Source organism: Sphingomonas sp. CFBP8993 (assembly GCF_034044895.1).
Taxonomy (GTDB): Bacteria; Pseudomonadota; Alphaproteobacteria; order Sphingomonadales; family Sphingomonadaceae; genus Sphingomonas.
Genome location: NZ_JAXCWU010000003.1, coordinates 510,056 through 565,572, shown reverse-complemented (window position 1 = coordinate 565,572; position 55,517 = coordinate 510,056). Strand labels below are relative to the sequence as shown.

The following is a 55,517-nucleotide window of genomic DNA, read 5'->3' as shown; positions in this document are numbered from 1 at the left end:
GCGCGCTCGCATAATCCCCGCTCGCCGCCGCCGATCGCCCTTCCGCCGCCGCGACCCGCGCGGCGAGGTAGGACGACAAAGGCGACCGGCCCGGCGCGACCGCCGCCCCGGACGGCGCGGACCAGCAGGCCGCGACCAGCAGGGTGCCGGTCAGCAGACGAAACGAAACACGCTTACATGTTGGGATAATTGGGTCCTCCGCCGCCTTCCGGCACGACCCAGTTGATGTTCTGGGTCGGGTCCTTGATGTCGCACGTCTTGCAGTGGACGCAGTTTTGGGCGTTGATCACGAATTTCGGATCGCCCTCATCCACATCCACCACCTCGTAAACACCGGCGGGACAGTAGCGTTGCGCGGGCTCGTCGAACAAGGGCAGGTTGTGCGCGATCGGCACCGACGCATCCTTCAGCGTCAGGTGGATCGGCTGGTCCTCCTCGTGATTGGTGTTCGACAGGAACACCGAGGACAGCCGGTCGAAGGTCAGCACGCCGTCGGGCTTGGGATAGTCCGGCTTCTTCACCTGATCCTTGCGCCACAGCGTCTCGTGATCGGGCTTGTGCTTCATCGTGAAGGGCATCTTGATGCCCCAATGCTCGGCCCACATGGTGACGCCCGCCAGGCCGGAACCCAGCGTGTCGCCATATTTCTTGACCAGCGGCACGACGTTGCGGACACCCGACAGCTCCTTGTGGAGCCACGATGCACGGAACGCCTCCGGATAGTCGGTCAGCTCGTCGCCCTCGCGTCCGGCCTGGACGGCGGCGAACGCCGCCTCGGCCGCCAGCATCGCCGACTTCATCGCGCCGTGCGTGCCCTTGATGCGCGGCACGTTCAGGAAGCCCGCAGAACAGCCGACCAGCACGCCGCCCGGGAAGGTCAGCTTCGGGATCGCCTGGAGCCCGCCGTCATTGATCGCCCGCGCGCCGTAGGAGACACGCTTGCCGCCCTTCAGCAGCTCGGCGATCTCGGGGTGGGTCTTCCACTTCTGCATCTCCTGAAAGGGGGAGATATAGGGGTTGGTGTAGTTCAGCCACGTCACGAAGCCGAGCGCGACCTGCCCGCCCGCCTGGTGATAGATGAAACCGCCGCCATTGGCGTCATGGCCCAGCGGCCACCCCTGGGTGTGGATCACGCGGCCCGGCACATGCTTTGCTGGGTCGATATCCCACAGCTCCTTGATGCCCAGGCCATAGATTTGCGGATCGCTGTCCCGTGCCAGGTCGAACTGGCGGATGATCTCCTTCGACAGATGGCCGCGCACGCCCTCTGCGAAGAAGGTGTATTTCGCGTGCAGTTCCAGTCCCGGCTGATAGTCGGGCTTGTGCGTGCCGTCGCGCGCGACGCCCATGTCGCCCGTCGCGACACCCTTTACCCGACCATCCTCGTGGAACAGGATCTCGGCGGCGGCGAAGCCGGGGAAGATTTCGACACCCAGCTCCTCGGCCTTGCCCGCCAGCCAGCGGCACAGACTGCCCAGGCTGCCGGTATAGGTGCCCTTGTTGTGCATGAACGGCGGGGTCAGCGCGTGCGGCACGTTGCGGTGCCTGGTCGAGGTCAGGATCCAGTGATGGTTCTCGGTCACCGGCACCTCGGCCAGCGGACAGCCATCGTCGCGCCAGTCGGGCAGCAACTCGTCGAGCGCGATCGGGTCGATCACCGCACCCGACAGGATATGCGCGCCGACTTCCGAGCCCTTTTCGAGCACGCAGACCGACAGCTCGCCGCCGGTTTCGGCCGCCAGTTGCTTCAGGCGGATCGCCGCCGACAGGCCCGCCGGACCTGCGCCGACGATCACCACGTCATAGGGCATCGATTCGCGTGTCGTCATGGCATCCTCGCTTTGTGACCACGCCGCTGCCGTAGCGTCCCGTTCGACGGGCTCGTCCGGGCGCGGACGGTAAACATCTTGTCCTGACAGCCGATCCGACAGATTGACGCGCACGTCAACCATGCAGCATGGACGGATCCCATATGGGGGCTATTCCGACGTTCGACACCACATCATTGGACCGTGCGCCTCTTGAGGGTGCGCTGGCCGCCAGCGCGCTCGACTGGTGGCACGATGCGGGCGTCGACCTGCTGGTCGAGGACGAGCCCCGCGACTGGATGGCGCCCGAACCGTCGCGCCCCGCCGTCTTCGCCCCCACCGCCATCAGCCCCAAGCCTGGCGCAGGCATCGTCGCCCCCGCGCCCGCCACGCAACTGCCCGACACGCTGGAGGCCTTCCTGGCCTGGCGATTGTCCGATGCCGCGCCCGAAGCGGGCTGGGACGGAGTATCGCTGACCGCCGTCGGACCGGCCGATGCCCGCCTGATGGTTCTGGTCGACTGCCCCGACCGCGACGATGCCGAGGCCGGGCAGATCCTGTCCGGCGCGCCGGGGCGGTTGTTCGACCGGATGCTGGCCGCGATCGGGCTGTCGCGCGACGCGGTGCACATCGCCTCGGTCTGCACCCGCCGCCCGCTGGCCGGGCGTGCGCCCGCCGATCTGGACACCCGGCTGGGCGAAATCGCGCTGCACCATGTCGGGCTGGTCGCGCCCCGCAGCCTGCTGTTGCTGGGCAATGCGGCGAGCCGTGCCGTCCTCGGGACCGAACTCATGACCGCACGCGGACATTCACACCCTGTTGACCATAAAAGCGGCAAAACCAACGCTGTCGCCAGTTTTCATCCGCGCTTCCTCATCGAAAAGCCGATGGCCAAGGCGGAAAGCTGGAAGGATTTGCAAAGGGTCATGGGGGATTTGAACGCATGAAGCTGAGCCGGGCGATCGCACGAGGCGCGACCATCGGGGCTTTGCTGGCGGGCGCAAGCGCCGCCGTCGCCGCCGAACCGACCGCCATCCCCGACGCCCGCTCGACCGCGCTTCGGGCACCGCCGAGCATCCCGGCGCTTCTCGATGCCGACCAGAAGGCGGGGTACGCCCGCGTGTTCTCGGCAATCCGGGAAAGCCGCTGGACCGACGCGCAGCTGGAGCTCGACGCGCTGAAGCCCGGCCCGCTCCATGCCATCGCCCGCGCCGAACTCTATACTGCCAAGGGGTCGCCCAAGGTCGAGGTCGAGCGGCTCGTCGCCCTGCTGAACGAAGCCCCCGAACTGCCCCAGGCCGAACAGCTCGCCCGGCTGGCCCGGTCGCGCGGCGCGCGTGACCTGCCGCCCCTGCCCGAGGCGCACAATCTGATCTGGCAGGACGGCGCCCCCCGCCGCGTCCGCGCCAAGAGCATCAAGAGCGACCAGATCGCCGCCGACCTCGCCGCGCGGATGCAACCGCTGGTCAAGGCCGATGACGGCCCCAACGCACAGGCGCTGCTCGAATCGACGCAAGGCCTGTCGCCCGAGGCGCTGACCGAGTGGCAGCAAAAGGTCGCCTGGATCTATTTCCTGATGGGCGATGATGCGAACGCCCGCGCGATGGCCACCAAGGCCGCCGATGGTTACGGCGACTGGGCGGTGCAGGGCCGCTGGACCGTCGCGCTCAGCGCCTGGCGCCAGAATGACTGCCAGGCCGCCGCCACGGCGTTCGAGGGTACGGCCGCGCGCGCGACGGATGTCGACCTGCGCGCCGCCGCGCTCTACTGGGCTGCGCGTGCCGACATGGTCTGCGGCCGCCCCGACAAGATCGAGGGGCGTCTTCGCTCCGCCTCGCAGTTCCGCGAAAGCTTCTACGGCCAGCTCGCCCGCCAGGCGCTGGGGATGCGTGGCGACCGCGAACCGCGTGGACAGCTGGTCGCGACCGACTGGGCCGCGCTCGATCGCCGCCCGAACATCCTGGTCGCCGCCGCGCTTGTCGAGATCGGCGAAACCGACCTGGCCGATCAGGTGATCCGCCAGCAGGCGCGGATCGGCCAGCCGACCGAGTTCCGCAATCTCGTCCGCCTGGCCGAGTCGCTCGACCTGCCCGCCACCACCGTCTGGCTGGCGCATAATTGCCCGGCGGGCGTCACCGCGACGGCCGAGGCACGCTATCCGACGCCGAACTGGGCACCCGACAGCGGCTGGCGCGTCGAGAAGGCGCTGGTCTATGCCCATACGCTTCAGGAAAGCGGGTTCCGCAACAAGGTGGTCAGCCCGGCGGGTGCCTATGGCCTGATGCAGATCATGCCCGCCGCCGCGACCGATTTCGCGCGCGAGCGCGGCGTGTCGATCGACCGGTCGGCGCTGACCAAGCCGTCGACCAACATGGATATCGGCCAGCGCCATCTGGAGCGGCTGCGCGACATGACCGGGGTCACCGGCGGCCTGCTGCCGAAGGTCATCGCGGCCTATAACGCAGGTCCGAAGCCGGTCGGCGAGTGGAACAGCCTGGTCCGCGACGGCGGCGATCCGCTGCTCTATATCGAGAGCATTCCCTATTGGGAGACGCGTGGCTACGTCACCATGGTTCTGCGCAACTACTGGATGTATGAAAGCCAGGTCGGCAAGGCCAAGTCGCCCAGCCGTGCCGCTTTGGCCCAGGGGCTGTGGCCACGCTTCCCCGGCCTGCCCGGTGCCACCGCCGTCCGCCTGCAACGTCCGAATGTCGCGCAGGCGCATGTCGCGCCCCGGACGACGATCGCGCTGAACGCGACGGTCAACCCGCAGTCCAGCACGGCGATGCCGCAGGCGAATTGAGCAGGGTTGGGGGGCCCTTGGCCTTCGACTTGGCTCAGGTTGAACGGCGTTCGTGGTTGCTTGTCGGGTCAAGGTGATCAGGCAAAACTGCCGAACTTTCGTTCAGTCTGAGCGAAGTCGAAGGCCACGCCCCACCGCTCCCAAGCTGCCCCCGAAACCCGCAACCGAACGTTGACCCCGCCATGCCCATCGATACCACCCGTCATTTCACACCGGTCCGCATCGCGGTCCTCACCGTCTCCGACACCCGCTCGCTCGCCGAGGATCGCTCGGGCGACACGCTTGTCGGGCTGTTGACCGATGCAGGGCATGAACTGGCCGAGCGCACCATCCTGCGCGACGATGCGGATATGATCGTCGCACAGCTCGACCGCTGGATCGAGGATGCCAGCATCGACTGTATCCTGACCACCGGCGGCACCGGCGTGACGGGGCGCGACGTGACCCCCGAGGCGGTCGAGCGGGTTGCCACGAAGATGATCCCCGGCTTTGGCGAGCTGTTCCGCTGGCTGAGCTTCCAGACGATCGGCACATCGACCATCCAGTCGCGTGCCTGCGCCTGCGTCGCGCGCGGCACCTATATCTTCGCCCTGCCCGGCTCGACCGGCGCGGTGAAGGATGCCTGGAACGGTATCCTGCGTGATCAGCTCGACAGCCGCCACCGACCATGCAACTTCGTCGAGCTGATGCCGCGCCTGCTCGAGCGATAATCAGCCGGGCTGCATCGCCGCGAGTTCATGGCCATCGACGTCGCGGAAGTGAAAACGCCGCCCGCCGGGAAAGGCGAAGATCGGCACGACGACCTTCCCGCCCGCCGCTTCGACCGCTGCCAGTGTCGCCTCGATATCCTCGACCCGGATCACCGGCAGCGGCGCCCGCACCTTGTCGGGCGCGGCGTCCAGGCCGATGTCGGTATCCCCGCTCATCGTCGCGGCATAGTCCGCGCCAAAATCGGTAAAGCCCCACCCGAACGCCTCAGCATAGAAGCGTTTCGCCTCGGCACGGTCGCCGACCGGCAGTTCGAGATACTGCAGACGCGCCATCATCCGACCCCTTTGTTCTTGCTACGTTCCACTTCATTCCATAGCATTTGCGGATGGACAAGCAGATTCGCTTTCTGAGCCAGCCTCGGCCTGCATCGGTTGCCAGGCCTTTGGACACGGGTCGGCGCCTCCCCTGCCCGCATGCCGTCACCCGCATAGCGTTATCCGTACGGGGCAGCGCCGCCATCGCAATCGCATCGCCATGGTGAAAGCCGCCAGCCGCGGGGCCACGCACAACGCGACCAGCCAGCGCTTCTCCCTCCCCGAACGTGAGGCGGACGGTGACTGGCTGGACGTACAATCGCTAGTCGACGGCGCGCCGCCGCCGCTGCGGACGAGCGTGACCGTCCTGACGCCGCGAACCATCCTGACCCGCAACACCTCGCCCGACGTGCCGTTCAGCCAGTCGATCAACGCCTATGCGGGGTGCGAGCATGGCTGCATCTATTGCTTCGCGCGCCCGACCCATGCGTATCACGACCTGTCACCGGGCCTCGACTTCGAAAGCCGGTTGTTCGCCAAGCCGAACGCGGCCGAACTGCTCCGCGCAGAGCTGGCCAAGCCCGGATACCGCGTCGCGCCGATCGCGCTGGGGACGAACACCGATCCCTATCAGCCGATCGAGGGGGAATGGCGGATCACCCGCGCCATCCTGGAGGTGCTGGCCGAAACCGACCACCCCGTGGCGATCACCACCAAGTCGGACCGCGTGGTTCGCGATATCGACATTCTGGCGTCGATGGCGGCCAAGGGGCTGGCGACGGTCTGCATGTCGGTGACGTCGCTCGATCCCGGTGTCGCGCGGACGATCGAACCGCGCGCGCCGACGCCCGCGCGGCGGCTGGCCGCGGTGACCAGGCTGGCCGAGGCGGGCATCCCGACCTATGTCTCGATCGCGCCGGTGATCCCGGCCATCACCGACCATGAGATCGAGCATCTGGTCGAACATGCGGCCCGGGCGGGCGCACGCCACGCCTTCTTCATTCCGGTCCGCCTGCCGCACGAGGTCGCGCCGCTGTTCCGCGCCTGGCTGGCGGAGCATTTCCCCGACCGGGCGGGCAAGGTCATGGCGATCATCCGGTCGCTGCGCGGGGGCCGAGACAATGATCCCGGTTTCTTCACCCGGATGAAGGGCCAGGGACCATGGGCGGACCTGTTGCGGGTCCGCTTCCATCGTGCCTGCCGCCTGCATGGCCTGAACCAGGACAGGCCCATGCTCGACACCAGCCGCTTCCGCCCGCCCAGCGGCCCGCAGGGTGAGCTGTTTTGAGGATCGTCCCGCTTCATCCATGCGTTACGGACGGACAAGGAGAGATGCGATGATCCACGACCCCGAACAGACGTCCCCCGATCCGGTGCCGAACGAAGACGATACCGACAGTTCGGGCGCGGGCTATGGCAATCACGGAGAAGCGGGGGACGAGGAAACGCAGTCGCACTGATCGGGCAACCGACCGCCGGACCCCATGCCCTTCATCCCCACGAGAGCGGGATGAAGGGCTGAGGCGACTACTTCAACTCACCAGTGCCAGACGCGCCTCGGACGACTTCATCTCCACCGCCTTCACCCCCGGCAAATCCTCGATATGGCTTGCCAATTCGGCGTCCAGCAGGAAATTCCGTCCCAGCGTCAACAGCGTATCGCCCTCGGCACCCTTGATCCGCGCCCTCACCTCGCCGCGTCCGTTGCGCAACGGGTCGAGCATGGCATGGAGCGCCTTGAACGCGACCTTGTCGGTCACCGTCACCTCGACCACGAATTTCGCGATACTGGCCAGCCCGTCGAACAACTGGACACGCTTGACGCTGACCCGCGGCGCTTCCTCGCCGGGTCGCCGGTCGAGTTCGACGGTGATCAGCGCGCAGTGGCCTTCCTTGGCCGCCTTTTCCAGATCGCCCGCGACCGAGTCGTCGAAACAGGTCGCCAGAAACTGGCCCGTGGCATCCGATAGCTGCGCCATCATGTAACGCTTGCCCCGCGCCGAGGTCCGCCAGCGCGCATCCTCGACCAAGGCCGCCATCGTCGCACCGATCCGCGCGCCGTCATCGGGGATGATCAGCTCTGTCAGCGAGGTATAGGTGCGGGCGCCGTGCATCTTGGCGATATGGGCGTGCCGGTCGACCGGATGCGCGGAGAAATAGAAACCGAACGCCTCCTTCTCCTGCTCCATGCGCTGCGACAGGGTCCAGCGGGCGCCGGTCGGCAGCTTGATCGCGTCGCCCGCCACCTCGGTTTCGCCGAACAGGCCGCCCTGCCCGCTCGTCCGCCCCTCATGGGTGCGCGCGGCGATGGCCAGGATGGTTTCGGCAACCGCATGGACGCCCGCGCGATTGGCCTCGACCCCGTCGAACGCCCCCGCCGAGGCCAGCGTTTCCAGCTGGCGCTTGTTCATCAGGCGCGGATCGACCCGCTTGGCGAGCGCGTCGAGCGAAGCGAAGGCTCCCCCCGCCCCCCGCTCGACGACCAGCTTCTCCATCGCGCCTTCGCCCACCGACTTCAGCGCGCCCAGTGCATAACGGACGCCCAGGCCATCCTCATGCGCCTCGACATCGAACTCGGCCTGGCTGGCGTTGATGCAGGGCGGCAGCATCGTCACGCCCATGCGGCGCGCATCATCGACGAAGATCGCCAGCTTGTCGGTCAGCGCCATGTCGTAGCACATCGACGCGGCATAGAATTCATGCGGGTGATGCGCCTTCAACCACGCGGTCTGATAGGCGAGCAGCGCGTAGGCGGCGGCGTGGCTCTTGTTGAAGCCGTATCCGGCGAACTTGTCGATCAAGTCGAACAGTTCGTTGGCCTTTTGCGCCGGGATGCCGTTCACCTCCTGGCAGCCCTTCACGAAGATGGCACGCTGCGCGTCCATCTCCGCCTTCACCTTCTTGCCCATCGCGCGGCGGAGAAGATCCGCGCCGCCCAGCGAATAGCCCGCCAGGATCTGGGCGGCCTGCATCACCTGTTCCTGATAGACGAAGATGCCGTAGGTCTCGGACAATATCTGTTCGAGCAGGGCGTGCGGGTAGACGATCTCCTCGGTGCCCTGCTTACGGCGGCCGAAGCTGGGGATATTGTCCATCGGGCCCGGCCGGTACAGCGACACGAGCGCGATGATGTCGCCGAAATTGGATGGCCGCACCGCCGACAGCGTGCGCCGCATACCTTCGGATTCCAGCTGGAACACGCCGACCGTGTCGCCCTTCTGGAGCAGCGCATAGGTCGCCTCGTCGTCCCAGGCGAGCGCGCCGAGATCGACCTCGACCCCGCGCTTGGCCAGCAGCTGTACCGCCTTTTGCAGGACAGACAGGGTCTTCAGGCCCAGGAAGTCGAACTTCACAAGGCCCGCACCCTCGACATATTTCATGTCGAACTGCGTCACCGGCATGTCCGAGCGCGGATCGCGGTAGAGCGGCACCAGCTGCGCCAGCGGCCGATCGCCGATCACCACCCCCGCGGCGTGCGTCGACGAGTGACGCGGCAACCCCTCCAGCTTGGTGGCGAGGTCGAGCAGGCGGCGGACCTGGTTGTCGTTGGCGTACTCCTTCGCCAGTTCGGGCACGCCGTTCAACGCACGCTTCAGGTCCCAAGGGTCGGTCGGGTGGTTGGGCACCAGCTTGGCGAGCCGGTCGACCTGGCCATAGCTCATCTGCAGTACACGGCCGGTGTCCTTGAGCACCGCTCGCGCCTTCAGCTTACCGAAGGTGATGATCTGCGCGACCTGATCGCGGCCATATTTCTCCTGGACGTAGCGGATGACCTCGCCACGCCGGGTTTCGCAAAAGTCGATGTCGAAGTCGGGCATCGACACGCGTTCCGGGTTCAGGAAGCGCTCGAACAGCAGACCCAGCTTCAGCGGATCGAGGTCGGTGATGGTCAGCGCCCAGGCGACGACCGAGCCGGCGCCCGAACCACGGCCCGGCCCCACGGGAATGTCGTGGTCCTTGGCCCATTTGATGAAGTCGGCGACGATCAGGAAGTAGCCGGGGAAACCCATCTGGATGATGATGTCGACCTCGAACGTCAGTCGTTCGTGATAGGCCTCGCGCCAGCCGGGTTCGCCCTCGCCCTCCAGCTCGGCGATACGGTCGAGCCGTGCTTCCAGACCGGCGGTCGCGTCGCGGCGAAGCATCGCCGCCTCGCCCTCGCGGTCGCCCGCCAGGCTGGGCAGGATGGGCTTGCGCCACGGCGCCATCACGGCGCAGCGCCGCGCCACCACCAGCGTGTTCTCGATCGCCTCGGGCAGGTCGGCGAACAGCTGCTTCATCATCTCGGCGGGCTTGAGCCATGCCTCGGGGCAGCTCTTGGGGCGGTCGTCCATCTCGACATAGGTCGAGTTGGCGATGCACAGCATCGCGTCATGCGCGTCGCCGAAACCGCTATCAGTGAAACAGCACGGGTTCGTCGCGACCAGAGGCAGGTCGCGGTCATAGGCCAGGTCGATCAGGTCCTGCTCGGCCGCCATCTCGATCGCGTCGTCACGGCGTGCCAGTTCGACATAGAGCCGGTCGCCGAAGATCGCCTGGAGCCGATCGGCATAGGCCTTCGCCCGGTCGGGCTGTCCTTCGGCGAACAGACGCGCGATGCCGCCCTCGCCGCCCGCGGTCAGCGCGATCAGGCCCTGGCTGAACGTCTGGAGCGTGTCGAAACCGACATGCGCGGCCAACTCGATCGGACGGTCGAGATGCGCCGCCGACACCAGCGCGCACAGATTGTCGTAGCCGGTCATGTCCTGCGCATAAAGCGCGATCCAGTCGACCACGGCCCCGACATTGTCGGGCATATCCGGCCGCGCGATGCCCAGCATCGTGCCGATGATCGGCTGCACGCCCGCTTTCTTCGCGGCGTCGGAAAAGGCCATCGCGGCATAGAGGCCGTTGCGGTCGGTCAGGCCCGCGGCGGGGAAGGCGTTGGCCTTGGCCTGCGCCGCAATCGCCTTGGGGTCGATCGCGCCGTCGAGCATCGTGAAGGAGGAAAAGATGCGGAGCGGCACATATCCGGAATGCATCCCCCTCCCTACGCCACCGCGCGTGATTCGACCAGCACCGAACCCCGCCTGGCGATATGTCGAGGCACGCGCACCCGGAACCGGTTACGCGAAAGTCCGTTACGCCAGCATAAGGACTTGAGCGAAAGCGGATGACCATGACCGATACCGACCGCAGCTTTGCCACCGCCTTGCGCCCCGGCGCGGGATGGGGCTGGATCCTGGCTTATGGCGTGCTGTCCGCGCTGCTCGGGCTTGCCGCCTTCGTGTTTCCGGTGCCCGCCACGCTTGCGGCGACACTGGTCATCGGCGCCTTCTTCATCGCCGCCGGGCTGGTATCGGTCGCGGCAGGCATCTTCGGCAAGGGGCATGAGGGTCGTGGCTATGCGATCGGGTTCGGCCTGCTGTCGCTGGTCATCGGCCTGATCATGGCGTTCGAGCCTGCGACAGGGGCGATCTCGCTGACCATCCTGGTCGCGGTGTGGCTGGGCCTGCGTGGCGGGCTGGAGATCGGCCTGGGCGCGCGGATGCGGCGGCGGCGCGGGTGGATGATCGGGCTGGGCGTGCTCAACATCCTGCTCGCGCTGTTCGTGCTGGCCACGCTGCCGTGGAGTGCGATGACGCTGCCGGGTTATGTGCTGGGCCTGAGCTTCCTGTTCGGCGGGATCACCGCCATCGCCTCGGCGCTGGATCACAAGAAAGGCGCAAGCGCATTTGCGCTTTGAGGGCCAGGGCGTGGCCTTCGGCCATGCTCAGCCTGAACCGCCGCCTGGTTACAGCAGCGCCTCGACGTCCTTCGCCATATCTTCCGGCTTGGTCGTCGGGGCGTAACGCTCGATCACCTTCCCCGCACGATCGACCAGAAACTTGGTGAAGTTCCACTTGATTGCCTTGGTCCCCAGCACGCCCGGCGCCTGCGCCTTCAGCCACTGGAACAGCGGGTCCGCGCCGTCGCCATTGACCTCGACCTTCGCCATCACGGGGAAGCTCACGTCATAGGTCAGCGAGCAGAAACTGGCGATCTCGGCCGCGTCACCCGGTTCCTGCGCGCCGAACTGATTGCAGGGAAAAGCCAGCACCGTCAGGCCCCGCTCCTCGTAGCGACGGTGCAGTGCCTCCAGCCCCTCATATTGTGGCGTGAAACCACACTTTGACGCGGTATTGACGATCAGGAGCGCCCGCCCGGCATAGCGCGACAGTTCTACCGGTTGGCCATCCGCCGCCCGGACGATGAAATCCGCAATAGCGCTCATCGGTGCTTCCCCAGCAGATAGTCGAGATTGGCGCGCACGCCCGGCCATTCGCGGTCGATGATCGAATAGACGACACTGTCGCGAATACGACCGTCCGCCATGACCTGATGCCCGCGCAGCACCCCGTCCTTCTTCGCGCCCAGCCGCTCGATCGCGGCCTGGCTGCGCTTGTTGAGCGCATCGGTCCGGATCTGGATGGCCTGCGCCTGCATCACCTCGAAGGCGTGGGCGAGCAGCATCCGCTTCGCCTCGGTATTGACCCCCGTGCGCTGGACGCGGGTGGCGTAGAAGGTGCCGCCGATCTCCAGCCGCCTATGCTGGGCTGCGATCCGCATATAGCGGGTGGTGCCGACGATATCGCCGTCCGGCGTCTCGACCGTGAAGATCAGCGCACGGCCGACGTCACGCTCCTTCAGCGCCGCCGCCAGCCAGCGTTCGGGCACCTTCATCATCGACACATTGGCGTAGAAGATGTTCCACAGGTCGCCCTCTCGCGCGGCCTCGACCAGCGCGGGAAGGTCCGCCTCGACGAACGGACGCAGCGTGACGTGGCGACCGGTCAGCGTGGGCGTCTCGGTCCAGACGCTCATTGCAGGCGGCCTTCGTGCAGGCGAACCACCCGGTCCATCTTCGCCGCCAGCCGCTCGTTATGCGTCGCGACCAGCGCCGCCGAGCCCTCGCCGCGAACGAGCCGCAGGAACTCGTCCAGCACGACCTGCGACGTGTGCTCGTCCAGATTGCCGGTCGGCTCGTCGGCCAGCACCAGCGGCGGCTGGTTGGCCAGCGCGCGGGCGACCGCCACGCGCTGCTGCTCACCGCCGGACAACTGGCTGGGCCGGTGGGTCAGCCGGTGGCCGAGCCCGAGCGCGGTCAGCAAGGCCCGGGCGCGCGCATCGGCCTCGGCCGGCATCTTGCCCTTCACCAACTGCGGCAGGACGACATTCTCGATCGCGTTGAAGTCGGGCAGCAGATGGTGAAACTGATAGACGAAGCCCAGATAGTCGCGCCGTGCGACCGTGCGGCCATGCGCGTCGAGCTTCGACACCTCCTCGCCCGCGATGCGGATCGAGCCCGAGAATCCGCCCTCCAGCAGGCCGACCGCCTGGAGCAGCGTCGATTTGCCCGAACCGGAGGGGCCGAGCAGCGCGACGATCTCGCCCGGCGCGATCGCCAGGTCGACGCCGCGCAGCACCTCGATCGTCTGGTCGCCTTGCGTGAAGCTGCGTGACAGTTCGCGCGTCTCTAGCACCGGTTCGGCGGCGCGCGGCGGCAACGTCGTGCCCATGCGGATGATCGGATCATTCATAGCGCAGCACCTGAACCGGGTCCGTACTCGCCGCCTTCCAGGCGGGGTAGAGCGTGGCAAGGAAGGAAAAGACCAGCGCCATCGACGCGATCACGACGATCTCGACGGGGTCGGGCTTCGACGGTAGCTCGGTCAGATAGCGGATCGAGGGATCCCAAAGATTCTGCCCCGTCACGAACTGGACGAAATTCACCACCGCCTGGCGATAGAACAGGAACACCGCGCCCAGCCCCAGCCCCGCGACCGTGCCCAGCGCGCCGATGATCGTGCCCACCGTCATGAAGATGCGCATCAGCCCGCCGCGCGTCGCGCCCATCGTGCGCAGGATCGCGATGTCGCGCGTCTTGGCGCGGACCAGCATGATCAGCGAGGACAGGATGTTGAACACCGCGACCAGGATGATGATCGACAGCACGGTGAACATCGCCACCCGCTCGACCGCCAGCGCCTCGAACAGCTGCGCATTCATCGTCCGCCAGTCGGCGATGACCGCCCGCCCGCCCAGCTTGTCGGCAAGCGGCGCCAGGATCTGGCCCACCCGGTCGGCATCGACCGTCTGGATTTCGACCATGCCGACCGTATCGCCCATCAGGAGCAGCGTCTGCGCATCCTCGATCGGCATGATGACGTATGCCTTGTCGTAATCATACACCCCGATCTCGAAGATCGCGCCGACCGTATAACTGACGATGCGGGGCACGGTGCCGAACGGAGTCGTCTGCCCCTGCGGGCTGATCAGCGAGATTTCCGAACCGACCGTCGCGCCCAGCGCCTCGGCCAGGCGGCTGCCGATCGCGATCCGGCCGCTGCCGGGGGTCACGCTGTTCAGGCTGCCCATCACGATCTTGGAACGGATCGCCGAATTGTCGCGCATGTCGGCCATGCGCATGCCGCGCACCAGCACCGCCTCGACCCGGCCGTTATAGCTGGACATCAGCGGCTGTTCGATCATCGGCACGGCACTGGTCACGCCGGGGGTCGCCCGCGCCTCGCGCACGATATCGCGCCAGTCGGGCAGACGGCCGCCGACGCCCTGCACCACCGCATGACCGTTCAGCCCGACGATCTTGTCGAACAGTTCGGCACGAAAGCCGTTCATAACGCTCATGACGATGACGAGCGCGGCGACGCCCAGCATGACCGCGACCAGGCTGATCGAGGCGACGAGGAAGATGAACGCCTCGCCCTTGCCGGGCAGCAGATAGCGCCGGGCGATCATCCGTTCATAGCGAGACAGGATCATGCAGGTCCGATCGATCCGTGGAGAAACACTGTTGAGCCACGCGGCTGTACGGGCGGCACCCGGCGGTGGCAATGCCGCGCGCCGCGCGGGCGCAGAAACCGTCCAGACCGGCAATTGTTGCCCGCGCGCCACACAAGTCAGCCAATCGTAGCATCGATACCGCAAGAGGGATGACAAGCGCCCCCGCCGTACCGTAACACAATCTTACTGAGACACAGGCAGCAACGGCCGTGGTTCGGGGATTGCTCCAACGCTCACCCAAAGAGGTTGATGCGGGAGCGGGAAAAGGGGGCTGACGAGCGATCGTCACGCAGGCGCCCGGATCGGAAACGGTCCGGGCGTTTGGCATTGGGCTCTCGTCGCGCATCGGTCCTTCGAAAAGCCGCCGGAACCGGCTGGGACACGGGGAGCTTCCAGACTCCGTTCCCAGATGCCGGCCCGGCGCCCGTTTACGGGACTGTCGCTATACCAAATCAAGATGAACCGAAAATGGACGAATCCTGAGATTTGTGCAGTCGGCTATCAATCCTCTCCCAGCTCCGATTGGGAGGGGATCCATTCGTGCCGACGAGTGGTAGAGGGGTGGGCAACACCTGTGAAAGGCCCCTGCCCCTCCACCACCGGGCTGACGCCCGGCGGTCCCCCTCCCCAAGCTATCTTGGGGAGGATCAGCTCAGAACGACTTGGAAATGGTCAGGCCATAGGTTCGTGGATCGCCGGGCTGGCCCACGATGAGGCCGGTCGACCCCGACTGGGTCGCCAGCAGCTCATAGTAATTGTGATCGAACAGGTTGCGGACCCAGACAAAGGCGTTCCAGCTCCCCGGTGCCTTAAACCCGGCGCGGACGTTCGACAGGCTATAGCCGTTGATGTCGGTATAGGCCGAGCGTGACGGGTTGGACGAGAATTTCGACCGATAGCTGCCATCATAGCCCAGATAGAATTGCCCCTCGGTCCCCGCCACAGTCGCGGGCAGGTCGTACTCCGCACCGTAGGAAAAGGCCCAGCGCGACACGCCCGGCAGCCACTGGCCTGAGATATCGCAATAGGGCAGCGAATTGCCCGGCGTTCCCGCCGCAGCCGGCGTACCGACAATCTGGCCGTTGACCACCGGCAACGCGGCACCCCCCGACAGCTCCGGCGGGCAAGGCGCGTTGGTGAAGCGGGTATAGCGCGCATCGGTAAAGGCGGCATTGGCATAGACGTTGAACCGGCTGGTGGGGCGGAAGGCCGAGTCGATCTCCACACCCCGCGTCCGCACCCGGCCCGCATTGGCGAGATAGCCGCGCAGGACGTTGACCTGAAGATTGTTCACTGTCGCCTGATAATCACCGATCTCGGTCCAGAAGCCCGCGATGTTCACCGTCGCGCGGCGATCGGCGAACTGGGTCTTCAGCCCCAACTCAAAGTGATTGACCTTTTCGGGCCGTACCGTCTGCGTCGCCAGGATCGGGTTGTTCTGCGCATCGAGCGGCAGGCCGGACAGGTTGATGCCGCCCGACTTATAGCTGCGCGCATAGGTCGCATAGTAATGGACGTTGGGATTGAATTCGTAGGCGACGGTCAGGTCGCCCGACACGTTCCAGTTGGTGAAGGACGGTGTATAATTCTGCGGCGCCAGCACGCTGCGCTGGTCGCTGGTCAGGCTGGTCGAGCCCGCACCGTTGGTCACGACCGAGACATAGGAGCCGTCCTTGCGGTCATAGTTCAACCGCAGCCCCGGCGACACCGACAGGCGGTCGTCGACATGCCAGGTCAGCTTGCCGAACAGCGCCGCCGACGTGTTGGTAAAGCCGATCGTGTTGCGCGAGGTCAGGCCGTTCAGCGTCGCCGGATTACGCCCGCCCGTGCTGGTCGGGTTGAGCAGGAAGGCGCTGGCCGCCGGGCCCTGCACCTGGAGCCCTTGCGTGTCGATGGTCTGCCAGAAATAGAAGGCACCCAGCACATAATCGAGCGTCCGCTTGCCGTTCGAGGCGATGCGCAGTTCCTGCGTCACCTGGCTCTGCTGCGACGGATTGGCCGAGACGGTGGTGATCGGCATGCCGACGAAGTCCCGGTCGTTCGACGGGTCCCAATGCCAGAAGCGCCACGCGGACACGCTGGTCAGCGTCGCGTCCCCCACATCCCAGTTGGCGACCAGCGACAGCCCGCCCAGTTCCTGCTTGGCGCGCAGATCGGTATCGACATCGGTCACCCGGTCAAAGGCATTGGTCGAGGGCACGCTATAGCCCTGCGCCGCGGCCAGCGCGGGGTACTGGCGGTTCGCCGGTCGCTGCGTCGCACCCACGCGCGCATAATATTGGACGCAGCAATTCGGATTCTGTCGCGCATAATCCCCCGACAGGGTCAGGTCGAGCGTGGGGGTCGCGTGCCACAGGAACTGGCTGCGCAGCGACAGATTGTCCTGGGCATTCTGCCATTCCTGCTGCCGCGTGTTCCAGATGGTGCCGCGCCGCGTGGTGATCGAGGTCGACAGGCGCACCGCCACCTTGTCGTCGACCAGCGGGCCGGACACCGACGCCTTGCCCTGGAAGAAGTCGTAATTGCCCGTGCTCAACTCGACCCGCGCTTCGGGGGTGAAGCTGGGCGCACGGGTGATGATGTTGATCGCCCCCGCCGTGGTATTCTTGCCATAGAGCGTACCCTGCGGTCCGCGCAGCACCTCGATCCGTTCGGTATCGGTAAAGTCGAACGTCGCCGAGGCGATGCGGCTGTAATAGACCTGGTCGACATAGATGCCGACACCCTGCTCGATCCCGTCATTGGTGAGCCCGAACGGCGCGCCCAGCCCACGGATGTTGGCGGCCGAGTTGCGCGGGTTGGTCGAATAGAATTGCAGGGTAGGCTGGATCTGGGTCAGCCGGTTGACATTGTACGTCCCCGTCTCGGCCAGCGCGGTGCCGCCGATCACCGACATGGCGATGGGGACCGACTGGATCGTCTCGGCGCGACGGCGGGCGGTGACCACCACGTCCCCCCCGCCCTGCTGCGCGGTGCCCAACCGACCCGCGTCGCGGCGCGCCTCGGGGGTGGGAGCCGTCACGACCGACGTGTTTTGCGGATCGGCGGACGGCGATGCGGTCTGGGCGGCCAGGATCAAGGCCAGGGTCAAGGACATGGAAGCTCCCCTTTAATTTCATCTTCCATTCACACATCGTTTTAGTAGGCATTCAATCCAGCAAGCGCTTGGGGTCAGCGAAGATTTGCTTTTCGATCCTGAAAGGCCCTTGAAGGCTGTTTCGAATGAACCATATCGGTTCGCGTGCGGTGCCAAAACCGGGCCGCACGGATGGGTTGAACCACCCCGCGCCGGGGTAGACCGGCCGATCCCGTTTCAATTCGCTTCTGATGGAGGTTTTGACATGCGTATCGATCTGACTCCGTACCGCCGCTCGACCATCGGCTTCGACCGGCTGTTCGATCTGCTCGAGGCCAACTCCCGCGCCGCCTCGGCGGAAAATTATCCCCCCTTCAACCTCGAGCGTCTGGCGGACGACCGTTACCGCATCACCCTGGCGGTGGCCGGTTTCGCCCGCGACGAGATCGAGATCACCGCGCAGCAGAACATGCTGCTGGTCACCGGCAAGAAGGATGACAAGGCGAGCGCGCCCAACTTCCTGCATGTCGGCATCGCCAATCGCTCGTTCGAGCGGCGCTTCGAACTCGCGGACTTCGTGTTCGTCGAGGATGCGCGCCTGAACGACGGCCTGCTCATCATCGACCTCGTCCGCGAGGTGCCCGAGGCGATGAAGCCCAAGACGATCGCGATCAAGACGGGCCAGCCGCTGGCCGCGGTGGAGCACAACGCCGGCGAGGCCGATGAGGCCAAGGCCGCGTAACCCGCTCGACGTCTTTCGCTCCCTGAAGACGTCGCGAGGCGTCCGGACCGACGGGTCCGGGCGCCTTTTGGTTTGTGTAACGTGCCCTGCTTCCGTTCAGGCCGAGCATAGTCGAAGTTCAAGAGATGAGGTGGGCCCAGCGGGGAGGTTTTCCCATGGCCTTCGACTTCGCTCAGGCGGAACGGCGGTGGGGAATCGGGGTGGGCAAACCGGCCTGTTGCTTAGCCGACCAAATCCCCACCCCCCGTTCGGGCTGAGCGTAGTCGGAGCCTACGCCCCGTCATCCACCAGGGAGACAAGCCCTCCCCAAACCGCACGAAAAACCAGAAAAGAAAAACCCCGCCTCCTTTCGAAGGCGGGGTCTTAAAATCAGACCAGCCGGCTCTGCTTCACCGCCGCTTCGACGAAGCTGGCGAAGAGCGGATGCGGGTCGAAGGGCTTGGACTTCAGTTCGGGGTGGAACTGCACGCCGACGAACCAGGGATGGTCCGGCCGCTCGACGATTTCGGGCAAGGTGCCATCGGGCGACATGCCGCTGAACACCAGGCCGCCCTTTTCCAGCGCCTCCTTATAGGTGGTGTTCACCTCGTAACGGTGGCGGTGGCGCTCGGAAATGTCCTCGCTGCCATAGATGGAGGCGACGACGCTGTTGCCCGCCAGCTTGGCCTGATAGGCGCCCAGCCGCATCGTGCCGCCCATGTCGCCGCTGGCCTCGCGCTTTTCCAGCCCGTCGCGGCCCATCCACTCGGTGATCAGGCCGACGATCGGCTCGGAGGTCGGGCCGAATTCGGTCGAGGACGCCTCGGCGATCCCCGCCAGGTTCCGCGCGCCTTCGACGCAGGCCATCTGCATGCCGAAGCAGATGCCGAAATAGGGCACGCGGCGTTCACGCGCGAAGCGGACCGCCTCGATCTTGCCCTGCGCGCCGCGCTCGCCGAACGCGCCGGGGACGAGGATGGCGTGGCAGGGTTCCAGCTGCTGCGCGATCTCGCTCTCGTCACCCTCGAACAGCTCGGCGTCGATCCAGCGGATATGGACCTTCACCTTGTTGGCGATGCCGCCATGCACCAGCGCTTCGTTGAGCGACTTGTAGGCGTCCTGCAGGCCGACATATTTGCCGACGACACCGATCGTGACCTCGCCCTCGGGGTTGAAGAGGCGATCGACGATCTCGGTCCAGCGCGACAGGTTGGGCGCGCCTTCCGGTTCGATCCCGAACGCGCGCAACACTTCCGAGTCGAGACCCTCGGCATGATATTGCAGCGGCACCGCATAGATGCTCTTGGCATCCAGCGCCGGAATGACGGCCGAGGGCGGCACGTTGCAGAACAGCCCGATCTTCGAACGGTCCGAGGCGGGCAGCGGATGCTCGCAACGGCAGACCAGCACGTCGGGCGCGACGCCCAGCGCCGCGATCTCGCGCACCGAATGCTGGGTCGGCTTGGTCTTCAGCTCGCCCGCCGCCGCGATATACGGCACCAGCGTGACGTGGATGCTGATCGACTTGCCGCGGCCGAGCTCGTTCTTCAGCTGGCGGATCGCCTCGATGAAGGGCAGCGATTCGATGTCGCCGACCGTGCCGCCGATCTCGCAGAGGATGAAGTCGATCTCCTCGCCATTCTCGTCGATCGTGTCGGCCCGCGCGAACGCCTTGATCGCGTCGGTGACGTGCGGGATCACCTGGACGGTCGCGCCCAGATAGTCGCCGCGCCGCTCGCGCTCGATGATCGTCTTGTAGATGCGGCCGGAGGTCACGTTGTCGGACTGGCGCGAGGACACGCCGGTGAAACGTTCATAATGGCCCAGGTCGAGGTCGGTTTCGGCCCCGTCGTCGGTCACATAGACCTCGCCATGCTGATACGGGCTCATCGTGCCCGGATCGACGTTCAGATAGGGGTCGAACTTGCGGATGCGCACGCTGTAGCCGCGCGCCTGCAAGAGAGCCGCAAGAGAGGCCGCCATGAGGCCTTTGCCGAGCGACGAAACCACGCCGCCGGTGATGAAGATATACCGCGCCATGGGAAGAATCGCCTAGCTTGGATGGGGTGGATACGACAACAGCAAAGATGCGCGCCGCCGGAAAATATCGGCGGCGCGTTGGCCCGTGCTGCGATGGAAACGAGGATTAGCGGGCGAGCGGAACCGCCGAATTGTCCGCAGGCGCCTGAGCAGGCGCGGCACCGGTCGGGACCGGAGCGGGTGCCGGCTGGGTGATCGGTGCCTGAGTCGCGGGCGTCCGGGCCAGCGAGGTATCGATCGCGGGCGCACCGCGCGTCGCCGCGATCACGGCCAGCAGGATCGAGAAGCCGACGAACAGCGTCGCCAGCACCGCCGTCGCACGGCTGAGGAAATCGGCCGCGCCGCGCGCCGACATGAGGCCCGCCGGGCTGCCGCCCATGCCCAGACCGCCGCCTTCCGACCGCTGCATGAGGATCACCGTGACGAGAACCGCGGCGATGATGGCGTGGATGACGAGCAGGAATGCGAACATGAGGCGCGTGTGATCCCGATGGAGGGTGTGCGAAAGCGCGCACATAGGCGAGCCGGGGGGCGGGATCAACCTCGGCGGCGGGTAACCCCCCGCCCCGGCCCCCTGGAATACCGCCCGCGCCCCTCGAAAAGATGTGCACCAAAGCGGAACATGAGTGGAAACCACCATGGATAAAGGGCGTTATGACTTCGAAACAACGCCCGGTTAAAGCCCGGCACAGCCATTGGAATCGCCATCGTGTCCCACCCGCACGACCCACAGTCGCTGTTCGCCTGGATGAGCGCCCTGGTCGATTATGTCCGCTCGGGCGAACCCGACCTGACCAATCGCCAGATGGCATTGCTGCTCGTCGTTTATCTGCGTCCCGGCCCCCATACGGTGCGCGGTTTGGCGCGCGCCTTGAACGTCTCGAAACCTGTCGTCACCCGCGCCTTGAATAGACTGGGAACGCTGGGCTATCTGCGCCGCCAACGCGATGATAGCGACAAGCGGAACATCTTTGTCGCCAGGACACCTGAAGGGGCGGACTTTCTTGAAGAATTCGGACATTTCATCGGCGCCGGCGACGCCCCCAGCCTCCAACGGGCCAGCGCGTAAGAGTTTCGCGCTCCAGGGGAGGACCGTCAGCCTCGACCCCCGCACGAACGCGGTCCGGCCCGATCTGGCGGACGTTCGACTGGCGGAATACGTATTCGCACCGCATTACGCCGCTCCCCTGCCCTATAGGACCCATGCGCCGGCGACCTTGCGTGAGGGTCGTCCGTCGGGCAGCACGGTCCTGGCCGAGCTGGCGGCTGGCGAGACGTTCGAGGTGCTGGAGCTGGCCGGTGGCCATGCCTGGGGCATCGCGCCGCATCTCGGGCTGGTCGGCTATTGCGATGCCGGGTTGTTGGAGCGGGTGCAGTGACGAAGACGGTATTCATCGATGGCGGTGCAGGCACCACCGGCCTGGAGATCGCGGACCGGTTGGGCGGACGCCCCGATCTGGCGATCCTGACCCTGCCCGATGACCGTCGCAAGGATGCCGAGGCGAGGCGCGAGGCGATCAACGATGCCGATTTCGTCATCCTCTGCCTGCCTGACGACGCCGCGCGCGAAGCCGTTTCGCTGATCGCCAACGACCGGACGCGGGTGGTCGACGCCTCGACCGCACACCGTACCGCCGATGGCTGGATCTATGGCTTTGCCGAGCTGGACCCCGACCAGCAGGATCGTATCGCGACCGCCCGCTTCGTCTCCAATCCCGGCTGCTACCCCACCGGCTTTCTGGCGCTCGTCCGTCCGCTGGTGCGCGCCGGGATCATTCCGGCCGGCTTTCCGCTGACGGTCAATGCCGCCTCTGGCTATTCGGGTGGCGGCAAGGCGATGATCGCCGACTATGAAACGGCGACCGAACGCGCCTTTCGCCCCTATGGCCTCGGCCTGGTGCACAAACATGCGCCGGAGATGCAGCGCCACTCCGGCCTGGACCACGCCCCCATCTTCGCGCCGTCCGTGGCCGACACCTATCGCGGCATGGTCGTCGAGGTGCCGCTGCCCCTCTATGCGCTGCCCGGCGCGCCCTCGCTGGATCGCGTCGCGGATACGCTGGCGCAGGCCTATGCCGACAGCCGCATCGTACGCTTTTCGCCCGATACCGTCGCGGCGGTGAATATCGAGGAAAATGCCGGAACCGACCGGATGACCTTGCGCGTCTGCGGCAATGCGGCCACGGGACAGGCGCGACTGATCGCCACGCTCGACAATCTGGGCAAGGGTGCCGGGGGTGCGGCGGTCCAGAACCTGAATATCATGGCCGGGCTCGATCCGACCGCTGGCCTCGTGCTCTAAGGAGACGTCATGACGCGCAATCCCGTTGGCAAGCTGCTGCTGTTCGGTGCGACCGGCGACCTGTCGCAGCGGATGCTGCTACCCTCGCTGTTCAACCTCCATTCGGACGGGCTGCTGCCCGAGGGGCTGACGATCACCGGCACCGCGCGGTCCGATTATGACGATGCCAGCTTCCGGGATTTCGCGGCGAAGGCGCTCGACACCTTCCTGCCCGATGACCGCAAGGAAGCCGACAAGATCGCCGGCTTCTTAAATCGATTGCAGTACCAGTCGCTCGACGCCTCCTCGACGGACGGTTTCCCCGCGCTGGCGGAGAAGGTCGGCGACGTGTCGAACGGCCTGGCGATCTATCTCTCCACCGCGCCCAGCCTGTTCGAGTCTACCATCAAGGGCCTGGAGTCGGTCGGCCTGGCCGGTGAGACGGTGCGGATCGGCCTGGAAAAGCCGCTCGGCTACGACCTGGCCTCGTCGAAGGAGATCAACGACGCGGTCGCCTTCGGCTTCCCGGAAGAGCGGACCTTCCGCATCGACCATTATCTGGGCAAGGAAACGGTCCAGAACATCCTGGCGCTGCGCTTCGGCAATTTCTTCTTCGAGCCGATCTGGAACGCGCACGGCATCGACAATGTGCAGATCACCATTGCCGAGACGGTCGGGCTGGAGGATCGCGCGGGCTATTACGAGGGTGCGGGTGCGCTGCGCGACATGGTGCAGAACCATATCCTCCAGCTGCTCGCGCTGATCGCGATGGAGCCGCCCGCGCGTTATGACGGCAATTCGATCCGCGACGAAAAGGCCAAGGTCTTCCGTTCGCTGCGCCTGATGACGCCCGAGGAAGTGCCCAACAACACCGTCACCGGCCAATATGCCGACGGTGCGGTCGGCGGCAAGATCGTCGGCTCCTATGCCAATGAACTGGGCAAGCCGTCCAAGACCGAGACCTTCGTCGCGATCAAGGCGCATGTTGACAATTGGCGTTGGCAGGGCGTGCCCTTCTACCTGCGCACCGGCAAGCGCATGGCCGCGCGCCGTTCGGAAATCGCCATCCAGTTCAAGCCGGTGCCGCATTCCATGTTCGCCGGGCGCGGCGGGCTGCTTCAGCCGAACACCTTGGTCATCCGCCTTCAGCCCGAGGAGTATATCCAGCTGCTCGTGATGGCCAAGGAGCCGGGGCTCGACCGCGACGGCATCCGCCTGCGCGAAGTGCCGCTGAACCTGTCGCTCGACGCCGAGTTTGCGGGCACCCGCCGCCGCATCGCCTATGAACGGCTGCTGCTCGACCTGATCGAGGGTGACCAGACGCTGTTCGTTCGCCGCGACGAGGTGGAGGCGCAGTGGGCCTGGATCGATTCGATCCGCGCCGGTTGGGACGCCAACGACGTCAAGCCGAAGACCTATCCGAGCGGCAGCTGGGGCCCCTCCTCCGCCATCGCGCTGACCGAGCGCGACGGGGTTCACTGGCAGGACGACTGACACCCGGCGCACGGCCGATCGCCGTGTGACATCATCGGCAGGGCGTGGGTCCGCTGGCCGCGAGGTGGCGGACCGGCCTTGCCCGGATCATCTAGGACGTGAGTGACATGACTGACGAAATCGAATGGTGGGATTACGAAGACACCACCGAAATGGCGAACGCGCTGGCGGGCGACATCCAGTTCATCATTGAAAGCGCGATCGAAGCGCGCGGCGCGGCGGTGATCGCGCTGTCGGGCGGCAAGACGCCCGTCCCGGTCTATGAAAAGCTGGCCCAAGCCAAGCTCGACTGGAAGCGCGTGACCATCGTCCCCGCAGACGAGCGGATCGTGCCGCTGGGCGATCCGCTGTCCAACGTCACCATGATCGGCAAGATCTTCCTGCCCAAGGGCGCGCGGGTGATGCCGATCGTGCCGCAGGCGACGTCGGACTATAAGGCCGCCGGTCGCTCGGCCGATGCCCTGATGCAGGAGCTTCACTGGCCGCTAGACCTGGTGCTGCTGGGCATGGGTGCCGACGGGCACACCGCCTCGATCTTCCCCGGCCCCGATTATGACGAAGCCCTCAACGGCCCGAAGGAGCGCCGCGCATTGGGCCTGATGCCCGATCCCCTGCCGCCCGAGGCACCGGTCGCCCGCGTGACGCTCAGCCGTGCGGGCATCGTCTCCGCCCGGTCGATCATGTTCGCCATTTCGGGTCCGGCCAAGAAGAAGGTGCTGGAAGACGCGATCAAGGAAGGCGCATCCTCGCCCTATCCGGTCGGCCGCGTCCTGGCCGAGATCGAATTGCCGATCGACATCCACTGGAGCGAGCAATGAGCCTCAACGCCGTCGTCTCGGCCGTCACCGACCGGGTCATCGAACGATCCCGGCCGGGCCGTCAGGCCTATCTCGACCTGATCGCGCACGAGGCCGAGACGGCGGTGCGCCGCCCCAATCTGGGCTGCGCCAACCTCGCCCATGCTTATGCCGGGACGGAGGAAGACCGCGACGCCATGAAGGCGGATCGCGGCATGAATATCGGCATCGTGTCGGCCTATAACGACATGCTGTCGGCCCACGCCGTCTATTATCGCTACCCCGAACTGATGAAGGTCTGGGCGCGTGAAGTGGGCGCCACCGCGCAGGTCGCGGGCGGCGTCCCCGCCATGTGCGACGGCGTGACGCAAGGCTATGCGGGCATGGAGCTGTCGCTGTTCAGCCGCGACACCATCGCGCTGTCGACGGCGGTCGCCCTGTCCCACGGCACCTTCGAGGGGGCCGCGCTGCTCGGCATCTGCGACAAGATCGTGCCGGGCCTGCTGATGGGTGCACTGCGCTTCGGCCACCTGCCGATGATCCTGGTGCCCGGCGGCCCGATGCCCACCGGCCTGCCCAACAAGCAGAAGGCCGCCGTCCGCGAAGCCTTTGCCGAGGGCAAGGCGGGGCGCGACGAACTGCTGGATGCCGAGATCGCGGCCTATCATTCCAAGGGCACCTGCACCTTCTACGGCACCGCCAACACCAACCAGATGATGATGGAGGTGATGGGCCTGCACATGCCGGGCGCCGCCTTCGTCAATCCGGGCACCAAGCTGCGCCAGGAACTCAGTCGCGCCGCCGTCCACCGCCTCGCCGCCATCGGCCAGCGCGGCGAGGATTACCGGCCGCTGGGACGCTGCGTCGATGAAAAGGCGATCGTCAACGCGGCGGTCGGCCTGCTGGCCACCGGCGGCTCCACCAACCACCTGATCCACCTGCCCGCCATCGCGCGGGCGGCGGGGATCATCATCGACTGGGAGGATATGGACCGCCTGTCGGCTGCGGTGCCGCTGATCGCGCGGGTCTATCCGAACGGCTCGGCCGATGTGAACGGGTTCGAGGCGGCGGGCGGTATGCCCTATGTCATCCGCGAACTGTTGTCGGAAGGGCTGCTTCACCGCGACATCCTGACCGTCGCGGGCAAGGACCTGTCCGATTACGGCCAGACGGCGGTGATCGAGGGCGACAAGCTGGCCTGGACCTCGGTCGGCGACAGCGGCGACGAGACGATCCTGCGCCCCGCCGCCGCGCCCTTTTCGGCCGATGGCGGGATGCGCATCCTGTCGGGCAATCTGGGCCGCGCCTGCATCAAGGTGTCGGCGGTCGAGCGCGAGCGCTGGATCGTCGAGGCGCCAGCGCGTGTCTTTTCCGACCAGTCGGAAGTGCAGGCCGCGTTCAAGGCGGGCGAGCTGGAGCGCGACGTCGTTGTCGTGGTCCGCTTCCAGGGGCCCAAGGCGAACGGCATGCCCGAGTTGCACAAGCTGACCCCGCCGCTGGGCGTGCTCCAGAACCGGGGCTTCAAGGTGGCACTGGTCACTGACGGCCGCATGTCGGGTGCCAGTGGCAAGGTGCCGTGCGCCATCCATCTCAGCCCTGAGGCGATCGGTGGCGGGGCGATCGGCCTGATCCGCGATGGCGACATCGTCCGGCTCGATGCGGTCGAGGGTACGCTGAACGCGCTGGTCGATCCGGCCGAATGGGCGTCGCGCCAGCTGGTGGCGACGCCCGCCCCGGCGCAGGGCATGGGCCGCGAGCTGTTCGCGCTTTTCCGCCAGGCCGCCGACGAGGCCGAGAAGGGCGCCTCGCCCATTCTCGCCGCCGCCGGCCTGTAAAATAATAAGGGGGAGGACATGATGGAAATCGTAGCCGTCGATATCGGGGGCACGCATGCGCGCTTCGCCATCGCCGAGGTCGAGAATGGGCGCGTTGTCAAACTGGGCGAGCCGTGCACGCAAAAGACCGCCGAGCACGCTTCGCTCCAGACCGCCTGGCAGGCGTTCGAGGCGCATCTGGGCCGTCCGCTGCCCAAGGCGGCCTCGCTCGCCATCGCCTCGCCGATCACCGGCGACGTGATCCGCATGACCAACAACCCCTGGGTCATCCGCCCCTCGCTGATCCCAGAGCGGCTGGGCGCGGACGTCTACACCGTCATCAACGACTTCGGCGCGGTCGGCCATGCCGTTGCGCAGGTGCCGCCGGAAGACTTCCTCCACATCTGCGGCCCCGAAGAACCGATGCCCGAACAGGGCGTCGTGACCGTCTGCGGCCCCGGCACCGGCCTGGGCGTGGCGCAGGTCCTGCTGACCCCGGAACGCTATCACGTCATCGAGACCGAGGGCGGGCATATGGACTATGCCCCGCTGGACGGGATCGAGGATGCGATCCTGAAGCGGCTGCGTCGCACCTATACCCGCGTATCGTGCGAGCGGATCTGCTCGGGGCCGGGCATCGTCGCCATCTACGAGACGCTTGCCTCGATGGAGGGCCGTGCGGTGCCGAGCCGCGACGACCGCGAAATCTGGACCGAGGCGCTGGACGGCACCGACTCGATCGCGCTGGCCGCGCTCGACCGCTTCTGCCTGGCGCTGGGTGCGGTCGCGGGCGACTTCGCGCTGGCGCAGGGGGCCAAGACCGTCGTCATCGCGGGCGGCCTGGGCTTTCGGATCAAGGACAAGCTATTGCGCTCGGGCTTCGATCAGCGCTTCGTCGCCAAGGGCCGGTTCCAGTCGCTGATGGCGCGTATCCCCGTCAAGCTCATCACCCACCCCCAGCCCGGCCTGTTCGGCGCGGCTGCCGCTTTCGCTCAGGAGCATTCATGACCGACATCGCCACCATCATGCGCACCAGTGCGGTCATCCCCGTGCTGGTCATCGACGACGCCGCCACCGCCCGCCCGCTGGCCGAAGCGCTGGTCGCAGGCGGCCTGAAGGTGCTGGAGGTGACGCTGCGCACCCCCGCCGCGCTGGAGGCGATGGCCGAGATGAAGAAGGTCCCCGGCGCGATCGTCGGCGCGGGCACCGTCGTCAACGAGCAGCAGCTGCGCGACGTGGCCGATGCGGGTGCCGAGTTCATCGTCTCACCGGGCCTGACCGACCGTCTGGGCGCGGCGGTGATCGACAGCGGCATCCCCTATCTGCCCGGTATCGCCAATGCGGGCGACATCATGCGCGGGCTGGACCTGGGCCTGACCCATTTCAAGTTCTTCCCGGCCGAAACGAGCGGCGGGCTGAAGGCGCTGAAGGCGCTGGCCGCGCCCTTCTACCAGGCCCGCTTCTGCCCGACCGGCGGCATCACCGAGGCAAGCGCGCCCGACTGGCTGGCGTTCGACCGCGTGCTGTGCGTCGGCGGCAGCTGGGTGACCGGCGGGTCGATGGCGGATGTCGAGGCCAAGGCCCGCGCGGCGGCGGCCTTGCGGGGCTGATCCCTATCCATCCGTGCTGATGGTGAGGGCCATGCCCCTCCACCATCGCTCTTACACCCCCTCCCCATCGATGATGGGGAGGATTTGGGACGCCCATTCCTCCCCAGGCTATGCTTGGGGAGGAGGACCGCCGCAAAGCAGTGATGGAGGGGCGGTATCGCTCACCGCCCCTGCCAACCACTGTCGAAACGCCTTCATCGCCAGCCCCTCCTTGCGCGACAGCAAGCGCGTCAGCCAGTATCGGCCCGCATCGACCTCGATGGCAAAGGGCTGGACCAGTCGCTCGGTCGTCAGTTCGTGCTCGAACATCACCTTCGGAGCGAGCGCCACCCCCAGCCCCGTCATCGCCACGCCGACCATCAGTGCCGAGCTGTCGAACATCGGCCCTCGCAGCGGCGGCGGCTGGGTGCCGGTAGCGGCGAACCAGCTTTCCCATTCGCTGACCCGGTAAGACCGCAACAGCCGTTCGCGCAGCAGATCGCCCGGTGCACCCAACCGCGCCGCGACCGGAGGCGCACAAAGCGGCGTCAGCGGTGCCGCCATCAACGGCTCGGCATGGGTGCCGTGCCATGCCCCGTCGCCAAAGCGGATCGCGCCGTCCAATCCCTCCCCCGCCAGGTCGACGCGGTTGTTGTTGATCGACACGCGCAAGTCGATGTGCGGATGGGTCGCAGCGAAGTCATCCAGCCGCGCCAGCAGCCAGCCGGTGGCGAACGTGCCCACCACGCCGATATTGACCACATGCTGGAAACGGCCATCGGCAAAGCGGTCGAGCGTCGCCCCGATCCGGTCGAACGTCTCGGCCAGCACCGGCACCAGCGCCTGCCCGTCATCGGTCAGCGCCAGTCCGCGCGGCAGCCGATGGAACAGCCGCGCGCCCAGCCGCTGTTCCAGCCGCGCGACCTGATGGCTGACCGCCCCCTGGCTGACGCACAGCTCGATCGCCGCGCGCGTGAAGTTCAGATGCCGTGCGGCGGCTTCGAACGCGCGCAAGGCGTTGAGGGGCAGTTGGGCTCGGTCCATGGCTTATCATGAATTCCGCTCATGTCTGTGTCGAGGGAAGATGCTTTGTCCCCGATCCCGTTTCTCCGCATCCTGGGTGCAAGGAGACCAAACCCATGCATCGCCATCTGGCCACCCTTACCGCCTGTGCGCTCGCCCTTACCGCCGCCGCCCCGCAGCGAGACGACCCGCTGACCCGCCCGATCGTGACCGATCACGCGAGCGAATGGCTCGCCCCACGGCCACCCGTGCGGGTGTTCGGCGACAGCTATCTGGTCGGTTTCGGCGGGCTGAACGTCGCGCTGATCGACACCGGGGCAGGCCTGATCCTGATCGATGGTGCCCTTCCGCAGGGCGCACACGCGATCCTCGCCAATGTCGCCAGGCTGGGCTTTCGTCCGACCGACATCAAATATATTCTGAGCACCGAGCCGCATTTCGATCATGCGGGCGGGATTGCCGCGCTGGCCCGCGATACCGGCGCAACGGTCGTCGCCAGTCCGCGCGGGGCCGAAGGGCTTCGCACCGGGCGGCTGGCGGCGGACGATCCGCAACGTGGCTATGACAGCCGGTTCCCGCCGGTCCGCTCAGTCCGCGTCATCCGCGACGGCGAGCGGCTGACGCTGGGGCATAGCGTCGTCACGGCGCGCGCCACACCCGGTCATACCATGGGCAGCATGAGCTGGAGCTGGCGCGCCTGCGAGGGCAAGCGCTGCAAGTCGATCGTCTTCGCGTCCAGCCTCAACCCGGTATCGACCGACGACTACCGCTTCTCCGCCCCCGCGCACGCGCCGGTGGTCGCCGCCTTCGCCCGCGGACAAGCGGCGATGCGTGCGCTTCCTTGCGACATCCTCATCACCGCCCATGCCGACCAGGACGGCGCGACCGACCGGTTCCGCACCACTCCCGGCGCCTGCCGGGCCTATGCCGACGCATCACGGCAGGCGCTGGCAAGGCGGCTGTCTGAGGAAGCCCGCTGACCGGTCCTCGCGCCGCCGATTTACTCGGCGGTCAGAATGCCGGGCCAGTCGACATGCGTTTCATGTCCCCCTGTAAGGGGAGGTGGCTGGCCGGAGGGGTGCCCGTCCTGAGCGGATAGCCAAATTCGACACTCCTCCCCTTGCAGGGGAGGAATTTGGGGAGAGTCCCCCCCGAATGTGGATCGACCCTACATCTCCCCGCGCTGGCGGCGGATCGCATACCATTTCTGCACATTGGCATTATGCTCAGGCAGCGTGTCGGCAAACACATGGCCGCCCGATCCGTCCGCGACGAAATACAGCGCCTTGCTGTCCGCCGGGTTCAGCACCGCATCGATCGACGCGCGGCCGGGGTTGGCGATCGGCCCGACCGGCAGGCCGGGGCTGGCATAGGTGTTGTAGCCGTTCTTGGCATGGAGTTCGGACCGCAGAATGCGACGGCCGAGCGGACGCCCCTTGGTGATCGGATAGATCACGGTCGGATCCGCCTGAAGCGGCATGCCGATACGCAGCCGGTTGCCATAGACCGCCGCGACCGTCCGGCGTTCGGAGGGCTTGCCGGTTTCCTTCTCGACGATCGAGGCCAGGATGATGGCTTCCTGCGGGGTCTTCACCGCGATGCCCGGCTTCCGGTCGGCCCAGGCCTGGGCAAGATAGTCCTTCATCGCCTTCTGCATCCGCGCGACGACGGCGGCACGGGTGTCGCCCTTCTGATAGGCATAGCTGTCTGGCAGTACCGAACCCTCGGCAGGGACGGCCACGTCCCCGGTCAGCCCGTCGGCACGCATCAGCGCGTCATGGACGAGCACAGAGGGATAGCCCTCGGGCACCGGCACCAGACGCTGGCGGACCTTGCCCTCCTGGAGCAGGGTCAGGACGTCGGAGGCGCTGGCCTGTTCGGGAATGGCATATTCGCCAGCCTTGATCGCGCCCCCGTCGCCGAAGATCCGGGCATAAAGGCGGAAACGGCTGGCCGAACGGATCGCGCCGGCCTTTTCCAGTGCATTGGCGGCGCGCGCCAAGCTCGCCCCCTCGGGCACCACCACCGCGAGCGGCTTGTCCGCCGGGCCGCTGCCAGCCCAGTCATGCGCGACCCAGGCGAAGACGGCGATGCCGATCAGCCCCAGCAGCAACCCGATACAGCCGACCTTGCGCATATCTCACCCGGATTTGACTAGGGCACAGGCCCAGACATGAAACGACCCCGGCACCGATCCGGGTCCGCTTGCGTGCCAGCCCGATGGCGCGGGCTTGAGCATATTGCAAGCGGACCCGGTGGTGTCCGGAGTCGGAATTTGCGCACTACATTCCCTTCGCACCGGGCGAAGTCGAAGTGCGCGCCCTGAACTCACGCCGCGTCCCGTGGCCTTCGACTTCACTCAGGCCGAACGGGAGTTGGCGTGTCGGTCAGATCGCCTTCATCACTAGCGAGGCATTGGTGCCGCCGAAGCCGAACGAGTTGTTCAGCACCGCCTTCACCTCACGCTTCTTTGCCGTGTGCGGGACCAGGTCGACGCCCTCGGTGCCCTCGTCCGGATTGTCGAGGTTCAGCGTCGGCGGCACGATCTGGTCGCGCAGCGCCAGGATGCAGAAGATGCTCTCCACCGCACCGGCGCCGCCCAGCAGATGGCCGATCGCCGACTTGGTGCTCGACATGGACGCACCCGACAGGTCGTCGCCGAACACGCGCTTAGCCGCGGCCAGCTCGATCGTATCCGCCATGGTCGAGGTGCCATGCGCGTTGATATAGTCGATGTCCGACGGCTCCATGCCCGCCTTGCGCAGCGCCATGCGCATCGCATTCTCGGCACCCTTGCCCTCCGGGTGCGGCGCGGTAACGTGATAGGCATCGCCTGACAGGCCATAGCCGACGACTTCCGCATAGATCTTCGCGCCGCGCGCCTTGGCGTGCTCATATTCCTCGAGCACGACGACGCCCGCGCCCTCGCCCATCACGAACCCGTCGCGACCCTTGTCATAGGGTCGGCTCGCCTCGGTCGGGCGGTCGTTCATGCTCATGTTGAGCGCGCGCGCCTGGGCAAAGCCCGCGACGCCCAGCGGGTTGATCGTGCTTTCCGCACCGCCCGCCAGCATGATGTCGGCATCGTCGTCGCGGATCATCCGCGCGGCATCACCGATCGAATGCGCGCCGGTGGAGCAGGCGGTGACGACCGAATGGTTCGGTCCCATCAGGCCGTACTTGATGCTGACCTGGCCCGAGATCAGGTTGATCAGGCGGCCATGGACGAAGTGCGGGCTGACCCGGCCGGGGCCACGCTCATGCAGGTTGACCGATTCGAGTTCGATGCCCGGCAGGCCGCCGATGCCCGAGCCGATCGACACGCCCGCACGCAGCTTCGTCGCTTCGTCGAGCTCGGTCAGGCCAGCATCTTCCAGCGCCTGTCCGGCGGCGTCGATGCCATAGACGATGAACGGATCGACCTGGCGCTGGACCTTGTGGTCGACGCGCTTGTCGGGGTCGAAGCCATATTCATGGTCCTTGGGCTTCACCTCGCACGCGATGGTGCATTTCTGCCCCGTGGTATCGAACCGCGTGATCGGACCGGCGCCGGACTTGCCAGCGATCAGATTGGCCCAGGCGGTTTCCACGTCCGCGCCCAGAGGCGTGACAAGACCCAGTCCGGTGACGACGACGCGCCGCATATTCCACTCCATTCCACAACGAAAACGGCTCCCCGCCCGCTATGTCGGGGTCGGGGAGCCGCTTGAAACCTGGCCTTGGCGGCCCGTTCGGCCCGCATCACCTGCGGGCCGAGGCCCCGGTATTAGGCCTTGTTCTCGTCGATGTACGTGATCGCGTCCTTGACGGTCGTGATCTTCTCGGCGGCATCGTCCGGGATTTCGACACCGAACTCTTCCTCGAACGCCATGACGAGCTCGACGATGTCGAGGCTGTCGGCACCGAGATCGTCGATGAAGCTCGCGTCCTCGGTCACCTTGTCGGCTTCGACGCCGAGATGCTCGACGACGATCTTCTTCACGCGGTCGGCGGTCTCGCTCATGGTAATCCCTTCTCGTAATTCATCGGGGGTTGGTAATTCCTGAACGCACGTAGAACGCGCATCCATGTCTTGCAAGCCCGTCCAGCGACGGACTTGGTCTGCCATCGGATCATTCGTGCCCTTTTCGGGCCTTAGAGCATCGCCATGCCGCCATTGACGTGCAGCGTCTGGCCGGTGACGTAACCGGCTTCCTTCGACGCCAGATAGACGACGGCGGCGCCGATATCCTCGCCCTTGCCCAGGTCGCCCGCCGGGATCTTGCCCAGCAGCGCGGCCTTCTGCGCCTCGGGCAGGACATCGGTCATCGCCGAGCGCATGAAGCCCGGCGCGACGCAGTTGACGGTGACGTTGCGGCTGGCCAGTTCCTGCGCGACCGCCTTCGACATGCCGACGATACCCGCCTTCGATGCGGCATAGTTTGCCTGGCCCGGATTGCCGGTCGTACCGACGATCGAGGTGATCGAGATGATGCGTCCGAAACGCGCCTTCATCATCGGCTTGGCGGCGGCGCGGATCAGGCGGAAGGTCGCCTCCAGGTTGATGCTGATGACCTGGCCCCACTCGTCGTCCTTCATCCGCATGGTCAGGTTGTCGCGGGTGACGCCCGCATTGTTGACCAGGATGTCGAGCCTGCCGCCCAGCGCCTGAACGGCCTGTGGGACCAGCGCATCGACCGCGGCGGCGTCGGACAGGTTGCACGGCAGCGAGACGTGGTCGCCGCCCAGCTCAGCGCGAAACGCCTCGAGCTTGTCGATATTGGAGCCGGACAGCGCAAGCTTTGCCCCCTGCGCGGCGAGCGCCTTCGCCACCGCCGAGCCGAGGCCACCCGATGCGCCGGTCACGAGGGCGGTCATTCCTGTCAGGTCGAACATTTGAAACTCCCTAGAAATTTTGTTCGCGCAGAGGCGCAGAGGACGTAGAGGACGCAGAGAGGTTATGGTTGTTGACTAGGCGACGTATACCCTCGCGTAGCGTCTCCCCGCCGAAGTTGATCAGCAGTCCCACGGGTTGCCCGGTGAGACGAAGATACGTCAGAAGTTGTTTGGCGTGAACTGGAGCCAGTCGCTCCACCGATTTGATTTCCACCACGAGCCGCTCATCGACCAGAAGGTCAATCTTAAAGGCCCCGTCGATGCGTACGCCTTCAAATTCAATGTCGATGCTGCGCTGACGCGCGACGGAATAGCCCATGGCCGCCAATCTGGCGGCCAGTACAACCTCATAGACGCTTTCGAGAAGGCCGGGGCCAAGCTCGCGGTAGAGCCGCAAAGCCACATCGACCACATCCCCACTAACGAGATCAATGTCCCGCATGGCCCAAATCCCCCTCTGCGTCCTCCGCGCCTCTGCGCGCAAAAATCAGAGCTTGGCGAGAAGCCCCTCAATATCGTCCATCGTCACGACGCTCACCGCATCACTGTCGGGCGCGATGCGCTTGACCATGGGGCCGAGCACCTTGCCGCCGAACTCGACGAAGTTCGACACGCCCGCGTCCTGCATCGCCAGCACCGATTCGCGCCAGCGGACCATGCCGGTGACCTGCGCCACCAGCAGCGCGCGGATGGCGTCGGGATCGGCGACGGCCGCCGCCTCGACATTGGCGTAGACCGGCACCAGCGGCGCACGGATCGTCGCGTCGGCCAGCGCGGCCTCCATCGCGTCGGCGGCCGGCTGCATCAGCGGGCAGTGAAAGGGTGCCGACACCGGCAACAGGACCGCGCGCTTGGCGCCCAGGTCCTTGGCCAGCGCCACCGCCTTCTCGATCGCCGCACGGTGGCCCGAGATCACGACCTGCGACGGGTCATTATCGTTGGCGACCGTGCAGACCAATGCCTCGCCGCTCTCGGCCCGGATCGCATCGACCGCCGCGCTTGCGATGGCCTTGGCCTTTTCTAGGTCCGCACCGAGCAGCGCGGCCATCGCGCCCTGCCCCACCGGCACCGCCGCCTGCATCGCCCGGCCGCGCAGCTTCAACAGGCGCGCCGTCGTCGGCAGGTCGATCGCGTCGGCCGCACAGAGCGCCGTATATTCGCCCAGCGAGTGGCCCGCGACGAAGTCTGCCTTCTCCGACAGGCGCACGCCGCCTTCCTTCTCCAGCACGCGCAGGGTCGCGATGGCGTTCGCCATGATCGCGGGCTGCGCATTTTCGGTCAGCGTCAGCTCGTCGGCGGGGCCGTCGACCATCAGGCGATAGAGGTGCTGGCCCAGCGCCTCGTCGACCTCTTGGAACACCTCGCGGGCGACCGGGCTCGCCTCGGCTAGAGCCTTGCCCATGCCGACGGCCTGGCTGCCCTGGCCCGGAAAGATGAATGCACGCATGTCGGTTCTGCCATCAAACAGTAATTGGATGGCCAGCGCGGTAGAAAGGTCGCCCGCCGCTGGCAAGGGGAGCACCTTCCTCGCTTGCCTTTTGACGGCAATCCGCTATGAGCCGGCGCACCATTGGGCGGGAAGCACCTGCTTCACCCGCCCTCATGCCATTTTGGCGTGACGGTATTGAAGTATGGAAGACAGCCGGAGGGGCGCACCACATGGGGTGGGCGTCAGCGATCGGCCAACATAAGGTAAGCTGCATGGCTCTTTACGAGCACGTGTTCCTTGCGCGCCAGGATCTGGCACAGGCGCAGGTGGACGCGCTGGCGGAAGCCGCCACGAAGATCGTCGAGGACAATCAGGGCAAGGTCGTGAAGACCGAGACCTGGGGCCTGCGTTCGCTGGCGTACAAGATCGCCAAGAACCGCAAGGCGCATTACGTCATGCTCGAAATCGACGCCCCCGCGGGTGTCGTCGCCGAGCTGGAGCGCCAGACCCAGATCAACGAAGACGTGATCCGCTACATGACCGTCAAGGTTGACGGCCATGAAGAAGGTCCCTCGGTGATGATGCGCAAGCAGGAGCGCGACCGCGAGCGTCGTGCCGATCGTGGCGAACGCCCCGACCGCGCTGACCGCCCCCGTCGTGATCGTGAAGAGGAAGCCGCATAATGGCCCGCCCGTTTTTCCGTCGCCGCAAGAGCTGCCCCTTCTCCGCGAAGGACGCACCCCGGATCGACTATAAGGACGTCCGTCTGCTTCAGGGCTTCGTGTCCGAGCGCGGCAAGATCGTGCCTTCGCGCATCACCAGCGTGTCGGCCAAGAAGCAGCGCGAACTCGCCCAGGCGATCAAGCGCGCGCGTCATCTGGGCCTCCTGCCCTACGTCGTGAAGTAAGGGGTCTTACAGATGAACGTTATTCTGCTTGAGCGCGTCGAGAAGCTCGGTGCCATCGGCGACGTGGTTTCGGTGAAGGACGGCTATGCCCGTAACTTCCTGCTGCCGCGCAAGAAGGCGCTGCGCGCCAACGAAGCCAACAAGAAGGTGTTCGAGGCCAACCGCGCCCGCATCGAAGCCGAGAACGCGAACCGTCGCGCCGAGGCCGAGGTCGAATCGAAGACTTTCGAGAACGCCACCGTCACCCTGATCCGTCAGGCGTCGAACGTCGGCCAGCTGTACGGCTCGGTCGCGGTTCGCGATCTGGTCGATGCGCTGGTCGCCGATGGCCACAAGGTCAACAAGAGCCAGATCGTGCTCGACCGTCCGATCAAGGCGATCGGCCTGTACGACGTGCGCGTCGCGCTTCACCCGGAAGTGGCCGTGACCGTCAAGGTCAACGTCGCCCGCTCGCCGGAAGAAGCCGAAATGCAGGCGAAGGGCGTCGACGTCATGGCCTCGATGTTCGAGCGTGACGAAGCCGGCTTCACCGAGGATTACGATCCCAACGCAGAGCCCGGCGCCACCGCCGAAGCTCAGCCGGAGCAGGAAGAAGCGCAGGGCTAATCCGCAGCGCTTCGGCCTACTACCGAAACAGAAAGGGCCGTCCGGCATGTCCGGGCGGCCCTTTTTTTGCGCCTTGAGAGACGGCAACCGAAAGCACCCGTGGCGGGTGCGCTTAGCTCATGGACAGGCGACGCAGGCGCTGACGACCGCCGCCAGCGGGATCAATGCGAAAATCAGCGGCATGATGTGTTTCATGGTCGAACTGCCCCAGCCTATCCAATGACCGTTAAATACACTGCCGAGTGCAAAAGTTTCGTTACGATGAACGCGGCGACGCAATATTTTTCAGTTCATCGCTCTATGGGCTCGGTTCACCGGCGCTCCAAGGGGTGGTTTATCCTGAATCAGGTCGATTCCGCAGCAGAACGGCAAACCGGAAATGCTCAGCGCACCACATCACAGGCGACGGCATCGAAGATAAAGCCCGCCCGCCTGCGCATCATGTGGGGTGCATGTGTCCGCCACCACCGCGCCGCATCTGGGTTGTGATGCTCCAGCCGTTCGATAGCGCCTCGCGCCCGAACGACGAACCCATCCACCCGAAGGCTGTTGCCTGTGATCACCGCCCATAGCTGCGGCAGGTAGCGCGCAGGCCCCGACAGAACGCCGATGCCTCGCCATCCGCGACGCTCTTGCACGAGCAGAGGCAGCGCCATCCCGATCCAGGCGCTCGGCCCCATTCAGGTGTTTTGCCGCTCGGCCGTCGAACGATGATGCTATGCCTGGGATGATCGTGCCAGCGTGCTCAATCAATGCCAAGTCGCGACGACAACCGCTTCCCGCACGATATCAAGCGCGGCAGAAAACCGCTCGTCTCGTCGCTTGTGGTCCCCCATGAGAATATGCACAAAATTGGGTAGCGAAGGACATAGACAGTCCGCCACCATGGTCACTTCCGCCCGAACAGTTTCTCGATATCGCCATGCTGCAACTTCACCCAGGTCGGGCGGCCATGGTTGCACTGGCCCGAGTGAGGCGTAACCTCCATTTCGCGGAGCAGCGCGTTCATCTCGGCGACCGACAGGATACGGCCTGCGCGGACCGAGCCGTGACACGCCATCGTCGCCGCCACATGATCCAGCCGTTCGCGCAGGGACAGCGCCTGGTCGAACGCCGCCAGTTCGTCGGCCAGGTCGGCGACCAGCCCCCTCGGATCGCTCTGCCCCAACAAAGCGGGGGTGGAGCGGACCAGCATGGCGGTCGGGCCGAAGCGTTCGAGGTCGAGCCCGAACTCCGCCAGTTCCTCCGCCCGCGCCTCCAACCGGTCGCAGGCGGGTTCGTCCAGTTCGACAACTTCGGGAATCAGCATCGCCTGTGACGCGATCCGCCCGCCGGTCAGCGCGGCGCGCATCCGCTCCAGAACCAGCCGCTCATGCGCCGCGTGCTGGTCGACCAGGACCAGGCCGTCCTCGGCCTCGGCGACGATATAGGTCTTGGCGACTTGACCGCGCGCGACCCCCATCGGATATTGCCGGACCTCGGGCGGGGGCGCGAAGGCGGTTTCTGCGCGGGCGAGCGGCGGCGGGGCGGCAAAGCCGGGACGCGGCGCGAACAGCGACTGGCGCTCCATCACCCGCGCCTCGGGCGCAGCGGGGGTCCAGTCGTCGGCGGGTGGAGCCGAGCCCAGGGGTGCCGCGACGCTTTCGCTCTGCCACATCGCCAGCGCGGAGTCCGGCGGACGCTGTACGCTGCGATGGCCCGCCTCGTCGAGCGCGCGGCGCAGGCCGGAGACGATCATGCCGCGGATCAGCGCGGGGTCGCGGAAGCGCACCTCCGTCTTGGCCGGGTGGACGTTCACATCGACTTCCGATGGCGGCATGTCGAGGAACAGCGCCACGACCGCATGACGATCACGCGGCAGCATCTCGGCATAAGCGCCGCGGATCGCCCCCATCAACAGGCGGTCGCGCACCGGCCGCCCGTTGACAAACAGATATTGATGGTCGGCAATGCCCCGGTTGAAGGTCGGCAGCCCCGCCACGCCGCCCAGCGACACCGTGTCGCGCACCCAGTCGATCGCCACCGAATTGTCCGCCAGCGCCCGGTCGGTCAGCCCCGCGACTCGGCCCGGTCGCTCCTCGCCGCCCTGCACCGTCAGCACCCGACGCCCGTCATGCTCCAGGGTGAAAGCGATGTCGGGTCGCGCCATGGCCAGGCGGCGCACCATGTCCAGGCAGGCCGCATATTCCGACCGGGGCGAGCGCAAAAATTTCCGCCGCGCGGGCACCCGCGCGAACAGGTCCTCGACCATGATCCGGGTGCCCGGCGGCACGGCGGCGGGACCGTCGCGCAGCACCTCGCCATTGTCGACCACCCGGCTCCAGCCGTCGCGTCCCGCCGGGCGGCTTTCGATCGTGACCCGCGCGACGCTGGCGATCGAGGGGAGAGCTTCGCCGCGAAAACCGAGGGTTACGACCGATTCGATCGCCTCGTCCGGCAGTTTGGAGGTGCAGTGCCGCTCCAGCGCCAGCGCCATGTCGTCGGCCGTCATGCCGCAGCCGTCATCGGCCACCTCGATCCGGCCGATACCGCCCTGCCCGATCGTCACCGCGATCCGGGTGGCCCCGGCGTCGATCGAATTCTCGACCAGTTCCTTCAACGCACTGGCGGGCCTTTCCACCACTTCACCGGCCGCGATACGATTGACGAGATGGGGAGGCAGACGCCGTATTGACATGCGGCAAACCCTAGCCCAAGCGACGGCATCCCGCGACCCCGCAAATGACGGTGCAGGTGCCTGTGACGGCTCTTGGCGGCGGTTCGGGATATGAGTCCACGCCCACCCGGTCCATAGACGGAACGAAAGCTTCGATGCCCCTCCCCCGCTTCTTGAAATTCATGTCGCAAGACATGGCGATCGACCTCGGCACCGCGAACACCGTGGTCTATGTCCGCGGACGCGGCATCGTGCTGAACGAACCGTCCGTCGTCGCGGTCGAGACGATCAACGGCATCAAGCGGGTGAAGGCGGTCGGTGACGACGCCAAGCTGATGATGGGCAAGACCCCCGGCAATATCGAGGCGATCCGCCCGCTTCGCGACGGCGTGATCGCGGACATCGACGTGGCCGAGCAGATGATCAAGCACTTCATCCTGAAGGTGCACGGCCCCCGCAAGTTCGCACGCTGGCCCGAGATCGTGATCTGCGTGCCGTCGGGTTCGACCAAGGTCGAGCGCCGCGCGATCCGCGACGCCGCCTCGAACGCGGGCGCGAGCCAGGTCTTCCTGATCGAGGAGCCGATGGCCGCCGCGATCGGCGCCGACATGCCCGTGACCGAACCGATCGGCTCGATGGTCGTCGATATCGGCGGCGGCACGACCGAAGTCGCGGTGCTGAGCTTGCGTGGCCTGGCCTACACCACTTCGGTGCGTGTCGGCGGCGACAAGATGGACGAGTCCATCGTCTCCTATGTTCGCCGCAACCATAACCTGCTGATCGGCGAAGCCACCGCCGAGCGGATCAAGCAGGAAGTCGGCATTGCGCGTCCCCCCGCGGACGGCATCGGCGTGACCATCCAGATCAAGGGCCGCGACCTCGTCAACGGGGTGCCCAAGGAAATCTCGATCAACCAGGGCCAGATCGCCGAGGCGCTGTCGGAGCCGGTCGCGACCATCGTCGAGGGCGTTCGTGTCGCCCTGGAAAACACTGCGCCCGAACTGGCCGCCGACATCGTTGACCAGGGCATCGTCCTGACTGGCGGCGGCGCGCTGCTCGAAGGGCTGGACGAGGTGCTGCGCGACGAAACCGGCCTGCCGGTAACGGTCGCGGAGGACCCGCTGACCTGCGTCGCCCTGGGCACCGGCCGCGCGCTGGAAGACCCGATGTATCGCGGCGTCCTGCTGAACGGCTAACCTCCAGCATAAGGGGACCGGCGCATGGCGCCCGCCCGCGACCGTCGCACCGGTTTTTCGCGACGGCGGCAATATGGAGCTTTCCTGACCTATGTGCTCGCGGTGGCGGGTGCGGTGGTGGGTGCGGTGCTGCTCGTGGCATCGACCTTCAACCCGCCCGCCTTCGGCACATTGCGCATGACGCTGGGCAGCGTGACCGCCCCGATCTCCGGCGCCCTGGTGGCGATCGGCGATGCGGTCAGCGGCGTGCCCGATACGATCGGCCATTATTTCTTCGTCCATTCCGAGAATGAACGGCTGCGCGCCGAGCTGGCCCAGTCGCGCAAGGTCCTGCTGACCGCGCGGACCATCGCCTATGACAACCGGCGCCTGCGTCGTCTGCTGGCGGTGCGCGATCGTACGCCCGATACGGTGACGACGGCCCGGCTGGTCAGTTCGACCGGATCGAGCGGGCGTCGCTTCGCGCTGCTGAACGCTGGCCGCTGGCAGGACGTGACCCCCGGCATGGCGGTGCGCGGGCCCGAAGGGCTGATCGGCCGCGTGACCGAGGCGGGCCCTGCGGCGGCGCGCGTCCTGCTGCTGACCGATCCCGAGAGCATCGTGCCCGTCCGCCGCACCCGCGACGGCCTGCCCGCGATCGTCGTCGGGCGCGGCGACGGGACCCTCGACGTCCGGTCGGTCACCACCAATGTGCGACTGGCCAAGGGCGACCTGTTCGTCACCTCGGGCACCGGCGGGCTCTATGCGCCCAACATCCCCGTCGCGCGTATCAAGAGCGACGGCGGCGACGTGGCGATCGCCCTGCCCTTCGTTCACCCCGACACGCTGGATTTCGCCATCGTTCAGCGGGCCTTCATGCCGATGCCGCCATCTGCGCCGGCACCCCGGCCGTGACCCTCGACACCATCAACCCCTTCGACCCCGGACTGCCTCCCGCACGCGCCCGCGCGCTGCCATGGCTGACCGTGATGGCCGGATCGCTCTGCGCCATCGTGCCCGTCGTGGCGATCGTGCCGTTGCAGCCGCCCATGGGTCTGTTGATGCTGCTCGCCTGGCGACTGGTCGCGCGCTTCGCGCTTCGGCTATGGGCCGCCGCGCCACTGGGGTTGTTCGACGATCTGGTGTCGGGACAACCGCTCGGCTCTGCGGTGCTGCTCTGGTCGGTCACATCGCTCGCCATCGACCTGTTCGAGCATCGGCTGGTCTTTCGCGACTTCTGGCAGGACTGGCTGATCGCCAGCGGCTCCATCGCCTTCTGCCTGATCGCGGGGCGGTTCCTGGCCGTGCCCGTCGGTGCACAGGTCGACGTGCCCTTGGTGATCCAGATCGGAATCACCATCCTGCTGTTTCCGGTCGCCACCCGACTGGTGGCCTGGATTGATCGCAAACGCGGCCGGAATGAGGTAGGGGCCTGAGCATGGAACGCCAGGGGCGGATCATGACCGAGGCCGCACAGGCCTATAGCTTTTCCCGGCGTGCCTTCGTGCTGGGCACCGCGCAGGCGGGCGTCGGCCTGTTGCTGGCGGGGCGGATGGCGTGGCTGTCGATCGCGCAGAACGAGAAGTATAATCTTCTCTCCGAGAGCAATCGCGTCAACACGACGATGATCCCGCCGCGTCGCGGCTGGCTGATCGACCGGCACGGTATTCCGATCGCCAACAACCGCACCGACTTCCGCGTCGACATTATCCCCGACCGGCTGGACGAGAATGACCGCGACCGCGTCCTGGCCCTGCTGCGCCAGATCCTGAAGCTGGATGACGAGGCGATGGAGCGCATCCGCCTCGACCTCGACCGTGCCGCCGGGTTCCAGCCGGTGCAGGTGGCAGAGCGGCTGGACTGGGAACGCTTCGCGGCGGTCAGCGTCCGCCTGCCCGAGCTGCCCGGCGTTCAGCCGACGCGCGGCTTTGCCCGTTTCTACCCCGCCGGGCCCGCGGTCGCGCACCTGACCGGCTATGTCGGCACGCCGACCGCCGAACAGTTCAAGGCGACGCACGACCAGTTGCTCGTCACCCCGGGCTTCAAGCTGGGCAAGGACGGGCTGGAAAAGATGCTCGAGCCGTACTTGCGCGGCAAACCCGGCGCGAAGCGGGTCGAGGTGACGGCGCGTGGCAAGGTGGTGGCCGAACTCGCCACCCGCCCCGACGTACCCGGCCGGAATATCCGCCTGACCATCGATGCCGGGCTTCAGGAATATGCCGCGCGGCGGCTGGGCACCAATTCGGGCTCGGCGGTCGTGCTCGACTGTCGTACCGGCGAGACGCTGGCGATGGTGTCGATGCCCGCTTACGATCCGAACAGCTTTTCGGACGGGATCAGCCATCTGGAATGGGCGATGCTGTCGGACAACGACCATGTGCCCCTGATGAACAAGGTGACGCAGGGGCTGTATCCGCCGGGCTCGACCGTCAAGCCGATGAACGGCCTGGCGCTGCTGGAGGCCGGGGTCGGCGCGAACGACCGCGTGGTCTGCACCGGGGCGATGCGGGTCGGCACCGGTGTCTTCCACTGCCACAAGCGCGGTGGCCACGGCGCGCTGAACCTGAAGGGCGCGATCGAGCAGAGCTGCGACATTTATTTCTACGAGATGATCCGTCGCATGGGCTATGACCGGATCGCGCCGATCGCGCGGATGGTCGGGCTGGGCCAGAAATTTGACCTGCCGCTCAGCACGCAGCGTTACGGCACCGTGCCCGATGCGGCGTGGAAGCTGAAGAAATACAAGACGAAATGGACCGTGGCGGACGGACTGAACGCCTCGATCGGCCAGGGTTACGTGTTGGCCAATCCGCTCCAGCTCGCGGTGATGGCGGCGCGACTGGCCTCGGGGCGGCATCTCCAGCCCAGCCTGCTGGCGCATCAGGTCCATCTCGACGCCCCCGCCCTGCCGGTCGCCTCCGAGCATCTGGCGGTGGTGCGCGACGCGATGTTCGGCGTGGTCAACCAGGGCGGCACCGGCGGCGCGGCGCGGATGCTCGTCCCCGGCGTCAGCCTGGCGGCCAAGACCGGCACCGCACAGGTTCGCCGCATCACCATGGCCGAGCGGCGCAGCACCGGCGTGCTCAAGAACGGACAGTTGCCCTTCAAGCTGCGCGACCACGCGCTGTTCGTGGGCTTCGCGCCCGCCGACAATCCGCGTTATGCCATCTCCGTCGTCCTCGAACATAACGGCCATACCGTGCGCAATCTCGACGCGCCGCTGATCGGGCGCGACATCATGACCTATCTGTTCGACCGCGACCGCGCGCTGGCGTCGCTGGCGGAAGGGGAACCGACCTGGGGCGGCGACATCGCCACCCGGATGCGCGCCGACGAGGCCGCCTATCGCGCCGCCCATTCGCCCAAGCCCGCCTCCGCCGCGACGAAGACCGATGCCGGCGAGGTGACGGACTCGCCCGCCGTATCGGCCGCGACCAACATGTCGGACGCCCAGGCCGAGGCCATGGCTACCCGCGAGACCGATCCGGGCGAAGACACGAGCGATCCCAATCCATGAGCGGCCCCCGCATCATTCCCGAACCCATCGCCCAGCTTCCCTGGCGCGTGATCCTGCTGGTCACCGCGATCGGTTGTTTCGGGCTGGTCGTCCTCTATTCCGCCGCCGGTGGCTCGCTGACCCCCTGGGCCAAACCGCAGGGGGTGCGTTTCTTCGTCCTGCTGGCGGGCTCGCTGGTGCTGTCGCGCCTGCCGCTCGACATGTGGCGACGGATCGCCATGCCGGGCTATCTGATCCTCGTCGTCCTGCTGGTGCTGGTCGAGCTGCTCGGTGCCGTACGTGGGGGCAGCCAGCGATGGCTGGACGTTGGCTTCATCCGGCTCCAGCCGTCCGAGCTGATGAAGCTGTTCATCGTGCTGGGCGCCGCCCGCTTCTACGAATTGATGCCGCCGGGTGAGACGCGGCGGTTTTCAGGGATCTGGCCGGTCGCCGCGATGATCGCGGTGCCCGCCGCGCTTGTCATGAAGCAGCCCGATCTCGGCACCGCGCTGATGATCTGCGCGGGCGGCGCGACTGTCATGTTCCTGGCCGGAGTGCCGCTGCGGCTGTTCATCGGCGGCGCGATGGCGATGGCGGTCGCGGCCCCGTTGGCGGTGAATTTCCTGCTGCACGACTATCAGCGGAATCGCGTCCTGATCTTCATGGACCCGGAAAGCGATCCGCTGGGCACCGGCTATCATATCAGCCAGTCCAAGATCGCGATCGGATCCGGCGGCATATTCGGCAAGGGTTTCCTGAACGGCACCCAGAGCCATCTCGACTATCTGCCAGAGGGTCATACCGACTTCGTCTTCGCCACCATGGCCGAGGAATGGGGACTGGTCGGCGGATGCCTGCTGATCCTGGCCTTCCTGCTGGTCATCCGCTGGGGGCTGAACGTCGCGCAGGCCGCGCCGACGCGGTTTGCCCGGCTGACGGCGGCCGGGCTGTCGACCACCATCTTCATCTACGTCATGGTCAACCTGATGATGGTCATGGGCCTGGCGCCCGTCGTCGGCATCCCCCTGCCGCTGGTCAGCTATGGCGGGTCGTCGCAGATGACGGTGCTGCTGTGCCTGGGCATCTTGATGGCGATCGACCGGGAAAATCGCCGCTCGACCCGCTGGTGAGACCAAAAATCGCGGGAAAACGCCAAAAAGCATTTGCAAAGTGCGACAGCGGTGCTAAAGGCGCGCCTCCCGATCACGAGGCGGGCCGCCGGACGGCCTGACGAGCGTGACGAACGGACGCATAGCTCAGTTGGTAGAGCAGCTGACTCTTAATCAGCGGGTCCTTGGTTCGAGCCCAAGTGCGTCCACCAGTTTCTCCAACGGCCCTGCAGCGATGCGGGGCCGTTGTGCATTGGGCCTGTCTGGCCCTCCAGCGGGATGAAGATTGATGGCAGGATATAAGGTTCCCGGTTTCGCAGATCGTGCGGCAGCGTCGCGTGACGCCAAGGCGGCGGCGCTCGAGAAGCTGCGCAACAAGGCGGCCCCCGACCCCGAGGTCGTGGCCGCACGCATCGCCGCGCGCGAAGCCAAGGAGGCCGCTGAGGCCGAGCGCCGCGCTGCGCACAAGGCCGCGATCGAGCAGGAAAAGGCCGCCCGCGAGGAAGCCCGCGCCGCAGCCCAGGCCGAGGCGGACGCCGCGGCCGAGGCCGCTGCCGCCGCTGCGCGCCCGCCGGTGGTGCCGACCGCCGCCGAGCTGAAGGCCGCCCGCGACGCCCGCTACGCCGCTCGCAAGGCGCGCCAGGGCAAATGACCCCGCGCGAGCTGCTGGGCGTTGCCGACGTGCCCGGTGGCGAGCCCCTGCGGCTGTTCCGCCGGGGCCGGGACTTCATGATCGTGCTCGACCGCAACGAGCTGATGAGCACGCGGATGAGCGGCTCGGAAGTGGCGCTCGGCACGATGACCTGCGACCGGCTGGGGGGGCGATCCGCTCCCAATCTGCTGATCGGCGGCTATGGCATGGGTTTCACGCTGCGTGCGGTGCTGGCGCGTCTGGGCCGAGAGGCGCGGGTGACGGTGGCCGAGCTGGTCCCCGGCATCATCGAATGGGCGCGCGGGCCGATGGCCGAACTGACCGCCGGGTGTCTCGACGACCCCCGTGTGACCCTGGCCATGGGCGATGTCGGCAATGCGATCTATGCGGGACGCGGGCAATATGACGCGATCCTGCTCGATGTCGACAACGGCCCTGACGGGCTGACCCGCCCGGCTAATAACGGGCTGTATTCGAACCGTGGCCTAGACGAGGCGCGCGTCGCGCTGCGCGCCGGCGGTGTGCTGGCCATCTGGTCGGCCGCGCCCGATCCCGTCTTTACCCGGCGGCTGTCGCGGGCGGGCTTCGTGGTCGACGAAGTGAAGGTCCGCGCGCGTGAAAACGGCAAGGGAGCGACGCACACCATCTGGTTCGCAACGCCGCGCTGAAAAACCATTCCTTCCCTCACTGGGGAGGAATTTCATCCCGCTTCGCGCCGTCCAATTCCCTCCGAACCCTCGCCTGCTCGGCCGCATCCCGCAGCTTCTCGCCCTTCGTCCGGCCGAAACACGCGCGGTTTTCCGTCGCCTGTTGCTCGGCGGCCTTGCGGGCCAGACCCTTACGCGCCTGACGGAAGTTGACGACGTCGCCCATCAGTGCCGCCGCAACCGCCGGAACAGTCCCTTGCGCAGGCTCAGCGCCTCGAACATCTCGTCCGGCCCTTCCGGGTCGAGCACTTCATTGTCGGCCAGCCATTCCTCGACGCTCGACAGGTCCGGCGTCTCGTAAGGGCGCAGGCTTCGCCCCTTGCCGCCACGCAGCGTCTCGACGGCCGCGATCAGCGAGCCGGTCCGGGCCACCGTCTCGGTCACGGTGGTCGGCGGCACGCCCAGATGCTCGGCAAGCAGGTCGTCGCGGATCGCCGCGATTCGCTGTCCCGCCGGGCTCTCCGCCTCGACCTCGATTGCCAGGTCGCATTCGGTGTCGAGCCGCATCGAACGATTGTTCAGGTTGGACGAGCCCAGACGGAACACCTGATCATCGGAGATCAGGATCTTGGCATGGCAATAGATCGCCTCGCCCCCGGCGGTGAACGGATGATAGAGCCTCAACCGCCCACGGACGTCGCGCCGCCGCAGCGCCTCGACCAGCCGCGCACGGGCCGTGTCCATCGCGATCGGCTCCAGCCAGCCTTGCGCGGTCAGCGGATTGACGATGACGAATTCCGGCCCGTTCTCTTCGCCCAGCCGCTTGGCGATCGCCTCGGCGACCCGGCGCGAGGCGAAATACTGGCTCTCGATATAGACGTACCGTTCGGCCCGGGCGATCTGGGCGAGGAACAGCGCCTCATTCTCATGCACCGGGGCCTGGTCGTCCATCTCGGGCATGGTCCGGGCGATGGCCACCGGCTGGTTGGTGAAATCGGGCTCCAGCCCCTCGGGCCAGCAACTGGGGCCCGGCACGGCCGGACCCATGGGCTTGCCCCCGGCGGCGTGCCACCGTTCGCGGAACAGCTCGCCCAGGGCATGGGTCACCGGCCCCTCGACCGCGCTGATCGCGTCGTGCCAGGGCTTATAGGGCTGGCCGCCGGGACGCTTGCGACCGGGATCATTGTCGCGATGCTCGCGCGTGTCCCAACGGTCGCTGGTCATGTCGATGCCGCCGCAAAAGGCCAGCTGGTCGTCGATGATGACGATCTTCTGATGGTGCGAGGCGGCGATCGGGTGATGACCGTCCAGCTTGGTATGGATACGCTTGTGCGCCATCCATTTCATGACGGTGAAGAAGGTCTTGCCCCGGAACAACGACTTGATCGCTCCCGTATCCCAGCGCAGCAGGAAAATCTCGAGGTCCGGCTGCCGCTGAACGAGCGAATAGATGAAGTCGCCCAGCGATTCGCCCGGCGCTTCGTCATGGTCCAGCTCGATCCGGGCATCGAAGTCCCAGCCGATCATCAGTATCTGGCGGCGCGCATTCAGCATCGCCCGCCGAGCCAGGCGGAAATAGGTATCCGCATCGACGATGACCGACATCCGATCGGCCTGCTCGATCCGCCAGCATTCCTGTCCGACCTTCACCATGATCTCCCCGTTAGCGGGCGCGTCATGCCCCGCCGATTTCGCGCTGGCAAATGGCGAAACATTGCCGTGCGCAAATCGTCAGGAGATCAGAACACAAAGACGGGTCAGAAGATGCGATAGGAAACGGGGCGGATCGACAAAGCCTGGCCGGGCACGGCCTCGATCGCGACGGGCAGGTCGAAGGTCAGCGGCTCGGCCACGCCCGCCACCTGGGCGGTAATCCGGCGCGAGCGTCCGATCGGACGGCTGGCCAGCACGGTGATTGCCAGCGCATCGGCGTTGCCCGGTTCGGCCAGCTCGACATCGTGCGGGCGGATATGGATTTCCCCCGTCCCCTGCCCCCGTTGCGCATCCGCCACCGTGGCCAGCCCTGCACCGATCACCGCCGCTCCGTCGCGCCGGGTGACAGGCAGGCGGTTCGTCTCGCCGATGAAGGACGAGACGAAGGCGGTGGCGGGGGCACCCTGCACTTCGGCGGGCGTGCCGATCTGCTCGATCACACCGCCGCGCATCACGACGATGCGGTCGGCGATCTCCAGCGCCTCTTCCTGGTCGTGGGTCACGAAGATCGAGGTCAAACCGGTCTCGTCATGGATCCGCCGCAACCAGCCGCGCAGGTCCTTGCGCACCTGCGCATCGAGCGCGCCGAACGGCTCGTCGAGCAGCAGCAGGCGCGGTTCGATGGCGAGCGCACGGGCGAGCGCGACCCGCTGGCGCTGACCACCCGACAGTTGCGCCGGATAACGATCCCCCAGTTGCGGCAGCTGGATCAGCTCCAGCAGCTCGGCGACCTTCGCCGCGATCGCCGCCTTGCCCGGCCGGTCGCGCCGTTTGCGCACCGTCAGGCCGAAGGCGATATTGTCGGCGACCGTCATGTGGCGGAACAGCGCGTAGTTCTGGAAGACGAAGCCGATCCGCCGCTCGGCGGCGGGCGTGCCGGTCATGTCCTGTCCGTCGAACAGCACATGCCCCTCGTCCGCGAAGTCGAGCCCGGCAATGGTCCGCAGCAGCGTCGTCTTGCCCGAGCCCGACGGGCCCAGCAGCGCCAGGAACTCGCCGGGCTGGGTTTCGAGCGTTACTCGGTCCAGCGCGGTGAAGCCCCCGAACCGGCGGGAGATGTTTTCGACAACGATGCTCAATGCGCGGCTCCCGCCCGGTGGATGCCGAAACGCCATTCCAGCACGGTCTTCACTCCCAAGGTCACCAGCGCGAGCGAGGCGAGCAGGGACGCCACCGCGAACGCGCCGACAAAGTCATATTCATTGTACAATATCTCGACATGGAGCGGCATGGTGTTGGTGAGCCCCCGGATATGCCCCGATACGACCGACACCGCGCCGAACTCGCCCATCGCACGGGCATTGCACAGCAACACGCCGTAGAGCAGGCCCCAGCGGATATTGGGCAACGTCACATGCCAGAAGGTCTGCCACCCGCTCGCCCCCAGTGAGCGCGCCGCCTCTTCGTCATCGCGGCCCTGTTCGGCCATCAGCGGGATCAACTCGCGCGCGACGAAGGGGAAGGTGACGAAGACGGTCGCCAGCACGATACCCGGCACTGCAAAGATGATCCGCACGCCATGCGCGGTCAGCCACGGACCCAGCCACCCTTGCGCCCCGAACAGCAACACGAAGATCAGCCCCGACACCACCGGCGACACCGAAAAAGGCAGGTCGATCAGTGAGATGAGAAAGCTTTTTCCGCGAAAATCGAACTTGGCGATCGCCCAGGACGCAGAGACCCCGAACACCGCGTTGACCGGCACCGCGATCGCCGCGACCAGCAGGGTCAGGCGGATGGCGGCCAGCGCGTCCGGGTCGACCAGCGCGTCGACAAACACTTGCCATCCCTTTGCAAGACCACCTGCGAACACCATGACCAGTGGCAGGAAGAGGAACAGCGCCAGAAACAGGAAGCCGACGCCGATCAGCGCACGCCGTGCCCAGGGGCTTTCCTGGGTCGTGGGGTTGGAACCGCTCATCGCACACCCCGCTTGGCGCGCCACGCCTGGAGCAGATTGACGAACAGCAGCATGGCGAAGGACAGGACCAGCATCACGCACGCAATGGCGGTTGCCCCGTCATAGTCGAACTGTTCGAGCTGGGTGATGATCAGCAGCGGCGCGATCTCCGACTTGAACGGCATGTTGCCCGCGATGAAGATGATCGAGCCATACTCCCCCACCCCACGCGCAAAGGCGAGCGCGAAGCCGGTCAGCAGTGCGGGCGCAATGGCGGGCAGGATGACCCGGCGAAAGGTCTGCGCACGGGTCGCCCCCAGCGTCGCGGCGGCCTCCTCCACGTCGCGACCCAGATCAGCGAGAACCGGCTGCACCGAGCGAACAATGAACGGCAACCCAATGAAAATCAGGGCAATCGTAACGCCCAGCGGCGTATAGGCAACCTTGATCCCCAGCCGCGCGAGCAGCGACCCGACCCAGCCATTGTCCGAATACAGCGCCACCAGCGCGATGCCCGCCACCGCCGTCGGCAGGGCGAAGGGCAGGTCGACCGCCGCGTCGATCAGCTTCTTGCCCGGAAACTCATAGCGGACCAGTATCCAGGCGATCAGCAGCCCAAACACCGCATTGACCGCCGCCGCCGCCAGCGCCGCACCGAAGCTGAGCCGATAGGCTGCCAACGCGCGCGGCGACAGTCCGACCTCGGCAAAGCCCTCCCAGCCCATGCCCGCCGCCCGAATGACGAGCGCGGACAGCGGGACCAGAACCACCAGCCCCAGCCAGAACAGGGTCATGCCCATGGTCAGGCCGAAGCCCGGCAGCGCCGAGCGGCGCTTTCCCACCCTCATGCCGTCAACGCCGCGCGGCCTTGCCGGCATAGATGGCATCGAACACGCCGCCATCGGCGAAGTAGCGCTTCTGTGCCGCGCCCCAGCCGCCGAAATCCTGGATCGTCACCATGTCCAGCTTGGGGAAGGTCGCTGCATGCTTGGCCAGCACCGCCTGGTCGCGCGGGCGGTAGAAGTTGCGCGCGGCGATCTCCTGCCCCTCGGCCGTATAGAGGAACTTCAGATATTCGGTCGCCACCTGTTCGGTGCCATGCGCCTTGGCGTTGGCGTCGACCACTGCGACCGGCGGCTCGGCCAGGATCGAGATCGACGGCACGACGATGTCGAACTTGCCCGCGCCCAATTCCTTCTCGGACAGCAGCGCCTCATTCTCCCAGGCGATCAGGACATCGCCCAGCCCGCGCTCGACGAATGTCGTGGTCGCACCACGCGCGCCGGAGTCGAGCACCGGTACGTGAGCGTAGAGATTGGCGACGTACTTCTGCGCCGCCGCGTCCGAGCCCCCTGCCTTCCTGCCATAGGCCCAGGCCGCCAGAAAATTCCACCGCGCGCCGCCGCTGGTCTTGGGGCTGGGCGTGATGACCTGCACGCCCGGCTTCACCAGATCGGCCCAGTCGCGAATGCCCTTCGGATTGCCCTTGCGGACCAGGAACACGATGGTCGAGGTATAGGGCGCGCTGTTGTCGGGCAGGCGGCTCTGCCAGTTGGCGGGGAGCAGCTTGGCCCGCTCGGCCAACGCGTCGATGTCATAGGCGAGCGCCAGCGTCACCACATCGGCCGACAATCCATCGATCACCGACCGCGACTGTTTGCCCGACCCGCCATGGCTCATGCGGAACGACACGGTCTGGCCGGTCTTGGCCTTATAGGCCTTCGCAAAGGCGGCGTTGACGTCCTTGTACAACTCGCGCGTCGGATCATAGCTGACGTTCAGCAGCTCGACCGAGCCCTTGCCGCCGCCATTGCCACCCGAACAGCCAGCCAGGCCGACCGTCCCGATCATCAACGCGGCCATAATGGCCGGAAATGGTGCTCGCATCTGGACCCGTCCCTTTCGTTTCGGTGCCTAACCTATCTCGATCCCCCCGATAGGAAATGCCGGAATGCTTGGGACGCGCAAAGCCCCGCTTTTGCTCCCCCCTTGCGAAGCGAATCCCGACAGAAGCCCGATTTGGCACCCCATGGCCTTGTATCGAAGGGGCGCAAGGACGATCTCCCGCTCGCATTACACCCCCTCCCCAATTCGAAAGGACGCGCATGACCGCCTCGCAACTGGATGTAAAAAATGGCCTTTATATCGGCGGCGAGTGGCTGGGGCCCGAGGGGCGCGACACCCAGGCGGTGCTGAACCCCGCGACCGGCCAGTCGCTGGGCGACCTGCCGCTGGCGACCGCCGCCGACATGGACCGTGCGCTGGAAGCCGCCGCACGCGGGTTCGAACAGTGGCGCAAGACCGCGCCGCAGGAACGCGCCGCCGTTCTGCACCGCACCGCCGCGCTGGTCCGCGAGCGCGCCGAGGATCTCGCCCGCCTCGCCACACTGGAGGAAGGCAAGCCGATCGTCGAGGCGCGGGGCGAGGTCGCCGCGACCGCCGCGCTGCTCGATTTCCATGCGGGCGAGGCGGTCCGCATCTATGGCCGCGTGCTGCCCCGCCCCACCGGCACCCGCTCGCTGGTGCTGCAACAGCCGGTCGGGCCGGTCGCGGCGTTCTGCGCCTGGAACTTCCCGGTGATGAACCCGGTGCGCAAGATCTCGCCCGCCATTGCCGCCGGATGCTCGGTCATCCTTAAGCCCAGCGAGGAAACCCCCGCCAGCGCGATCGCGATCATGCGCTGTTTCCAGGATGCGGGTCTGCCGGGTGACGTCGCGCAGCTCGTCTTCGGCGTGCCCGACGCGGTGTCGCGTCACCTGCTCGCCTCGCCCGTCACCCGCAAGCTCAGCTTCACCGGGTCGGTGCCGGTCGGCAAGCATCTGCTGAAGCTCGCCGCCGACACGGTGATGAAGTCGACCATGGAGCTGGGCGGTCATGGCCCGGTCCTGGTGTTCGACGACTGCGACCTCGACAAGACGCTGGACCTGCTGGTCACCCACAAATTCCGCAATGCGGGCCAGGTCTGCGTCGCCCCCACCCGCTTCCATGTGCAGGAAGGGATTTACGAGCGCTTCGCCAAGGGCTTTGCCGAGCGGGCCGCCGCACTGAAGATCGGCGATGGCCTGTCGTCGGATACGCAGATGGGCCCGATGGCCAATCCGCGTCGCCCCGAAGCGATCGGCGCGATGATCGAGGATGCGGTGCGCAACGGCGCGCGCAAGCTGACCGGCGGCGCGGCGCGGAACGGTGATGGCTTCTTCTTCGCCCCCACCGTACTGGCCGATGTGTCGCTCGACGCGCAGGCGATGAACGAAGAGCCGTTCGGCCCGATCGCGCTGATCCGCCCCTTCGCCACCACCGAGGATGCGATCGCCGAGGCCAATCGCCTGCCCTTCGGCCTGGGCGCCTATTGCTTCACCGAAAACGGCCGCCGCCAGAACCAGCTTGCCGATGAGATCGAGGCAGGCATGGTCGCGATCAATACCGTGCGGCTCAGCTGGGGCGATGCGCCCTTCGGCGGGGTCAAGGAAAGCGGCTACGGCTCGGAGGACGGGCCCGAGGGCATCGCCAACCATATGATCACCAAGTCCGTTCACATCGCCTGACGCGATGACGTCGCCCCAGGCCCGGCTTGGGGCGGATGGGGTCAGGCCCGCGCGCGATAGGCCGCGCGGGCCGCCTCCACGGCGGGCTGATGCATGTCCGCCCAGCGGATGAGCGCGCGCATGGGCTCCATGAACGACCGCCCCAACTCCGTCAGACGATATTCCACCTTGGGCGGCACCTCCGCATAGACGGTCCGCTCGACAAAGCCGTCCTCCTCCAGCCGCCGCAGCGTGCGCGACAGCATCTGTTTCGACACGTCGCCGATCCGCCGCAGCAGGACGTTGAACCGCAACGTCTCCGGCTCCAGCGCGGCGAGGACGAGCAGGCTCCACTGGTCGCCGATCCGGTCCAGCACCTCGCGGATAGGGCACCCGCCCTCCCCGGTCAGCGTCATGGTCACGCCCATGTGACCTGGTCCCTCGAAGATGACGTCTTGTGGTGCGGCGGCGCTCTGCATAGCTCCACGGTCTACAAAGTGGACTGTAAAAAGGAAAGACCATGAAGATCGCGCTTATCGGTGCCTCCGGCAATGCGGGCTCGCGCATCCTGAAGGAACTCTCGGATCGTGGCCATGTGGTGACCGGGATCGCCCGCAACACGGACCGGATCGCGACCCTGCCCGGTGTGACCGCCGTGGCAGGCGACGTGGACCAGCCGGATGCGCTGGCCGACACCTTACGCGGACATGACGCGGTCGTCAGCTCGGTCCATTTCGCGCCGACCGATGCGGCCAGTCTGATCGACACCGTCCGCGCCTCGGGCGTGAAGCGCTATCTGGTCGTGGGCGGCGCGGGCAGCCTGGAGATCGCCCCCGGCCAGCGCCTGATCGACCAGCCAGACTTCCCGGAGGCCTATAAGGCCGAGGCCGCGGCGGGGGCGACGTTCCTCGACCACCTGCGCGCCGTTGATGATCTGGATTGGACCTTCCTGTCGCCCTCCGCGATGTTCGTGCCGGGCCAGCGGACCGGCCGGTTCCGGCTGGGCACCGACCAGCTATTGTCGAACGACCAAGGCAGCAGCATCTCGTTCGAGGATTATGCCATCGCACTCGCCGACGAGATCGAACAGCCGCGCCACATCCGCCAGCGCTTCACCGTCGGCTATTGAGCCGCTTTGCGGTCGGGATCGTCCATCCGATCCCGGCCGCAAGAAAAATGTCAAAAACCCCCTTGGCAGGTCGGACATGCTCGGCTAACAGCGCCCCACCAGACGGGGACTTGGCTCCCCGCCATGCCGCAAACCGGCATCGGACGCATAGCTCAGTTGGTAGAGCAGCTGACTCTTAATCAGCGGGTCCTTGGTTCGAGCCCAAGTGCGTCCACCACCTTTCAGATTATCTTAAATCGCTAACGATCATCTGCGTCGAACCGGTGCCAATCATCTTCGGTAGGAAGATCTGGTCCAGGTGCGAATCGCCGGACCTCCCGCAGAACCATTAACCTGAGTTCTGCGTAGTGCGGCGCGCAATTTCCAATACCAGACGTAACGCGTCGAATGCGGATACGTTCGAAG

The 55,517-nt window shown here is 66.5% G+C and carries 57 protein-coding genes and 2 tRNA genes (2 of these 59 running past the window's edge); 32 read left to right on the top strand and 27 right to left on the bottom strand.

The genetic code is table 11. From position 1 onward, the window contains the following. Positions 1–79, bottom strand: partial view of a hypothetical protein gene (locus tag SOM26_RS08840; RefSeq protein ID WP_320452331.1) — the 5' end (the start) only. 1,409 nt of this gene lie to the left of the window's left edge; the window shows 79 of its 1,488 coding nt (coding positions 1–79); its start codon is at positions 77–79; its stop codon lies beyond the left edge, outside the window. Between the two features lie 94 nt (positions 80–173). Further along, positions 174–1,829, bottom strand: coding sequence for an electron transfer flavoprotein-ubiquinone oxidoreductase (locus SOM26_RS08835; protein ID WP_320452330.1), 1,656 nt, complete (start codon positions 1,827–1,829; stop codon positions 174–176). Positions 1,830–1,972: 143 nt separating this feature from the next. On the opposite strand from SOM26_RS08835, the gene SOM26_RS08830 reads away from it, so the two are divergent. From SOM26_RS08830 to moaB, 3 genes are all read left to right on the top strand, one after another. Beyond that, a complete protein-coding gene (locus tag SOM26_RS08830) occupies positions 1,973–2,755 on the top strand; it encodes a uracil-DNA glycosylase (protein WP_320452329.1) in 783 nt (260 codons plus the stop codon). Beyond that, on the top strand, positions 2,752–4,611 hold the full coding sequence (locus SOM26_RS08825; RefSeq protein WP_320452328.1) for a lytic transglycosylase domain-containing protein: 1,860 nt from the start codon (positions 2,752–2,754) through the stop codon (positions 4,609–4,611). Before SOM26_RS08830 ends, SOM26_RS08825 begins: the two co-directional genes overlap by 4 nt. A 182-nt stretch (positions 4,612–4,793) precedes the next feature. After that, positions 4,794–5,321, top strand: a complete 528-nt coding sequence (moaB, locus tag SOM26_RS08820) for a molybdenum cofactor biosynthesis protein B (protein ID WP_320452327.1) — start codon at positions 4,794–4,796, stop codon at positions 5,319–5,321. Here the strand turns inward: moaB and SOM26_RS08815 are convergent, their stop codons facing one another. Continuing rightward, a complete protein-coding gene (locus SOM26_RS08815) occupies positions 5,322–5,654 on the bottom strand; it encodes a VOC family protein (protein WP_320452379.1) in 333 nt (110 codons plus the stop codon). Between the two features lie 202 nt (positions 5,655–5,856). On the opposite strand from SOM26_RS08815, the gene SOM26_RS08810 reads away from it, so the two are divergent. Together SOM26_RS08810 and SOM26_RS08805 are read left to right on the top strand one after the other, a co-directional pair. Continuing rightward, the gene (locus SOM26_RS08810; RefSeq protein WP_320452326.1) at positions 5,857–6,924 is read left to right on the top strand and encodes a PA0069 family radical SAM protein; all 1,068 of its coding nucleotides are present in this window, start codon (positions 5,857–5,859) and stop codon (positions 6,922–6,924) included. 49 nt (positions 6,925–6,973) lie between these two features. Next, on the top strand, positions 6,974–7,096 hold the full coding sequence (locus tag SOM26_RS08805) for a hypothetical protein (RefSeq protein WP_320452325.1): 123 nt from the start codon (positions 6,974–6,976) through the stop codon (positions 7,094–7,096). A 72-nt stretch (positions 7,097–7,168) separates the two neighbouring features. On the opposite strand, the gene dnaE is transcribed toward SOM26_RS08805, so the two are convergent. Continuing rightward, a complete protein-coding gene (gene dnaE, locus SOM26_RS08800) occupies positions 7,169–10,657 on the bottom strand; it encodes a DNA polymerase III subunit alpha (RefSeq protein WP_320452324.1) in 3,489 nt (1,162 codons plus the stop codon). Positions 10,658–10,794: 137 nt separating this feature from the next. On the opposite strand from dnaE, the gene SOM26_RS08795 reads away from it, so the two are divergent. Then, positions 10,795–11,361 carry an HdeD family acid-resistance protein gene (locus tag SOM26_RS08795; RefSeq protein ID WP_320452323.1) on the top strand — a complete coding sequence of 189 codons (567 nt, stop codon included), beginning with the start codon at positions 10,795–10,797 and terminating at the stop codon, positions 11,359–11,361. Positions 11,362–11,409: 48 nt separating this feature from the next. On the opposite strand, the gene SOM26_RS08790 is transcribed toward SOM26_RS08795, so the two are convergent. From SOM26_RS08790 to SOM26_RS08770, 5 genes are all read right to left on the bottom strand, one after another. Beyond that, positions 11,410–11,889 (bottom strand): glutathione peroxidase, encoded by a 480-nt coding sequence (locus tag SOM26_RS08790; protein WP_320452322.1) that lies wholly within the window; start codon positions 11,887–11,889, stop codon positions 11,410–11,412. Continuing rightward, a complete protein-coding gene (locus SOM26_RS08785; protein WP_320452321.1) occupies positions 11,886–12,479 on the bottom strand; it encodes a GNAT family N-acetyltransferase in 594 nt (197 codons plus the stop codon). The genes SOM26_RS08790 and SOM26_RS08785 overlap by 4 nt, the downstream gene beginning before the upstream one ends. Continuing rightward, entirely contained in the window at positions 12,476–13,174 is a 699-nt protein-coding gene (locus SOM26_RS08780) for an ABC transporter ATP-binding protein (RefSeq protein WP_320452378.1), read from the bottom strand. The genes SOM26_RS08785 and SOM26_RS08780 overlap by 4 nt, the downstream gene beginning before the upstream one ends. A gap of 13 nt (positions 13,175–13,187) precedes the next feature. Then, positions 13,188–14,438, bottom strand: coding sequence for a lipoprotein-releasing ABC transporter permease subunit (locus SOM26_RS08775; RefSeq protein WP_320452320.1), 1,251 nt, complete (start codon positions 14,436–14,438; stop codon positions 13,188–13,190). Between the two features lie 673 nt (positions 14,439–15,111). Then, positions 15,112–17,556: a TonB-dependent receptor gene (locus tag SOM26_RS08770; RefSeq protein WP_320452319.1), complete on the bottom strand. Its 2,445-nt coding sequence runs from the start codon at positions 17,554–17,556 to the stop codon at positions 15,112–15,114. 244 nt (positions 17,557–17,800) lie between these two features. Between SOM26_RS08770 and SOM26_RS08765 the strand changes: the two genes are divergently transcribed. Further along, a complete protein-coding gene (locus tag SOM26_RS08765; RefSeq protein ID WP_320452318.1) occupies positions 17,801–18,277 on the top strand; it encodes an Hsp20 family protein in 477 nt (158 codons plus the stop codon). Between the two features lie 369 nt (positions 18,278–18,646). Here the strand turns inward: SOM26_RS08765 and pyrG are convergent, their stop codons facing one another. Together pyrG and secG are read right to left on the bottom strand one after the other, a co-directional pair. Beyond that, a complete protein-coding gene (gene pyrG, locus SOM26_RS08760; RefSeq protein ID WP_320452317.1) occupies positions 18,647–20,296 on the bottom strand; it encodes a CTP synthase in 1,650 nt (549 codons plus the stop codon). 106 nt (positions 20,297–20,402) lie between these two features. Next, complete coding sequence (gene secG, locus SOM26_RS08755) at positions 20,403–20,768, bottom strand: preprotein translocase subunit SecG (protein WP_320452316.1); 366 nt, start codon at positions 20,766–20,768, stop codon at positions 20,403–20,405. A 276-nt stretch (positions 20,769–21,044) separates the two neighbouring features. Between secG and SOM26_RS08750 the strand changes: the two genes are divergently transcribed. The 8 genes from SOM26_RS08750 to eda all read left to right on the top strand — a co-directional run bounded on the left by SOM26_RS08750 (position 21,045) and on the right by eda (position 28,292). Beyond that, positions 21,045–21,365, top strand: a complete 321-nt coding sequence (locus tag SOM26_RS08750) for a MarR family transcriptional regulator (protein WP_320452315.1) — start codon at positions 21,045–21,047, stop codon at positions 21,363–21,365. A 148-nt stretch (positions 21,366–21,513) separates the two neighbouring features. Beyond that, the gene (locus SOM26_RS08745) at positions 21,514–21,675 is read left to right on the top strand and encodes a hypothetical protein (protein ID WP_320452314.1); all 162 of its coding nucleotides are present in this window, start codon (positions 21,514–21,516) and stop codon (positions 21,673–21,675) included. Further along, positions 21,672–22,598: an N-acetyl-gamma-glutamyl-phosphate reductase gene (gene argC / locus SOM26_RS08740; protein ID WP_320452313.1), complete on the top strand. Its 927-nt coding sequence runs from the start codon at positions 21,672–21,674 to the stop codon at positions 22,596–22,598. Before SOM26_RS08745 ends, argC begins: the two co-directional genes overlap by 4 nt. A gap of 9 nt (positions 22,599–22,607) precedes the next feature. After that, positions 22,608–24,071 (top strand): glucose-6-phosphate dehydrogenase, encoded by a 1,464-nt coding sequence (gene zwf / locus SOM26_RS08735; protein WP_320452312.1) that lies wholly within the window; start codon positions 22,608–22,610, stop codon positions 24,069–24,071. A 107-nt stretch (positions 24,072–24,178) separates the two neighbouring features. After that, entirely contained in the window at positions 24,179–24,889 is a 711-nt protein-coding gene (gene pgl, locus SOM26_RS08730) for a 6-phosphogluconolactonase (protein ID WP_320452311.1), read from the top strand. Continuing rightward, positions 24,886–26,703: a phosphogluconate dehydratase gene (gene edd, locus SOM26_RS08725; protein WP_320452310.1), complete on the top strand. Its 1,818-nt coding sequence runs from the start codon at positions 24,886–24,888 to the stop codon at positions 26,701–26,703. Before pgl ends, edd begins: the two co-directional genes overlap by 4 nt. A gap of 21 nt (positions 26,704–26,724) precedes the next feature. After that, positions 26,725–27,690, top strand: a complete 966-nt coding sequence (glk, locus tag SOM26_RS08720) for a glucokinase (protein ID WP_320452377.1) — start codon at positions 26,725–26,727, stop codon at positions 27,688–27,690. Continuing rightward, on the top strand, positions 27,687–28,292 hold the full coding sequence (gene eda, locus SOM26_RS08715) for a bifunctional 4-hydroxy-2-oxoglutarate aldolase/2-dehydro-3-deoxy-phosphogluconate aldolase (protein WP_320452309.1): 606 nt from the start codon (positions 27,687–27,689) through the stop codon (positions 28,290–28,292). Before glk ends, eda begins: the two co-directional genes overlap by 4 nt. Before the next feature lie 108 nt (positions 28,293–28,400). Here the strand turns inward: eda and SOM26_RS08710 are convergent, their stop codons facing one another. After that, a complete protein-coding gene (locus SOM26_RS08710; RefSeq protein ID WP_320452308.1) occupies positions 28,401–29,315 on the bottom strand; it encodes a LysR family transcriptional regulator in 915 nt (304 codons plus the stop codon). 95 nt (positions 29,316–29,410) lie between these two features. Here SOM26_RS08710 and bla point away from each other — a divergent pair, with 95 nt between their 5' ends. Continuing rightward, positions 29,411–30,274 carry a subclass B3 metallo-beta-lactamase gene (gene bla, locus SOM26_RS08705; RefSeq protein ID WP_320452307.1) on the top strand — a complete coding sequence of 288 codons (864 nt, stop codon included), beginning with the start codon at positions 29,411–29,413 and terminating at the stop codon, positions 30,272–30,274. Positions 30,275–30,462: 188 nt separating this feature from the next. Here the strand turns inward: bla and mltG are convergent, their stop codons facing one another. From mltG to fabD, 6 genes are all read right to left on the bottom strand, one after another. Then, entirely contained in the window at positions 30,463–31,431 is a 969-nt protein-coding gene (gene mltG / locus SOM26_RS08700; RefSeq protein WP_320452306.1) for an endolytic transglycosylase MltG, read from the bottom strand. A 250-nt stretch (positions 31,432–31,681) separates the two neighbouring features. Continuing rightward, entirely contained in the window at positions 31,682–32,938 is a 1,257-nt protein-coding gene (gene fabF, locus SOM26_RS08695) for a beta-ketoacyl-ACP synthase II (RefSeq protein ID WP_320452305.1), read from the bottom strand. A gap of 122 nt (positions 32,939–33,060) precedes the next feature. Continuing rightward, on the bottom strand, positions 33,061–33,297 hold the full coding sequence (locus SOM26_RS08690; protein ID WP_007403554.1) for an acyl carrier protein: 237 nt from the start codon (positions 33,295–33,297) through the stop codon (positions 33,061–33,063). 131 nt (positions 33,298–33,428) lie between these two features. Then, positions 33,429–34,169, bottom strand: a complete 741-nt coding sequence (gene fabG, locus SOM26_RS08685; protein WP_320452304.1) for a 3-oxoacyl-[acyl-carrier-protein] reductase — start codon at positions 34,167–34,169, stop codon at positions 33,429–33,431. A gap of 10 nt (positions 34,170–34,179) precedes the next feature. Next, positions 34,180–34,611, bottom strand: a complete 432-nt coding sequence (locus SOM26_RS08680) for a GxxExxY protein (RefSeq protein ID WP_320452303.1) — start codon at positions 34,609–34,611, stop codon at positions 34,180–34,182. A gap of 45 nt (positions 34,612–34,656) precedes the next feature. Then, entirely contained in the window at positions 34,657–35,616 is a 960-nt protein-coding gene (fabD, locus tag SOM26_RS08675; RefSeq protein ID WP_320452302.1) for an ACP S-malonyltransferase, read from the bottom strand. Between the two features lie 254 nt (positions 35,617–35,870). Here fabD and rpsF point away from each other — a divergent pair, with 254 nt between their 5' ends. The 5 genes from rpsF to SOM26_RS08650 are packed head-to-tail and all read left to right on the top strand — an operon-like array spanning position 35,871 to position 37,600. Then, positions 35,871–36,281: a 30S ribosomal protein S6 gene (rpsF, locus tag SOM26_RS08670; RefSeq protein WP_037567458.1), complete on the top strand. Its 411-nt coding sequence runs from the start codon at positions 35,871–35,873 to the stop codon at positions 36,279–36,281. Continuing rightward, positions 36,281–36,505: a 30S ribosomal protein S18 gene (gene rpsR, locus SOM26_RS08665; RefSeq protein WP_007403456.1), complete on the top strand. Its 225-nt coding sequence runs from the start codon at positions 36,281–36,283 to the stop codon at positions 36,503–36,505. The genes rpsF and rpsR overlap by 1 nt, the downstream gene beginning before the upstream one ends. Positions 36,506–36,517: 12 nt before the next feature. Further along, entirely contained in the window at positions 36,518–37,111 is a 594-nt protein-coding gene (gene rplI / locus SOM26_RS08660) for a 50S ribosomal protein L9 (protein ID WP_320452301.1), read from the top strand. 46 nt (positions 37,112–37,157) lie between these two features. After that, positions 37,158–37,334, top strand: a complete 177-nt coding sequence (locus SOM26_RS08655) for a hypothetical protein (RefSeq protein ID WP_320452300.1) — start codon at positions 37,158–37,160, stop codon at positions 37,332–37,334. Next, positions 37,331–37,600: a hypothetical protein gene (locus SOM26_RS08650; protein ID WP_320452299.1), complete on the top strand. Its 270-nt coding sequence runs from the start codon at positions 37,331–37,333 to the stop codon at positions 37,598–37,600. The genes SOM26_RS08655 and SOM26_RS08650 overlap by 4 nt, the downstream gene beginning before the upstream one ends. 400 nt (positions 37,601–38,000) lie before the next feature. Here the strand turns inward: SOM26_RS08650 and mutL are convergent, their stop codons facing one another. Next, a complete protein-coding gene (gene mutL, locus SOM26_RS08645) occupies positions 38,001–39,788 on the bottom strand; it encodes a DNA mismatch repair endonuclease MutL (RefSeq protein ID WP_320452298.1) in 1,788 nt (595 codons plus the stop codon). 134 nt (positions 39,789–39,922) lie between these two features. On the opposite strand from mutL, the gene SOM26_RS08640 reads away from it, so the two are divergent. From SOM26_RS08640 to SOM26_RS08605, 8 genes are all read left to right on the top strand, one after another. Continuing rightward, positions 39,923–40,963: a rod shape-determining protein gene (locus SOM26_RS08640; RefSeq protein WP_306999903.1), complete on the top strand. Its 1,041-nt coding sequence runs from the start codon at positions 39,923–39,925 to the stop codon at positions 40,961–40,963. Positions 40,964–40,987: 24 nt separating this feature from the next. Beyond that, complete coding sequence (locus tag SOM26_RS08635; protein WP_320452297.1) at positions 40,988–41,857, top strand: rod shape-determining protein MreC; 870 nt, start codon at positions 40,988–40,990, stop codon at positions 41,855–41,857. Further along, entirely contained in the window at positions 41,854–42,378 is a 525-nt protein-coding gene (mreD, locus tag SOM26_RS08630; protein WP_320452296.1) for a rod shape-determining protein MreD, read from the top strand. The genes SOM26_RS08635 and mreD overlap by 4 nt, the downstream gene beginning before the upstream one ends. Before the next feature lie 2 nt (positions 42,379–42,380). After that, positions 42,381–44,459 carry a penicillin-binding protein 2 gene (gene mrdA / locus SOM26_RS08625; protein WP_320452295.1) on the top strand — a complete coding sequence of 693 codons (2,079 nt, stop codon included), beginning with the start codon at positions 42,381–42,383 and terminating at the stop codon, positions 44,457–44,459. Further along, on the top strand, positions 44,456–45,568 hold the full coding sequence (gene rodA / locus SOM26_RS08620; protein ID WP_320452294.1) for a rod shape-determining protein RodA: 1,113 nt from the start codon (positions 44,456–44,458) through the stop codon (positions 45,566–45,568). Before mrdA ends, rodA begins: the two co-directional genes overlap by 4 nt. A gap of 115 nt (positions 45,569–45,683) precedes the next feature. Further along, positions 45,684–45,759, top strand: a tRNA-Lys gene (locus SOM26_RS08615). Between the two features lie 77 nt (positions 45,760–45,836). Then, positions 45,837–46,199, top strand: coding sequence for a DUF6481 family protein (locus SOM26_RS08610; RefSeq protein ID WP_320452293.1), 363 nt, complete (start codon positions 45,837–45,839; stop codon positions 46,197–46,199). After that, the gene (locus tag SOM26_RS08605) at positions 46,196–46,867 is read left to right on the top strand and encodes a spermidine synthase (RefSeq protein ID WP_320452292.1); all 672 of its coding nucleotides are present in this window, start codon (positions 46,196–46,198) and stop codon (positions 46,865–46,867) included. The genes SOM26_RS08610 and SOM26_RS08605 overlap by 4 nt, the downstream gene beginning before the upstream one ends. 16 nt (positions 46,868–46,883) lie before the next feature. On the opposite strand, the gene SOM26_RS08600 is transcribed toward SOM26_RS08605, so the two are convergent. The 6 genes from SOM26_RS08600 to SOM26_RS08575 form a co-directional block, all read right to left on the bottom strand. Then, positions 46,884–47,072: a DUF4169 family protein gene (locus SOM26_RS08600; protein WP_320452291.1), complete on the bottom strand. Its 189-nt coding sequence runs from the start codon at positions 47,070–47,072 to the stop codon at positions 46,884–46,886. Next, positions 47,072–48,499 (bottom strand): phospholipase D-like domain-containing protein, encoded by a 1,428-nt coding sequence (locus SOM26_RS08595; protein WP_320452290.1) that lies wholly within the window; start codon positions 48,497–48,499, stop codon positions 47,072–47,074. The genes SOM26_RS08600 and SOM26_RS08595 overlap by 1 nt, the downstream gene beginning before the upstream one ends. A gap of 104 nt (positions 48,500–48,603) precedes the next feature. Continuing rightward, on the bottom strand, positions 48,604–49,638 hold the full coding sequence (locus tag SOM26_RS08590) for a sulfate/molybdate ABC transporter ATP-binding protein (RefSeq protein ID WP_320452289.1): 1,035 nt from the start codon (positions 49,636–49,638) through the stop codon (positions 48,604–48,606). After that, positions 49,635–50,480 (bottom strand): sulfate ABC transporter permease subunit CysW, encoded by an 846-nt coding sequence (cysW, locus tag SOM26_RS08585; protein WP_320452288.1) that lies wholly within the window; start codon positions 50,478–50,480, stop codon positions 49,635–49,637. The genes SOM26_RS08590 and cysW overlap by 4 nt, the downstream gene beginning before the upstream one ends. After that, the gene (gene cysT / locus SOM26_RS08580; RefSeq protein ID WP_320452287.1) at positions 50,477–51,307 is read right to left on the bottom strand and encodes a sulfate ABC transporter permease subunit CysT; all 831 of its coding nucleotides are present in this window, start codon (positions 51,305–51,307) and stop codon (positions 50,477–50,479) included. The genes cysW and cysT overlap by 4 nt, the downstream gene beginning before the upstream one ends. Positions 51,308–51,311: 4 nt before the next feature. Further along, the gene (locus tag SOM26_RS08575) at positions 51,312–52,322 is read right to left on the bottom strand and encodes a sulfate ABC transporter substrate-binding protein (RefSeq protein WP_320452286.1); all 1,011 of its coding nucleotides are present in this window, start codon (positions 52,320–52,322) and stop codon (positions 51,312–51,314) included. 242 nt (positions 52,323–52,564) lie between these two features. Between SOM26_RS08575 and SOM26_RS08570 the strand changes: the two genes are divergently transcribed. Continuing rightward, the gene (locus SOM26_RS08570) at positions 52,565–54,004 is read left to right on the top strand and encodes an NAD-dependent succinate-semialdehyde dehydrogenase (RefSeq protein WP_320452285.1); all 1,440 of its coding nucleotides are present in this window, start codon (positions 52,565–52,567) and stop codon (positions 54,002–54,004) included. Positions 54,005–54,045: 41 nt separating this feature from the next. Here the strand turns inward: SOM26_RS08570 and SOM26_RS08565 are convergent, their stop codons facing one another. After that, positions 54,046–54,411 carry a winged helix-turn-helix transcriptional regulator gene (locus SOM26_RS08565; protein WP_320452284.1) on the bottom strand — a complete coding sequence of 122 codons (366 nt, stop codon included), beginning with the start codon at positions 54,409–54,411 and terminating at the stop codon, positions 54,046–54,048. 92 nt (positions 54,412–54,503) lie between these two features. Between SOM26_RS08565 and SOM26_RS08560 the strand changes: the two genes are divergently transcribed. Together SOM26_RS08560 and SOM26_RS08555 are read left to right on the top strand one after the other, a co-directional pair. Continuing rightward, positions 54,504–55,112 (top strand): NAD(P)-dependent oxidoreductase, encoded by a 609-nt coding sequence (locus SOM26_RS08560; RefSeq protein ID WP_320452283.1) that lies wholly within the window; start codon positions 54,504–54,506, stop codon positions 55,110–55,112. A gap of 141 nt (positions 55,113–55,253) precedes the next feature. After that, positions 55,254–55,329: transfer RNA gene (locus SOM26_RS08555), tRNA-Lys, on the top strand. Between the two features lie 22 nt (positions 55,330–55,351). Here SOM26_RS08555 and SOM26_RS08550 read toward each other — a convergent pair. Continuing rightward, positions 55,352–55,517, bottom strand: partial view of a hypothetical protein gene (locus SOM26_RS08550; protein WP_320452282.1) — the 3' portion only. It continues 464 nt past the right edge of the window; the window shows 166 of its 630 coding nt (coding positions 465–630); the start codon falls outside the window, past its right edge; the stop codon is at positions 55,352–55,354.

Coding starts and splice junctions, on each gene's coding strand:
- SOM26_RS08795 (WP_320452323.1), top strand. CDS start 10,795: ATGACCGATACCGACCGCAGCTTTGCCACCGCCTTGCGCCCCGGCGCG.
- SOM26_RS08570 (WP_320452285.1), top strand. CDS start 52,565: ATGACCGCCTCGCAACTGGATGTAAAAAATGGCCTTTATATCGGCGGC.
- SOM26_RS08575 (WP_320452286.1), bottom strand. CDS start 52,322: ATGGCCGCGTTGATGATCGGGACGGTCGGCCTGGCTGGCTGTTCGGGT.
- SOM26_RS08775 (WP_320452320.1), bottom strand. CDS start 14,438: ATGATCCTGTCTCGCTATGAACGGATGATCGCCCGGCGCTATCTGCTG.
- SOM26_RS08750 (WP_320452315.1), top strand. CDS start 21,045: ATGAGCGCCCTGGTCGATTATGTCCGCTCGGGCGAACCCGACCTGACC.
- rpsR (WP_007403456.1), top strand. CDS start 36,281: ATGGCCCGCCCGTTTTTCCGTCGCCGCAAGAGCTGCCCCTTCTCCGCG.
- SOM26_RS08680 (WP_320452303.1), bottom strand. CDS start 34,611: ATGCGGGACATTGATCTCGTTAGTGGGGATGTGGTCGATGTGGCTTTG.
- secG (WP_320452316.1), bottom strand. CDS start 20,768: ATGTTCGCATTCCTGCTCGTCATCCACGCCATCATCGCCGCGGTTCTC.
- mutL (WP_320452298.1), bottom strand. CDS start 39,788: ATGTCAATACGGCGTCTGCCTCCCCATCTCGTCAATCGTATCGCGGCC.
- SOM26_RS08770 (WP_320452319.1), bottom strand. CDS start 17,556: ATGTCCTTGACCCTGGCCTTGATCCTGGCCGCCCAGACCGCATCGCCG.
- fabF (WP_320452305.1), bottom strand. CDS start 32,938: ATGCGGCGCGTCGTCGTCACCGGACTGGGTCTTGTCACGCCTCTGGGC.
- SOM26_RS08635 (WP_320452297.1), top strand. CDS start 40,988: ATGGCGCCCGCCCGCGACCGTCGCACCGGTTTTTCGCGACGGCGGCAA.
- SOM26_RS08765 (WP_320452318.1), top strand. CDS start 17,801: ATGCGTATCGATCTGACTCCGTACCGCCGCTCGACCATCGGCTTCGAC.
- zwf (WP_320452312.1), top strand. CDS start 22,608: ATGACGCGCAATCCCGTTGGCAAGCTGCTGCTGTTCGGTGCGACCGGC.
- SOM26_RS08605 (WP_320452292.1), top strand. CDS start 46,196: ATGACCCCGCGCGAGCTGCTGGGCGTTGCCGACGTGCCCGGTGGCGAG.
- SOM26_RS08805 (WP_320452325.1), top strand. CDS start 6,974: ATGATCCACGACCCCGAACAGACGTCCCCCGATCCGGTGCCGAACGAA.
- SOM26_RS08565 (WP_320452284.1), bottom strand. CDS start 54,411: ATGGGCGTGACCATGACGCTGACCGGGGAGGGCGGGTGCCCTATCCGC.
- eda (WP_320452309.1), top strand. CDS start 27,687: ATGACCGACATCGCCACCATCATGCGCACCAGTGCGGTCATCCCCGTG.
- pgl (WP_320452311.1), top strand. CDS start 24,179: ATGACTGACGAAATCGAATGGTGGGATTACGAAGACACCACCGAAATG.
- fabG (WP_320452304.1), bottom strand. CDS start 34,169: ATGTTCGACCTGACAGGAATGACCGCCCTCGTGACCGGCGCATCGGGT.
- SOM26_RS08710 (WP_320452308.1), bottom strand. CDS start 29,315: ATGGACCGAGCCCAACTGCCCCTCAACGCCTTGCGCGCGTTCGAAGCC.
- SOM26_RS08785 (WP_320452321.1), bottom strand. CDS start 12,479: ATGAGCGTCTGGACCGAGACGCCCACGCTGACCGGTCGCCACGTCACG.
- bla (WP_320452307.1), top strand. CDS start 29,411: ATGCATCGCCATCTGGCCACCCTTACCGCCTGTGCGCTCGCCCTTACC.
- SOM26_RS08650 (WP_320452299.1), top strand. CDS start 37,331: ATGACCGTTAAATACACTGCCGAGTGCAAAAGTTTCGTTACGATGAAC.
- moaB (WP_320452327.1), top strand. CDS start 4,794: ATGCCCATCGATACCACCCGTCATTTCACACCGGTCCGCATCGCGGTC.
- SOM26_RS08610 (WP_320452293.1), top strand. CDS start 45,837: ATGGCAGGATATAAGGTTCCCGGTTTCGCAGATCGTGCGGCAGCGTCG.
- SOM26_RS08690 (WP_007403554.1), bottom strand. CDS start 33,297: ATGAGCGAGACCGCCGACCGCGTGAAGAAGATCGTCGTCGAGCATCTC.
- cysT (WP_320452287.1), bottom strand. CDS start 51,307: ATGAGGGTGGGAAAGCGCCGCTCGGCGCTGCCGGGCTTCGGCCTGACC.
- rodA (WP_320452294.1), top strand. CDS start 44,456: ATGAGCGGCCCCCGCATCATTCCCGAACCCATCGCCCAGCTTCCCTGG.
- rplI (WP_320452301.1), top strand. CDS start 36,518: ATGAACGTTATTCTGCTTGAGCGCGTCGAGAAGCTCGGTGCCATCGGC.
- SOM26_RS08600 (WP_320452291.1), bottom strand. CDS start 47,072: ATGGGCGACGTCGTCAACTTCCGTCAGGCGCGTAAGGGTCTGGCCCGC.
- SOM26_RS08780 (WP_320452378.1), bottom strand. CDS start 13,174: ATGGGCACGACGTTGCCGCCGCGCGCCGCCGAACCGGTGCTAGAGACG.
- SOM26_RS08655 (WP_320452300.1), top strand. CDS start 37,158: ATGTCCGGGCGGCCCTTTTTTTGCGCCTTGAGAGACGGCAACCGAAAG.
- fabD (WP_320452302.1), bottom strand. CDS start 35,616: ATGCGTGCATTCATCTTTCCGGGCCAGGGCAGCCAGGCCGTCGGCATG.
- SOM26_RS08560 (WP_320452283.1), top strand. CDS start 54,504: ATGAAGATCGCGCTTATCGGTGCCTCCGGCAATGCGGGCTCGCGCATC.
- SOM26_RS08830 (WP_320452329.1), top strand. CDS start 1,973: ATGGGGGCTATTCCGACGTTCGACACCACATCATTGGACCGTGCGCCT.
- dnaE (WP_320452324.1), bottom strand. CDS start 10,657: ATGCATTCCGGATATGTGCCGCTCCGCATCTTTTCCTCCTTCACGATG.
- SOM26_RS08595 (WP_320452290.1), bottom strand. CDS start 48,499: ATGGTGAAGGTCGGACAGGAATGCTGGCGGATCGAGCAGGCCGATCGG.
- cysW (WP_320452288.1), bottom strand. CDS start 50,480: ATGAGCGGTTCCAACCCCACGACCCAGGAAAGCCCCTGGGCACGGCGT.
- SOM26_RS08810 (WP_320452326.1), top strand. CDS start 5,857: ATGGTGAAAGCCGCCAGCCGCGGGGCCACGCACAACGCGACCAGCCAG.
- SOM26_RS08640 (WP_306999903.1), top strand. CDS start 39,923: ATGCCCCTCCCCCGCTTCTTGAAATTCATGTCGCAAGACATGGCGATC.
- rpsF (WP_037567458.1), top strand. CDS start 35,871: ATGGCTCTTTACGAGCACGTGTTCCTTGCGCGCCAGGATCTGGCACAG.
- SOM26_RS08815 (WP_320452379.1), bottom strand. CDS start 5,654: ATGGCGCGTCTGCAGTATCTCGAACTGCCGGTCGGCGACCGTGCCGAG.
- mltG (WP_320452306.1), bottom strand. CDS start 31,431: ATGCGCAAGGTCGGCTGTATCGGGTTGCTGCTGGGGCTGATCGGCATC.
- pyrG (WP_320452317.1), bottom strand. CDS start 20,296: ATGGCGCGGTATATCTTCATCACCGGCGGCGTGGTTTCGTCGCTCGGC.
- SOM26_RS08835 (WP_320452330.1), bottom strand. CDS start 1,829: ATGACGACACGCGAATCGATGCCCTATGACGTGGTGATCGTCGGCGCA.
- SOM26_RS08790 (WP_320452322.1), bottom strand. CDS start 11,889: ATGAGCGCTATTGCGGATTTCATCGTCCGGGCGGCGGATGGCCAACCG.
- edd (WP_320452310.1), top strand. CDS start 24,886: ATGAGCCTCAACGCCGTCGTCTCGGCCGTCACCGACCGGGTCATCGAA.
- mrdA (WP_320452295.1), top strand. CDS start 42,381: ATGGAACGCCAGGGGCGGATCATGACCGAGGCCGCACAGGCCTATAGC.
- SOM26_RS08825 (WP_320452328.1), top strand. CDS start 2,752: ATGAAGCTGAGCCGGGCGATCGCACGAGGCGCGACCATCGGGGCTTTG.
- glk (WP_320452377.1), top strand. CDS start 26,725: ATGGAAATCGTAGCCGTCGATATCGGGGGCACGCATGCGCGCTTCGCC.